Below are 57,671 nucleotides of genomic sequence, written 5' to 3' on the forward strand. Positions count from 1 at the left end.
GCGGCCGAGAAGATGGCGAAGCTGCTCTGGCTGTAGTCGGCGTTCACGGCGCCTGCGGAGTCGGTCCAATTGCTGGAACCGCCGCCCAGGCGCCAGGTGCCGCTGCCGCCGTCGACCAGGTCGTTGTTTTTCGGTCCGGCGCCGCCGTCCCAGAAGGTCAGCGACAGTCCGGCCGTGTTGACCAGATTGACCTGTCCGTCGACCGCGGTCTGCACCGAGACGCTGCTTCCCCCAGGCATCGAGCCGAGCTCGAGGCCATTGTCGGTCAGCGCGCCGCCATAGTTGAACAGGCGGTAGATACCCGGCCCGAAGCTTCCGCCCGGAGTCATCGCCACGTCGAGCGCCCCGTCGAGCACGAGGTTGCCGCCCACCTCCACCAGGTCGTTGAGCGCACCGCCCACGACGTTGGCGTCGCCGAGCTGGAAATCGAGCCGGCTCGTCTCGCTTAGGGTCAGAGCGCCGGCAATGGTGAGCGTCCCCGCACCGAGCATGCCGGGAGCGAGCGTGGCGCCGCCGGCAAGCTCGACGTCGTCGCCGATCGTGCCGATGCCGCCCAGCAGCGCGCCGCCCGCGACGCTCGTGAGACCCTGCGCGTCCGTCTGGTCGCCGTTGACGAACAAGCTGCCCGCGGCGACCGTGGTGGCGCCTTCGTAATCGTTGGCGCCGGTCAGGACGAGCGTCCCGGCGCCGGCCTGCGTGAGGCCGCCCGCACCCGTGATCGCGCCGTCCAGCGTCAGCGTGGTGCCGACGTCCGGCAGGAAGGTGCCCGCAACGGCCAACTCGACGGCGCGGCCGCTCGCGATGTCCGCGGTGCTGACGAGCCGCCCGCCGCCGAACGCGATGGCGCCGTCGGCGGCGCCGAGATTGGCGTCGCTCGAAATGCTGAGCGCGCCGACCTGGATCAGCGTGCCGCCGTCATAGGCGTTGGAGCCGGAAAGGACGAGCGTTCCGAGGCCGGTCTTGACCAGCCGCGTGCCGCCGACGAGCGCGCTCTCGATCGTCGCCGAATATCCGGCCCCCTCCGCCGTGCCGTCGCCGACATTGACGATCGCATCCGGCCCGGAAAGCGTCAGCGCGTCGCCAGTGATCACATAGCCGTCGCTGATGAACTGCATGCCCGAGGCGACGACCGCGCCCGGATCGTCGTCGACGGTCACCCTGCCCGTCGCCGCCGAGAAGATGGCGAACTCGCCGTCGTCGAACGCGCCGTTGAACACACCGGTGATGTCAGCCCAATTGTCGTTGCCGTCGGCATTCTGCCAGACGCCGTCGCCGCCATTGACCGCGCTGCCCTTCGGCCCGGCCTCGCCGTCCCAGAAGTTGAGCGTGAGACCCGCCGTGTTGACGAGGTTGACCTGCCCGGCGACCGAAGTCTGGACCGCCACGTCGGACCCGGCCGGCATGTCCCCGACCGCAAGGCCGGGACCGCCGAGAAGACCGTCATAGCTGAGCACGCGATACACGCCGACGCCGAAGTCCCCGCCCGGCGTCACCGTCACGTCGATCGTGCCGCCCAGGGTCAGATCGCCGCGCACGTCGACGAGATCGTTGAGCGGACCGCCGACGACGTTCGAGGCGCCGAACTCGTAGGAGAGCCGGGAGGTGCCGTCGAGCGACAGGCTGCCGTTGATCGTGAGGGTGCCGGGGCCGGAGGCGTCGCCCGGCGCCAGGAACGCCCCGCCGGCCAGGATCACATCCCCACCGATCCGGCCGACGCCGCCCAGCGTCGCGCCCGAAGCGACGTCGGTCTCGCCCATCGCCAGCGACTGATCGCCGTTGACCAGCAGCGTCCCGCCGTCGACCGTGGTCAGGCCGGTATAGCTGTTGCTGCCGGTCAGGATGGTGGTGCCGTCGCCGGCCTGGCGAACCGCGCCCGATCCGGAGATCGTCCCGGCGAAGACATATTCGTTCGAGCGGTTGAAGATCAGCGTGCCGCCATTGTCGACATCGCCGACGATGCTCCCGGTCGTGCCGCCGTTGCCGAGCTGCAGGGTGCCGCCGCCTAGAACGTCGCTGATGGTCGTTCCGCCGGTATAGCTGTTGTCGGCGGTGAGCGTCAGGATGCCCGTCCAGCCCTGGGTGAGCTCGCCGCTGCCCGAAATCGTGCCGCCGAAGATCACATCATCCGAGCGGGCGAACAGGAGTGAGCCGTTGTTGACGACATCGCCCAGGATCGAGCCGGTGGTGCCGCCATTGCCGATCTGGAGTATGCCCTCGGCGATGGTCGTTCCGCCGGTATAGCTGCTGTCGGCGACGAGCGCCAAGATGCCGTTGCCCTGCTTGGTGAGAGCCCCGGCGCCGGATATGGCGCCGCGGAGGTCAACGAAGGTGGCGTCGGCATCGATGGTTCCGTCACCCACGAGCTCGATGTTGCGGATCATCACCACGTCGGCGACGACGTGGAGCGTGCCGCCGTCGAAGCTCAGGCCGCCTGTAAACTCGCCGAGATTGGCGTTGCTCGAGATCTGGAGCGTGCCGCCGTTGATCGCGGTGCCGCCGGTATAGAGGTTGGTGCCGGTGAGCACGAGCGTGCCCGCATCGGTCTTCACGAGCCGCGTCGCGCCGCTCAGGACGGACTCGATCGTCGCCACGTAATTTGCGCCCGCTTCCGTGCCGTCCCCGACCCGAACGATCGACTGGAGGCCGGCTTGGCCGGGATCGTCGGCCAGCACGATGCCGCCGCCTTCGACGACATAGCCGTCCGAGGCGAACTGCATGCCCATCGCCTCGACCGGGCCGCTCGTGGTGTCGACGAGCACGGCGCCCGCGGCGCCCTGGAAGACGGCGAAGCTGGCAGCGGCGAATGGGCCGGCGAAGGTGCCGGTATCGTCCGTCCAGTTCTGGTCGCCCGCGGCGCGCCAGGTGCCGCTGCCGCCGTCGACCAGGCCGTTGGCACGCGCGCCGCCATCCCCGTCCCAGAAGCTCAGCGCCAGGCCGGCCGAATTGACCAGGTTGACCTGCCCGGCGATCGAGGTCTGGATGAAATGGTCGGGCGAGCCGACGTTGAGCCCGCCGTCGGTCAGCGTGCCGCCATAGCTGATGATCCGGTAGACGCCGGGACCGAACGTGCCGCCGGGCGGCTGGGTCACGTTGATCGTGCCGTCGAGCGTGAGGTCGCCGCCGACGACGATCAGGTCGTTGAGATCTCCGCCGACCTCGCCCGCCGCCCCGAAGTCGAACTCGAGGCTCGATAGGCCGTTCAGGGCCAGATCGCCCAGGATGGTCAGCGTGCCCGGGATGCCGCTGCCGCTTCCCGGAGCGATCGAGCCGAAGATATTAACCTGGACGTCCCCGCCGATGGTTCCGGCGCCGCCCAGTCTGCTGCGTACGGTGACGCGGCCGGTCGCGCCGGACTGGTCGCCGTTAACGATGAGCATCCCCGACAGGACGTCCGTGTTCCCGGTATAGGCATTGTTACCGGTGAGCACGAGCGTGCCGCCGAATTGCTTCTGCAGTCTGCCGCTGCCCGTGAGGGTTCCGCCATAGGTCTGGTCGGCCGAGTTGAGGAAGTCGACCGTCCCTTCGTTGCGGATGTCGCCTGTGATCGAACTGGCGGTCGTGCCATCGCCGATCGCCAGTCTCCCGGCCTCGACGACGACTCCGTCCGAGAAGTCATGGGCGCCCGTCAGTATCAGGCTGGCAGTGCCTTGCTTGGTCAGGCTTTCGAAGCCGCTGACGCTTCCCGAATCCAGGGTCGGGGGGGAACTGGCGTTGTTGACGACGACCCGAAGGTCGTCGACGCCGCCGCCGCCGTCGATCCGTGCGCCGCCGATCGTGGCGCCATCGTTGATGACCAGGCTGTCGTCGCCCAGGCCGAGGTTCAGGACCGAGCCGCCGGTCGCGAGCGTGCCGGTCAGGTTGACTGTGTCGCTGCCGCCGCCCAGGTCGCCGGCCGCGCGCAGCGTCGCCCCGCCGGCCACGTTGATCGTGCTCGCCCCCGCGTCGCCGGTCAGGCTTGCCGTACCGCCCAAGAATGCGCCCATGGTGGCATTGACGTTGAGGGTCGAAGTGCCGGCCATCGCGATGTCTTGGGTGGTGAGGGCGCCGTTCACGTTGAGCGTGCCGGCGCCGATCCTCGTCGTGCCGGCATTGTTGGCCGCGGTCAGCGTGGTCGTGCCGCTGCCGATCTGCGCGATCGTGCCCGTGCCGGTGATCGTCCCGTCAAAAGTGTAGCTGTTGTTCCGATTGAACGCGAGCGTGCCGCTGTTGGCGACGTTGCCGAGGATCGAGCCGGTGGCGCCGCCATTGCCGAGCTGCAGGATGCCCGCGCTAATCGTCGTCCCGCCCGAATAGAGATTGTCGCCGGTCAGGATCGTCGTGCCGGTGCCGGCCTGGGTGACGCCGCCCGATCCCTGAATGGTGCCGGCATAGGTCACCGTGTCCGAACGGTCGAAGCCGAGCGCGCCCAAGCCGGTCACGTTGACCGTGTTGCTGGTGATCGAGCCGGTGGTGCCGCCATTGCCGATGAACAATGTGCCGGCGTTGATGTTGGTCGGCCCGGTGTAGGTGCTGTTGCCGGTGAGATACCAATTGCCGGCATCGTTCTTGGCGACGGTCGTCGCGCCGCCCGTGCCGTCGGTGATGCTGACGCCCATGACGTTGACGCCGGTATTGGTGCCGCCCAGGGCGAAGATGCGCGTGCCGTTGCCCTGGAAGCCCATCGTGCCGGTATTGGTGAAGGCGATCGCGCCGGTGCCCGAGGATTCTATGAAGGTGACGCCAGTCTGGAGCGTGAACAGGCGGTTGGTTGAATCCCCGGCGCCGGTGTAGCGCAAGGTCGAACCCGAACCGATCACGAGATTGGCCGCATCCAGGGTCGAACGACCGATGCTGCTGGCAAGGCCGCCGTCCGCGAGCTTGTCGACGCTCAGAACGCCGCCGAGGATGGACGTTACGCCGGTGTACGTGCTGTCGGCGTTGCTGAGCCGCCAGGTACCGGCTTCGGCCTTGGTCAGCGAAGTGACGCCGCCGCCGTCCGCGTCGGTAAGCTGCGCCGCGAGGACATTGTCTCCCGTATTTGTTCCGCCCAGCGTCAGGGTCCGCGCGCCAGGACCGGCCAGCGTCACCGCAGCGGTACTGGTGAAGGCAACGGCGCCGGTTCCGGAGGCATTGATCCTGGCGCTGCCGCCGAGCGTGAACCGCCGGTCGGTGCTGTCGCCCGTGCCCGAATATTGCAACGCCCCGCCGTTGAGCACGAGGTTGGACGCGTCGTTGCTCGAAGCGCCGATCGAGCTGTTGGTCAGCCCATCGGTGAGGCAGCTGACGAAGAGTGTGCCGCTGTTGATCGTGGTCGAGCCGGTATAGCTGCTGCCGCAACCTGATAGACCCTGATTTTGACTGCCTGCCTTGACCAGCGACCCGCTTCCGCTGATCGTGCCGCCGTAGGTCCTGGTCTCGGTGTTCAGAAGGGTCAAGGTCGCGTCGCCGAGAGCGATATTTCCGCCGAGCAGACCGCCGCCGTCCAGGGCGCTGAACGTCGCGTCGAACCCGTTCAGGTCGAACAATGCGCCCGCGACATTGCTCATCAACAGGCGCCGGCCGTTGGTGAACGACGTGGCCGAACCGGATCGCAGGACGCCCGCTTCGACCCGTGTCTCGCCCGTGGAGCCGTTGGCGCCGGAAAGGACCAACGTGCCTGCGCCCCGCTTGATCAGCGCACCAGGTCCGGTGAAATCGCCGGTGAACTCCAGCACCGTACCGGCGTCGGCCACCTGTATGTAGCCGAAGCCCGCGGCCAGGGTGAAGCCGCGGTCGGTAACCTGGTCGGTGGCGACGGCCGTATAGTTCAGGATGCCGCTGTTCTGGATCACGAGATTGCTGGCGTCGCTACCGGACGCGCCGATCCCGCTATTCTCGCCGCCGTCCAGAATGCAGTCCGTGGTCAGGACTGATCCGCCGAGGGCTCCCGTAATGGTGGTGACGCCGGTGTAGCTGTTGCCACAGCCCGTCATCACCTGCGTGCCGTTGGTGTGGGTCACGTTGCCCGCGCCGCTGATCATGCCGGAGAATCCGGCGCTGGTGCTGTTGGCGCCGCCGATCGTCAGCGTGGTCGTGGCCAGCGAGCCGAGCGTCACGTCGCCATCGCCGTTCAGCGCCCCGATGCGGTTATTGTTGTCCGCAAGATCCAGAATGCCCCCGGCATTCACCATCATTCCACCGGTCGGGCTGCCGAAGACGTCGGTGCCGCCCGCCCGCAAAATGCCCTCCTGCACGACCGTGCCCGCGTGCAAGTTGGCGCCCGTCAGCACCAGCGTTCCGTCGCCGTACTTCTCGAGGTTTCCGCTGCCGAGGATCACACCGCCCACGGTCAGCGTGGTCGCCGCCGCGCTGACATCGATCCTGCCGGCACCGCTTTCGACCGTGAAGCCGCGGTCGATCTCGACATTTCCGCCGGTATATTGGAGGGTGCTGCCGTTGAGCAGCACGAGGTTGGCCGAGTCGCTGCTCGCGGCGCCGATCCCGCTGGTGGCCCCGCCATTCGCCAGATTATCGGTCGCCAGGATACCTGCTTCGATTCTGGTAATGCCGGTATAATCGTTGCCGGCGTTGGTCAGCGTCAGCGTCCCGTCGCCGATCTTGGTGAGCCCGGCACCGTCGGAGCTTGTGACTTGCCCGCCGAAGGTCAGGTTGGCCGCCGCGTCGGAGACGGAAATCGTGCCAGAGGTGGTGGAGCCCGAACGGGCCAGGGAGAACCCGCGATCGGAGATCGTCGTGCCGCCGGTATATTCCAGCGTCGCGCCCTGGATTATCAGGTTCGATGCGTCGGAGGTCGATCGGCCGACGGCGCTCGCGGTGCCGCCATTCTCGATCGAACTGACCGAAAGCGTGCCCTGGGCGATCGTGGTGGCCCCGGTATAGGTGTTGCTGCCGCTGAGGACGACCCTGCCTGCGCCGGCCTTGGTGAAGCCGATCGTGCCCGTATTGTCGACGATCTGCGAGGCTATTTCGAAGGTGCCGGCACCATTCTGCTGCACGCCGAGCACGCCGCCGCCCGACGAGCCGGTGATCGAGCCATCGGTGATGAGCTGGGTCCCGGTGGCCACGCTCGGGGCGACGATGATCGTGCCGTCGATGCCGAGCGTGGCCCCTGGGTCGATCTCGACCGTGGAATCCGCGTTGGCGGTATATTGCAGGCCCCCGATCTGGACGCTGCTGCCGACCGTCCCGAAATAAGCGGAGTCTGCGCTTCCCCCCGCGTCGCTCAGGATTTGATTGGCGGCCCAGGTGGAAGCGTCGTCGCTGTTCACATAGTCCGTATTGGTGAATGCGACGATGTTGCCGCCCTCGACCTTCGCATAATCGGTGCCGTTCACGGTCGCCCATCCGCCCAAGGCGCCGTCGGCATTGCTGGTCGTGATCGCCCCGGCCCCGGGAAGCACGAAATTGGCGAGACCGGCCGAGCGCGTGATGGCGCCCAGGTCGAGCGTCAGGTTGGCCGCAGTCCCGGTCGCCCGGATGATATTGTTCCCGCCGGTGATGGTGAGGCCGTCGAAGGTCTGGCTGTTGGTTTCTCCGGGGCCGCCCGTCACGCGAAGCTCGCCGCCGCTCATGAACAGCGCCGACTGATTCGAAATGAGATTGTCGGTGGGGCCGTCGGACGTCGCGGCGAAGTCGAGCGACAGAATGCCGCCGCCGATCGTCGTCACGCCCGTATAGGTACTGACGCCGGTGAGCGTCAGGTTGCCGGCGCCGAGCTTGGTGAAGCTGCCGGTGCCGGTGATGCTACCGGAATAGGTCCTGTCGACGCCCGTACCCAGGTTGACAGTAAGGTTCGCGCTGCCGAGCGCCAGCGTCCCTCCGGAGCCGTCAATCGATGTCAGGGAGAGGTTATTCCCATTGAGATCGAGCGTGCCGCCATTCACCGTGACGCTGGTGGTTGCGCCTAGAGCCGAAGCGGAGTCGGCGCGCAGCGTTCCGCTCTCGACGGTGATGCCGCCCGTATAGGTGTTGGTGCCCGAAAGCGCCCATGTGCCCGCGCCGTTCACGACCAGGCGGCCGGAGCCTGTAATGTCGCCCGAAATCGTATTCTCGCCCGCGGCGCTGCCGCCGAGCGTAAGCGTGTCGATGCTCGCCACGGGGTCGAACGTCACCGCGCCCGTGAGCGCGAGAGCTCCCGTACCATTGTTGAGCACGCTTGAATTGTTCGAAATCTCCCAGGTGCGATTGCTGCTGTCGCCGTCACCGCTATAGTCGAGCACGCCATTGTTTATCTCGATGTCGGCAAGCCCCGCGCCCGTATTGTCGTTCGTACCGAGGGAGCTGGCGGCGCCGCGATCGGCGAGGGTCGAGACCCTCACCGTCACCGTGCCGATGCTGTTGGCACCGGTATAGGTATTGGCTCCGCCGAGTGTGATCGTGCGCGCCGTGCCGCCTCCGGTATAGGAAACGGTCGCGGTGTTGGTGCCGCTGAGGGTGCCGGAGAGGACGAGATCCGCGCTCTCGGCGGAGAAGAAAGGGCTGCGCGGACCTCCTTCAAGAAATATGGGGCCGGTCAAGGCCAGGATGCCGGTGCCCGAATTGACCAGCCCCGCCGATGCGTTGGAGGAAGGCTGAATCCGGAATGTGCGGTTGGAGGTGTCGCCGGTACCGGTATAGCTATTCGTGCCCCTGAAGATGATGTCGCCGCTCGCTCCGAGCGAGCTCGCAACGCCCGTATTCCTGACGGATGTGAACCGGACCGTTCCGGCTGTGCCGAAGCCGTTCGTTATCGTCGTGCCTGTATAGGTATTGGCGTCGTTGCTCATCGTGACGCTCCGGAAGATCGAGAGCGTTCCGGTTCCCGTGAACAGGGCGGAACCGACGCCACCACCGCTGATCCTGGCATCGCCGTTGAGGTCGACTTCACGGCTGGTGCTCAGCGCGCCGATAGCCGTAAGGACGGTGTCGGCATTGAGCGTAACGGTGTTCGACGCAGCCCCCAGGGACGCGTCCGAGTCGACGGAAATCTCGCCGCCATTGACGACGATGCCACCAGTGAAGGTGCTCACGCCGGTCAGGCTGAGCGTCCCCGCGCCAGCCTTGGTCAGGCCCTGGGTGCCTGCGATGACGGAACTGATCGTCGAAGTGCCGGTGCTCACATTGATGGTCGGTGTCGAGCCGGCGAGCGTCAGCGTGTTTCCGGTAAGTGTATAGTTCGCGCTGTCGAAGGTGATGTTGTGGACGGTGATCGGCACGCTCAGGTTCACGATGCCCGCGGTCCCGGCGAAGATCGCGTTGTCCAGCTGCGCGTTCTGCCACGGCCGGTCGTAAAGACCGCCGGTGCCGTTTCCATCGGTGCTCCACCGCAGTGACGTCGTGTCCCAGGTGCCTGCTCCACCGGCTCCGGGCGCCGTGCTATTGGCGTCCCAATAGCGGTTTGCGTCCTGGGCGTGCGCGAGCGAGGGAAGGCTCAGCAAAGCCGCAAGCGATGCGCCGCAGAGCAGCCGCCTCGATGCGATTCCGATGCGGTCCTTGCGGCTGGCTTGCTTGCTCTTCTCGCTCACGCGCATTCCCCTCGACGCAACAGGACCTCGATCGGCGGACGCCGCGAGGTTGAGATGATCAGGATTGGATGGAGATTTGGCTCGGCCCGGCGGAGGAGCGCTGTCAGATCCGACATCATGCGCATGCGACGTCTGCCCACCCCGTTCATACGCCCCTCGCACCAGCAGTTCCGCCGACGCGAGCGCCGGGGATCATGCATGCGGCTCCACAAGACACCGTCCGGTGTCGCCCATTACTCGGCACGTTGACGTTGAAGTCCGGCCTCCGGAGAGGCAATATCGGATGACTACGGTATTTCGCACAAAATATCGAAGTCACTAACAATATAGAAACAAAAAAACTCAAACGCTTCTGGATAATTAAAGATATACTTGGTTAACGTTTCGTTAACGAAATGTAAAATTTTGTTTCATGACGTATGAAATGGTTGCCGGCGGTCGGCAATACTGGTCCAGGCGCGAGCCGTCAGCCGGGCCACGGCGCGGCGTCTGGTGACCGGCGCAACCACCTGCGAATCCAGGCGGCGCCTGGCGGATTTCGGATGCTGCTCGGCGGCGGCGAGACGGCTACGCTGGTGTCGAAGGATGGCTCGATTCACTGGCTCTGCTGGCCTCCCTTCATTTCGGACGCCTGCTTTGCGGCCCTGCTGGGACGCCGGACAACGTCGCTGTTGGATCGGTCCTGCCGGCGGTGCCGCTCGGATCACCCAGGCCTATGGCGGCGATACGCTGACCTGGAGACACCGATCGAGACGGACGAAGGTTCACCCGTCGTTACCGAATTCAAGCCAGTGCGGGGGTCGCTGAATTCGGACCTGACCCGGATTGTGATCGGCGAGCGCGGCACCGTCCGTGATCGCGCCGAAGACCGCATGCGCTGGACGGGCGGGCGGCTGACATGCCGGGAGCGTGCGCGCCTTGACCGACGTCAGGATCGAGCCAGCGCCCGGATCTTTCGCCAGAAGCACGATCGCCAGGATCGCTGGTAAGATACGCGCCGCCGGGCTTCATGTCCGGCGGCGAACATACTCATGTGTCAGTCTTGGTCTCAAATGGGCGCACGCTCCAAGACCGTGGGCGGCAGACCCGCCTTCATTTCTGCTGCGACATTGTGGGCTTCGTGCCGAGATCTTGTAGCTGGCTCCTGTCGAGAGGGCCCGCCCGTTCATGCTCGGGCCGGCCGAACAGGCGCTGGAAAAGGCCCGAGGGACAGCGGCGCTGAATGCGCCAAGAAGGTGCGCTCGCGCGCGAGCGCGCGGTTCGCGGAACCAACGGGATGCCTAGCGCCCGCCGCCGCCAAGGGCCAATCGCAGCGCGCGCCGCACCGACCACAGACCGAGGATCAGCATGGCGCCGAGAACCGCCAGATAGATGGGTCCTGCCGCCTCCATGGGGCCGTGCATCTGGCGATCGGCGGTTTCGACCAGCAGAACGAGCACGAGGCCGCAGAAGGCGCCCCATACCACGAGGTGCCCATAGGCTCCTTCACGGGGCGAGCGCCATGCAGCCCAAACCAACACCACGGCTATCGCGAGTTCGTCGAGCGCCATCGGAATGGACCGCCCGCTTCCCCAGAACCGTGCGATCTCGCCGGCCGAAATGGCGAACGCCATGACATATGCAAATCCGTTCAATGCTCGCATCGCGCCAACCTAGTCCGCTCAGGGTCCCCAGGGCAACTCGTCCCGCCGGCCACTGCCCGCCTCTGGATGCGGCGAGCTAAGCCCTGGCGGTCGCTGACGGCACAAGAGAGACCTTGTTGCGGCAGCCGCGACGCACGGAGTGCGCCTTCTTCATCCTCCGCGAGAAGGCGTCGAGGCTCGAACGTCGGCCCATGAAGGGCGGCTATCGGACGGCAGCAGCCGCATCATTGATCGCATTTTGCCCGCGCTCTGATCGCGATCGAGCCAAGACCGGAACGCCTGATCGGGCGCCCGGATCGCATCATGGCGCTGCTCGAGCGGGAATCGCGCCGTCTCGGCTAAGGTCAGAAGCTCGTTGTGGAGGCTTCGCAACGACAGGTTTCGGCTCATACGGCTGCTCTCATCGCTGATGAAGTTGCTGGTGCATATCGCTGCGCGGCTGACGGCGCTCGATGTGGCGAATGGAGGTTCCGCTACCCGCCACGCCTGGCCGGATGGCGTTCTTGGCCACCTTCTCTCAGCTCCTCCCGGGCATCACGAACATCTTGTTCCCTGCGGACATCATCCAATGGGAAGCCAGATCAACCCAGAGCGCTAAAGCGGAAACAATCGAGGTCGAGGCAATGCCTGTTGTTTCGTGAGCGATCCAATGAGGGGCCCGCACAACATTTGAGACCCTCTTAATTGCCGCACGACGATCTTGAGGGCGCTCCAAGCGCTTCTGCGACCCCTGCTTGTCGCGCAATCTCGGCGATTTCCTGTTCCCACCGGAGGAACCAAGCGCGCTTTTCCTCCTCCAGCTCGTACGTGTCATAGGTCCGCTCCAGCCCCTTCTTGACGTGATTGAGCATCGCCTCCGCCGTTTCATAGTCCACTTTGAGACGCTTGGTGTTCGATCGGGACGTGCGGCGAAAATCGTGCGGCGTGAATCGCTCGATGGGACGGCCGGCTAGTCGCTCCATCCTCTTCTTGACGCGATCGCGCGCCTTGTACCAGCAGCTGCGCGACCGCGGTTGGTCGAGCTTCGGCGCGGGAAACACCCATTCGCTGTTCGAGTGCATGAGCGCCCACCCCCACGGGCCGAGCGAGATGCGATGTTCCACCGAATTCTTGGTTCTGGCGGCGGGGATCGTCCACACGCCGTCAGCCAGCTCGTCCGACCGCGCCTCGCAAACTTCGGCCAGGCGAGCGGCGGTCAGCAGCCAAAGGACCATGCCGCGCTGATACTCGCGCTCTTCCTCTACGAGGGCCTCGAGGAACCACGCAATCTCCTGAAGCGCCAACCGCCGCGCGCGCGGCGTTTCCGGGAACCGAAGATCTCCGAGCCGACGTGAGGGATCGGCCTCCAATCCCACAGCGAGCCCACGCAGGGATGCGGTCCAGCCGAAAAAGACCTTGAGCTCGGCGGCGAGACGGTTCGCCCGCACCCTCGCCGTCTTTCCCTTCGCCTCGACCAGTTTGATGAGGTCGGCCTCAGTGACGTCGTAGATGATCTTCCGCCCGATCTTCGGGGCGATGTCCCGCCTGTAGATCTCCTCCTTGTCCGCAACGGTCCGGGGCTTGTTTGGGCGCTTGGCGCGCGAAGACCGGCCTTCGCGGACCGCCTCCATGTAAAGGTCATGCGCGCGATCGACGGTCATTGTCGCGAGGCGAAGCTCCTGCCGAGCCGCCTCGCGCGGATCTATCCCGGCGTCGATCTGCAGGTTGAGCGCATTTGCCCATTCGCGCGCATCGGCGATCGAGTAGGCCGGATAAAGGCCGAGGCTGAGCTTCACGATTTCTCCGCGGCCGGCGATCCGCCGCCGGTACAGCCATCTCTTCTTGCCGCTCGAGAGCACCTCAATCGAGAGGGCACCGGTTTTCGAATCGTCCAGCTTGCCACCCCTCAGATTGTCGATAAGTGCTGGAGTTAGCTCCCTTTTCCTTGCCTTTTTGGCCTGTCGAGGCCTGCGGTCGTTCGACGAATCGGGACACAAATCAGGACACAAATTGCGGCTATGCGAGACGAGCCCAGACGAGCTGGGTCGAACTCGGTCCAGCTCGATTACGTTGTGTTCTGAAGCGCTTGCGCGTGCGAGATTGCTTGCCATACCGACTCCAACGGGTCCTTCGGCAGAACAAAAATCGGGACACAAATCGGTACACAAGAGGCGTCGAATCCGGGCCAATTGAGGCGAACCGGATCCAACTGATCCATCAGTCGATCTGCGTGCAAGTCATTGTTCTAGGACCGAATCTAGAGGATTCGGTTGGCTGGGGCGGCAGGATTCGAACCTGCGAATGCCGGTACCAAAAACCGGTGCCTTACCACTTGGCGACGCCCCAGCAGAGCGGACGCGGCGGGCCTTATAGCTGCGAAGGGAGGTTGGGAACCCCCATCGGAACTCGGCGCGCGGGTGGAGCTAAGCTCCGATGGGGTAGGGCCGGACCCGGCGCGCGCCGGGACAGCCGCCCTGCCCCATCAAGCGTTCGGAATTCGCCGGTTGACCAGATCGATATAGTCCTTGCGGAGCTGCAAGCTGAGATCGCCGACCTCGAAATTCCACGGACCGGCCGAAGCGACCGGGGTGAGCTCGGCGGCGCTGCCGGTGAGGAAGAACTGCTCGAAGCTCTCCAGCTCCTCCGGCCAGATCGCCCGCTCGACCACCTCGATGCCGCGTCGCCGGGCGAGGTCGATCACCGTGCGCCGCGTGATCCCGTCGAGGAAGCAATCGGGCGTCGGCGTGTGGATCTTCCCGTCCCGGACGAAGAAGGCGTTGGCTCCCGTCGCCTCGGCCACCTGGCCGCGCCAATCGAACATCAAGGCGTCGTCCAGCCCCTTGTCCTGGGCCGCATGGCGCGCGAGCGTGCAGATCATGTAGAGACCGGCCGCCTTTGAGGCGGTCGGGGCGGTGTAGGGCGCCGGACGCCGCCAGGCGGAGATGTCGAGATTGATGCCCTTGCGCGCCGCCTCATCGCCGAAATAGGCGCCCCATTCCCAGGCCGCGATGGCGAGGTGGATCTTCGTGTGCTGCGCCGAAACGCCCATCTGCTCCGATCCGCGCCAGGCGAGCGGTCGCATATAGGCGTTCTCGAGCCCATTGGCGCGAAGCACCTCCCGGCACGCCTCGTCGATCTGCTCGACGCTCCACGGAATCTCGAAGCCGAGGAGCTCGGCGCTGCGCCTGAGACGCCGGCTATGTTCGTTCAGCTTGAACACCTCGCCGCCATAAGCGCGCTGCCCTTCGAAGACGGACGACGCGTAATGAAGTGCGTGGGTGAGGACGTGGACCCCTGCCTCGCGCCACGGCACCAGGGCGCCGTCGAGCCAGATCCAGCCATCGCGATCGTGGAAGTTGGGTAGGTCGGCCATGCAGAGCCGATACGGCGCTCGTTTCGGCCGGTCAACGGCGCCGGCATCGCTCCCATTTCGGGTGCGCTCCTTCATCGCTGGTCCGAAGGTCTGCTCGGCTCGTCGACTGCCATGCAACTTTACATGGACGCACCCGTTCCGATCCCTCCAGTGTTGCCGTCCAAGGGGATGAAGATGTTCCAGAAAGCTCTCGTACTTGCCACCGCCGCTTCGATGGTCGCGACTCCGGTGATGGCGCAGTCCGCGGTCTCTCCGCCGACCGCCGCTCCCGTGCAGCGCGCCGGCGCGAGCGTCGACGGCAACGAGCTGGCCGGCGGAAATCTCTTCGCTCCGGCGCTGGCCGCCTTGATCATCCTGCTCGGCATCCTCACCGCCACCGGCGTGATCTTCGACAATGACGGCGAGGATCCGGTCAGCCCCTGACGGCTGCGGAGCCTGCGCCTCAGCCCCGCCGCGCCTCCGCTGCCATTTCGTGGCTGCGGCGGCGTGACGCCTCCAGGGTTCGCGCCACGAGGTCGTTGAGGGAATCGCCGGCGTCCAGCACGTCGAGCCCGGCTTCGGTGGTGCCGCCGGGGCTCGCCACCCGTTGGGCGAGCCGGGCCGGCCCCTCCTCGGACCGCGCAGCCATGATCGCCGCGCCTTCGACCATCGCCGTCGCCAGCCGCCCGGCCTGGTCGTGCGGAAGTCCAAGCTGCTCGGCCGCCGTGCCCAACGCCTCGATGAAGCGGAACAGGAAGGCCGGTCCCGCGCCGGTCAGGGCGCCGCCCAGCTGGAAGAGCGACTCGTCGTCGAACCATTCGGCATGTCCGAGCGACGCCATCAGGCCCGTGACCATCGCCCGGGCGGCGACATCGGGGCTGTCGCTGAACAGGCCCACCACCCCCTTTTCGTAGCGAACGGGAAGGTTCGGCATTGCCCTGACGATCGTCCCGGGCGTCGGAAACCGTGCCCGTAGCGATTCCTGCTCCACCCCGGCGAGGATCGATACCAGGATCGTCTGAGGATCGAGGACCGGCGCCAGCTCCGGCGCGACCGCGTCGAGCTGGCGCGGCTTCATCGCCAGCAGCACGATCGCCGGCACCTCGTCCTCAGGGCATTCGGTGAGGACCCTGATCCCGTGCCCCACGGCACGGCCGCTCGGACGGACGACGCTGACATGGCTCGGATCCACGCCGGCGGCGATCCAGCCGTCCAGCATCGCCGAGCCCATATTGCCGCAGCCGATCAGCCAGAGCGGCCCGGGAAGGAGGGGATCGGCCATATCGAGATCCTGTGCGACGTGAATCGAAGTGGCCGGGAGACACCGGCCCGATGCTCCTAATGCGTTCAGGCGCAGGCTGGAACCCGCTGCGGCGCCCGCCGCACAATACCTCGACGGGGCGTGGCCGCTGCCAATGCAGGCATGGCCTGGAAGCGCCGGCGCGGCGGCTTAGGCCTCGCCCTGAGTCTCGATCAAAGCCGCCGCAATCGCCTCCTGGGGGGATTTGTCCGCCCAGAGCACGAACTGGAACACCGGGTAGAAGCGCTCGCATTCCTCGATCGCGGCCTCGACGAGCGTCTCGGCCTGCTGGAGGCTGAGCGTGCCGCCCTCGTCTCCTTCCAGCAAGGCGGCGTGGCGGAACAGGACCAGGCCCGAGGCCGACCACAGCTCGAAATGGCCGAGCCAGAGCTGCTCGTTGATCAGGCCGATCGTCTCGTAGGTCGCCTCGCGCTTGTCTGCGGCGACCCTGACATCGGGGAGCGCAAGAAACTGGAGGACATGATCTTCCTCGCGCCAGATCGCGCGCAGCTCGTACTGGGTCCAGCTGCCCTGGAAAGTCGAGACGATCTCGTCCTCCCCGTTGCGCTCGTAAACCCAGCCCAAGGCACTGTAATATTGCTCGAGCATGTCGATCGGCGCACTCGCGTCCCGCTCCAGCTCAAATTCGTCCATATTCATGAAGCGGTCCCCGGTCCTCTTCTGTTCCCGCGAATCTGCCTGTTGATGCTGCAAAGCGCAAGAAACAGCGCGGTTCCGGCATAAATTATCTGTGGATAGTCAGGCCGGCCGCGTATCTTCGCTGGCCGAGCCGACCTCGCTGGCTTCAGCGACGGGCGTCGCCGCCTTCGCGCCGACGGTCGCCTCGAGCGCTTCGATGCGAAGGCGTAGCACCTGATTCTCCTCCCGCGCCGCCGTCGCCAGCGCCCTGACCGCCTCGAATTCCTCGCGGCTGACCATGTCGAGGCCGCCGATCCAGTCGCGCGCGCGATCCTGCATCGCCGCCTGCGCCTCGCGGGTCATGCCGGCGATCGTTCCGGCGGCGCCGTTCATCACCTTGACGAAATCGTCGAACAGACGGTTCTGGGACTGCATATTCCTGCTCCTGGTCGGCCGATCGCTCGGGCTCAGAGCATGATATCGGTGCTCGACCGTTGCGGCGCAAGCACATCGGGGTCGGGGTTCATCTGCCAGATCGAGGCCGTGAGCAAGGCCGCGAAGCAGAGCCAGGCCAGATAGGGGACGAGCAGCCAGGCGGCGATGCGCCGAATCCACCACAGAAGCACGATCAGCACGACGGTGAGAAGGATCATCACCGCCACCAGCGCTAGGGCTCCGCCAGGCTGATGCAGAGCGAAGAAGAGCGGCGACCAGGCGTAATTGGCGGCGAGCTGGAGCAGGAAGATTGCGATCGCGGTCCCGCGGTGCCGTGCGCCGCGCGCGTGGAGCAGCATCGCCAGCGCCAGACCAAGCAGGATGTAGAGGACCGTCCAGGCGGCGCCGAACATCCAGCCAGGCGGCATGAAGGCGGGCTTCGCCAACGCATCGAACCAGGGATTGCCGTAGCCGGATCCGGACACCCTCCCGGACAAGATGCCGAGCAGCAGCACCAGCGGCACTGTCACCAGCGCCCAGCGCAGCAGGCTCAGCCGCAGCTGCGACCGTGAAGCAAGTCCCGTCATCCGCTCAGGATCCTTTCACTCCGCCGGAGCCGGCTGCGCCGGATCCGCCAGCTGGCTCTCCAGCTTCCGGGTGACCGCCAGCGGCGAGCCGGTGAACCGGGCCAGCCGCGAATAGAGCAGCGGGATCAGGAACAGGGTGATGAGCGTGGAGATCGACACGCCCCACACGATCACCGTGCCGATGGTCGCCCGCGCCGATGCGCCGGCGCCGGTGGCGATCATCAGCGGCACCGCGCCGGCCGCCGTCGCGATCGACGTCATGAGAATCGGCCGCAGCCGCCGCCGCGAGGCTTCCCGAATGGCTTCGCCGATGTCCCGGCCCGCATCCCGCAACTGATTGGCGAACTCGACGATCAGGATCCCGTTCTTCGCCGCCAGACCGACCAGCATGACGAGGCCGACCTGGCTGTAGAGGTTGATCGTATGGCCCATGATGGCGAGGCCGATCGCGCCGCCGGCGACGGCGAGCGGCACGGTGCTGATGATCACCGCCGGATGGACGAAGCTCTCGAACTGGGCGGCGAGCAGCAGGTAGACGACCAGGATGGTGAGGGCGAAGACGAAATAGATCGACCCGCCGGATTCCCGCAGCGCCTGGCTCTCGCCGCGATAGCCGACGGCGATCACCTCGGGGGCGGCGGCGGCCTGCTGCTCGAGGAACTCCAGCGCGTCGCCGAGCGGATAGCCGGGCGCAAGGCCGCCGGACAAGGTGATGGCACGCAGCTTGTTGAACCGGCCGAGATCGCGCGCCCCGGCGCTTTCGCGCACGGTGACCAGGTTGGACAGCGGGATCAGGGCCCCGGTGCGGCTGCGCACATAGATGGAGGCGAGGTTCGCCTCGGTCGCGCGCGCCTGGGCCTCGGCCTGGACGACGACGCGATACTCCTCGCCGCGGTCGATATAGGTGGAAACCCGCCGCGATCCGAGCAGGCTCTGCAGCGCCTGGCTGACGGCCTCGACCGACACGCCGAGATCTCCGGCACGCGCCGTGTTCACGTCGATGCGCAGCTGCGGCTTCGTTTCCTTATAGTCGCTGTCGAGATTGACGATGCCCGGATTGCTCGCGGCCGCGGCCAGGATCCGGTCGCGGGCGCGGGCGAGATCCTCATAGGTCGCGCCGGCGATGACGAAATTCAGCGGCTGCCCGCGTCCCCGGCCGAGCGAGGAGCGGACCTGGGCATTGCCGCGCACGGCCGGCACTTCGGCCAGGATCTCGTTGATTTGGCCGACCACGTCCGCGGTCGTCTCCTCGCGATCCTCCCACGGCTTCAGAAAGATGGTGACGGCGCCGCTGTTGAAATCGTCGCTCTGGCCCCAGCCGCCGGGCGTTCGGGTGATGACGGAACGGACCGCGCCGCCCTCGAGCAGCGGAAGCACTCGGGCCTGCACGTCGGCCATGTAGCGGTCCATCTCATCATAGCCGGTTCCCTCCGGCGCCGAGAGATTGGCGCTGAGAATCCCGACATCCTCCGCCGGCGCCAGCTCCGAGTGCAGCGTCGCGAACACGGTTCCGGCGGCGGCAAGGAAGAGGCCGACGATGATCAGCGGCACGAGCGGCCGGCGCAGCACGGTGTCGAGCAGCCGCGCATAGCGTTCCTCGAGCCCGCGAAAGCGCGTGTCGATCCAGGAGGAGAAGCCCCTGCGCTCCTCGTGGCGAAGCAGCTTGGAGCAGAGCATCGGCGCCAGGCTCAGGGCGAAGAAGCCGGAGAAGGCGACGGCGCCGATCATCGCCGCGGCAAGCTCGCGGAACAGCAGCCCGGTCTGGCCGGCGATGAACATGATCGGGACGAACACGGCGCACACGACGAGCGTGGTCGACACGATCGCGAAGCCGACCTGGCGCGTGCCCTCGAACGCGGCCTTCAGCGGCGGATCGCCTTCCTCGATCCGGTGATAGACATTCTCGAGCACGACGATCGCGTCGTCGACGACGATTCCGATCGACAGGACGAGCGCGAGCAGGGTGAGGAGGTTGATCGAGAAGCCGAACAGCCAGAGCACCGCGAAGCTGGCGAGCAGGCACAAGGGGACGGTCACTGCCGGGATCAGGGTCGCGCGCCAGCTCCCCAGGAAGAGATAGATGACGAGGACGACGAGCACCGCCGCCTCGGCCAGCGTCACCCACACCTTTTCGATCGCCCGGTCGATGAACTGGCTGTCGTCCGATCCGATGACGATCTCCATGCCTTCGGGCAGGGTGGGACGCAGCTCGTCGGCCGTAGTCTTGGCGGCTTGGGCGACCGCGAGCGTGTTTGCGCCGGACTGGCGCACGATGCCGAGGCCGACCGCCGGATTTCCGTTCAGGCGGAAGGCCGTATAGGGATTTTCCGGCCCCTGCTCGACCCGCGCGACGTCGCCGAGCCGAACCTGATAGCCATCCTGGCCGCGGCCGACGACCAGACCGGCGAAATCGTCGCGGGTGCTGAACGGCCGGTCGACCCGCAAGGTGACGTTCTGCTGCTGCGATTCCAGCCGGCCCGCGGGCAGCTCGACATTTTGCCGCCGTAGCGCCGCCTCGACATCGGCCGGAGTCAGGCTGAACGCCGCGAGCCGCTCCGGCTGCAACCAGACGCGCATCGCCGGCCGAGCCTCGCCGCCGATAAAGACCCGCGCGACCCCGTCGATCGACGAGAAGCGATCGACCAGGTTGCGGTCGACATAGTCGCTGAGCTCCAGCGGCGACCAGCCTGGCTTGGAGATGACCAGGAACATGATCGGCGAAGCGTCCGCATCGACCTTGCGCACCTCGGGCGCCAGCGCCTCGTCGGGCAGGTCGTCGGCGACGCTGCCGACCCGGTCGCGCACGTCGTTGGCGGCCGCGTCGACGTCGCGCCCGGGAGCGAATTCGAGGGTGATGTCGGATTCGCCGTCCTGGGAGCGCGACGAGATCGTCTGCAGGCCTTCGATTCCGGCGAGCTGATCCTCGATTACCTGGGTGACGCGAGTCTCGATGACGCTTGCGGCCGCGCCTATGTAACGCGTCTCGACCGAGACGATCGGGGGATCGACATCCGGATATTCGCGCACCGACAGGCTGAAAAATCCGACGATTCCGACCACCGCCACCAGCATCGCCAGCACCGCCGCGAAGACAGGCCGCTTGACCGAGAGATCGGAAATCTGCACCGGCTCAGCCTCCTTCCGGCGTGGCCGCGCCGGCCGCTGGCGCCTGTGCCCGCTGGACGTCGGGCGCACCTGCAAGGCGGACGGCCACGCCGTCGGTTACCTTGACCACGCCTTCGGTGATCACGCGCTGCCCCGGCCGCAGCCCGCCGAGTATCTCGACTCGGCCGCCGAACCGGATCCCGGTGCGCACCAGCGTGCGGCGCGCCACGCCCTCGCCGTCGACCGTATAGACGAAGCGTTGGTCTCCCTCGCCGATCACCGCCAGTTCGGGAACCGACAGCGCCATGCGCGGCGAATTCTCGATGGTCACGGTAAGCAGCATGCCCGGCCGCAGCCGGCGGTCCGGATTGGGCAGGCGCGCCCGGACCATGACGGCGCGGGTCGCCGGGTCGATCACCGGATCGATGGTATGGATCTGCCCTCGGAAAACCTCGCCCGGATAGGCATCCGAACGCGCCTCGATCGGCTGGCCGGGCTGCAGCGCCGAGAGCATCGTCTCGGGCACCGTGAAGTCTAGCTTGATCGTGCTGACGTCGCTGATCGTCGCGATCTCGGTTCCCTGGCTGGCAATCGCGCCGACGGAGATATTCCTCAGCGAGACCCAACCTGAGAAAGGCGCGCGAATCACGCGTTCGCCGATCTCGGCGCGCACGCCCTGCGCCTGCGCCTGCGCCGCTGCGGCAGCCGCGACCTGGGCGTCGTAGTCGGCGCGGGTCGCGAACCCGCGATCCTTCAGTTCAGCGATCCGCTCCAGCTGCTGCTCCGCCTCGCGCGTCCGCGCCTGAACCTCACGCAATTGGGCGCTCTGCTGGGCCTGCTGCAGGACGGCGATCACCTGCCCTCGTCGAACATAGCCTCCGTCGTCGAAATTCAGCCGGACGATGCGCTCGGTGACGGGCGCCGAGATCGTCACCTGCTCGTTGGCGCGCGCGGTCCCGACGGCATCGATCCTGTCGGCGAATCGCACGGTCGTCGCCGGCTCGGCCTTGACCAGAGGCGGCGTCCTGTCGCCATCATTCTCGGCCTCCCCGGTGCCGCAGGAGGCGATGAAAAGAGCGGAAATGACGACCAGAAGAGGGAGCTTGCGCATCGCAGAGCTGCTCATGCCGAAAATCACGCGCTTGTCGAGACGACGTTTGTATCAAATTGTCGTTGTGGCGGGACGCTTTAGGGCTGCCAGCAGAAACTCGACATTCCCTTCCGGGCCCGTGATGGGACTTTGCGTCACCCCGATGACGGTCCAACCGCGCGATCCGATCCAATTCGCCGCGCCTTCGCACACCCGCCGGTGTACCTCGGGATCGCGCACGACCCCGCCTTTTCCGACCTCGCTACGCTCGGCTTCGAACTGCGGCTTGATCAGGGCGATCAGGCGCGCCCCGACGCCGGCAAGGTCGATCGCCGCATCGAGAACCTTGGCCAGGGAGATGAAGCTCGCGTCGCAGACGACGAGGTCGACCGGTTCGGGGATGATGTTGCAATCGAGATAGCGGGCATTGGTCTTCTCATGGACGATCACGCGCGGGTCCTGACGCAGCTCCCAGGCGAGCTGGTTGGTGCCCACGTCCACCGCATGAACCTTGGCTGCGCCGCGCTGGAGGAGCACGTCGGTGAAACCTCCCGTCGAAGCGCCGACGTCGAGCGCCGTCGCCCCGGTCACGTCCCAGGCGAAATGATCGAGCGCATGGGCAAGCTTGATTCCGCCGCGCGATACCCAGGGATGGTCCTTGCCGCGCACCTCGATCGGCGCCTCGGCGGGCAGCGCCTGCCCGGCTTTGTCGATCTTGCGCTCGCCGGAAAAGACCAGGCCCGCCAGGATCAACGCTTGCGCCCGCGCCCGACTCTCCACCAGCCCCCGGTCGACGAGCATCTGATCGGCCCGCAACTTGGTCATGGTTTCGGCGGCGATCCGAACTGGCCCGCGGCTGATACCGGCCTGGAACTGATCTCGCTCTCCACCTCTCGCATGCTGGTGATCCTTCGCGTGCTTGCGTCCTCGTGTGGGATCTAACAGCTCGGCCGCACCCGCGAAATGGCACGGAACGGGGTGATTCAAACGGCACATTCTGTGCGCTATCGTACAAAGTTTGCTCGGTAGTAGAATGACTTAATTGCAATTGCAGGCGCAAGTTCCCACATCCAGAAGGCTCGAGAGCAGGGGGCGCAAATCGAGCAGGCTCCGCCGCTTTCCCCCCTTTTGCGGCGGAGCCTTCCCCCCGCCCGATCCCGTCAGGCGGCGCGCAATTGGTGCCACGGCCCGCTGATCGCCAGCGTGCGACCGGGCCGATAGACGTTCACGAACAGGGTCTTCCCGTCGGGCGAGAAGCAGGCGCCGGCCAGCTCGGTGTCCCAGTTGAGCCGCGCCAGCGTGTAGAGCCGCCCTTCGGGCGTGACCCCCTTGAGATGGCAGGGGGCGTCGTCCGCACGGTCCTCGCACACGATGAGATGTCCCCACGGTGCCACCGTCACATTGTCGGCATAGTCCAGCACCTTGGAATCGGCCGATTCGACGAACAGGTGGAGCCGTCCCGGCGCCGCCGCCTCTCCGGCTCGTCCTTCCTGAGGACTCGGCACGTAGCGGAAGATCTGGCCGAGCCGCGCCGCTCCGCCCGACGTGCAGCAGAAATAATAGACGCCCTCGCCGCGATGGATTCCCTCGCCGCGCGCGAAGATGGCCGCGCCGGCCGTCTGGCCGCGCCCGCGCAGGTCGTCCGCGGGGCTCTCCGGCTCGTCCATGTCGATCCAGCGGACGTCATGGGTGCTTCGGGGCGCCACCGTCACCGCATTCCAGTTGCGCGTATCCGCGCCGGCAAGGTCGCGAATCGCCAGCGCCTGCAGGCGTCCCGGCCCGTCCAGCGCGCCGGGCCGCTCCGGCACGAAGCGATAGAAGAGGGAATCCTCCCGATCCTCGGTCAGGTAGACGATGCCGGTAGCAGGATCGACCGCCGCCGCCTCGTGCCGGAAACGGCCGAGGCCGCGCAGCGCCACCGGTCGGACCAGGCCGCGGTGGCTGGCGGGCACATCGAAGACCCAGCCATGATCCTCCGAAACGTCGCCGTCGCGGGAGGTATTCTCCTCGCAGCTCAGCCAGCTTCCCCAGGGGGTCGGCCCGCCGGCGCAGTTCACGATCGTGCCGGCAAGGCTGAGATATTGCTGCTCGCGCCGTCCGCTCGCCATGTCGTAAACGATGGTCGAGGTGCCGCCCGGGAGCGGGCGCCCGTCGGCGTCGCGGCCATAATGCGGCTCGCCTCGCAGCCGGTCGATCAAGGCCGGCCGACCGCCGGTCGGACCGACATCGATCATCGAGGCGTGCAGCTCGTGATTGCGGATCAGGGCGACGCGGCGCGCATCGAGCGGGAAGCAGGCCATGCCGTCGAAGCTATCCGGGGCGAAATAGCCATCGTCCATGACCTCGCCGGCGCTCGACACCAGCGAATAAGAAAAGCCCGGCGGCAGGTCGAACATGCCGGCGGGATCGCGGGTAAGGTCGCCATAGCCCGGCACCTCGTTTCGATAGCTGCTCTCCCCTTCCTGCGCGAAACTCCGGCGGGCCAGCCCCGCAAAGGCGATCGCGGCAAGGGAGGAAGCGGTGAAGGTTCGGCGGTTCAGCATGACGGCAATCCCAAAAAGGCTTCGGCGCTCCTAGAACCGGATTTGTGACGCTTCAAAGACGCCGGGGTCTCGTCCCGGTCTCTTTCATCCCCACGCAACCCGAATCCCCGCTTCGATGCAGCCGCGCGGGTCGGGAAGCTGGATCCCGCTTGCACGGGAGTGATGCAGGGAGCCCGCCTTCGGGTCCGCTCTAGGCCCGAGCCCCCTCGATCACCCCGGTGCTGTTGTGGCGCAGCGCCTTCAGCACCGTTTCGACGATTCCGTCGGCGTCGAGGCCGGCCTCGGCATATTGCTTCTCGGGCTTGTCCTGGTCCTGGAACCGGTCGGGAAGGCGCATGGTGCGCAGTTTCAGCCCGGAATCGATCAGCCCCTCGTCGCTCGCCAGGGTGAGAATGTGGGCGCCGAGGCCCCCGATCGCGGCTTCCTCGATCGTCACGCAGACTTCGTGCGTGGATGCGAGCCGGCGGATCAGTTCTTCGTCGAGCGGCTTGGCGAAGCGCATGTCGGCTACCGTGGTGGAAAGGCCGCGGCCGTCCAGCCGGTCGGCCGCTTTCTCTGCCTCCGCCAGGCGCGTTCCCAGCGACAATATGGCGACCTTCTTCCCTTCCCGAATGATTCGGCCCTTGCCGATCTCGAGTCGCTCGGGAACTTGCGGAAGCGGCACCCCAACGCCGTTGCCGCGCGGATAGCGCACCGCGCTCGGGCCGCTGTCGTGCAGCGCCATGGTGTGAACCATATGAACCAGCTCGGCCTCGTCGGCGGCCGCCATGACGACGAAGTTGGGCAGGGTGCACAGATAAGCGAGGTCGAAGCTGCCCGCATGGGTCGCGCCGTCGGCTCCGACGAGGCCGGCCCGATCCATTGCGAAGCGCACCGGCAAATTCTGAATGGCGACGTCGTGGACGACCTGGTCGTAGGCGCGCTGCAGGAAGGTCGAGTAGATCGCGCAGAAAGGCCGGTAACCCTGGGCGGCGAGGCCGGCGGCGAAGGTCACCGCATGCTGCTCGGCGATACCGACGTCGAAGGTGCGGTCGGGGAAGCGTGCGCCGAACTTGTCGAGGCCGGTGCCGGACGGCATGGCCGCGGTTATCGCCACCACTTTGTCGTCGCGCTCCGCTTCGGCGGTCAACGCCTTCGCGAAGACGGCCGTATAGCTCGGCGGTCCCGGCTCGGCCTTGGCCTGGGCTCCGGTGATGACGTCGAACTTCTGGACGCCGTGATATTTGTCGGCCGCCGCCTCGGCCGGGGCATATCCCTTGCCCTTCTTGGTGACGACATGGACCAGCATCGGTCCTTCGTCGGCGTCGCGCACATTCTCCAGGATCTTGACCAGCGCCTCGACATTGTGCCCGTCGACGGGCCCGACATAATAGAAGCCGAGCTCTTCGAAGAGCGTTCCGCCCGTGGCCAGGCCGCGGGCATATTCCTCGATCTTGCGCGCCGCCGAATGGAGGCCGTCGGGCAGCTTGCGCGCGAAGCGCTGGGCCAGGTGCCGGACGGTCAGATATTTGTTCGACGAGACCAGGCGGGCGAGATAGTGGGAGAGGCCGCCGACCGGCGGCGCGATCGACATGTCGTTGTCGTTGAGGATCACCACCAGCCGGTTGCCGGCCTGCTCGGCATTGTTCATCGCCTCATAGGCCATGCCGGCGGACATCGCGCCGTCGCCGATCACCGCAATGGCCTTGCCCGGGACGTCGGAGAGCTTGTTGGCGATGGCGAAGCCCAGAGCGGCGGAGATCGACGTCGAGCTGTGCGCCGCCCCGAACGGGTCATATTCGCTCTCGCTGCGCTTGGTGAAGCCCGACAGGCCGCCGCCCTGGCGGAGCGTGCGGATGCGGCTGCGTCGGCCGGTCAGGATCTTGTGCGGATAGGCCTGGTGGCCGACGTCCCAGATCAGCCGGTCGCGCGGCGTCTCGAACACGTAATGGAGCGCTACCGTGAGCTCGACCACGCCAAGTCCCGCGCCGAGATGCCCTCCGGTGACCGAAACCGCCGAAATCATCTCGGAACGAAGCTCTTCGGCGAGCTGGCGAAGCTGGTCGGGCTCCAGCTTGCGCAGCTGCTCCGGCGTCTCGACCGTGTCGAGGAGCGGGGTCTCGGGATGTTCGGCCATTCTCTTCCTCATTGGCGCCCTACATAAGTCGGCGCCGGGGCGAAGTCGAACCGAAAGGCCGTGCAGATCCGGTGGAATTTGCGCGGAGCGGTTCAGTCCGCCTCGCAGTCTCCACAGCGGCCGCGCACCTCGATGACCGGACGCGCCGCCGAGAAGCCGGCGCGGCGGGCCATTTCGCGGACACCTCCGGACAGGCTGTCGTCGTCGACATGCTTGGCCTGACCGCACTGGTCGCAGATCAGGAAGATGCAGTCGTGGAGGCAGTCCGGATGGTCGTTGGCCACATAGGCATTCGCGCTCTCCACCCGGCGCGCGAGATTCGCGCCTACGAACAGGTCGAGAATTCGATAGACGCTGTTGGCGGCGACTCGGCGCCCCTGGACCTGCGAGACCTTCTCGGCAATGTCATAGGCCGAGGCGGGCCGTTCGAATCCCGACAGAGCGGCGAAGACAGCGGCGCGCATCGGCGTCCATTGCTCGCCCGACCGCTCCATCGTCGTCCGCGCAGCGTCCGCGAGGTCGGTGCCGGAATGACTGTGGTGGATATGGGCCATGGTGGGGAAATAGGACTTTCGGGCCCCCGGAACAAGCTTGCGCCCTCGTATGAAGCCCTTCGGCAGACTCGGTCCCGACCTTGCGCTTGCCTGCCCCTGCACAGGGAGGCATTGGACGATGGGTAGATTGGATTGCCCCGGCCGGCCCTGAGACGTGCCGCGGGCAAGCTTCACCTGTTCATTGTCGAAGGATCAGATCACCGCTCGGCGGTTCAGATCGTGCCCGAGCGCGAGGATCAGCACGCCCGCAACCGAATAGACGGTGGTGAGGGCGTCATGATCGAGCGTCAGCGCGCCCGCCATGATGCCCAGGCCGAGGCTGCCGATCGCCGCCGGGAGCATGAAGCCGTGGGCGAGGATGCCGCGGCCGAGGCCGACGATGCCGAGCCCGAGGGCCAGCATCATCCCCAGCTCGTGGACGATCGGATCGAGCAGCAGCCCGCCGGCCGAAGCGAGGACGGCGAGAAGCACGGCGCTGGCGATGCAATGGACGAGGCAAAGGCCCGACAGGCCGATGGCCAGCCGGTCGATCGCTTCGCTCCTGATCGCACCCTGAATCACGCGCACTTCACCTCCTGCCGCCCTTATAAGCGCCCTCGCGGCGAGTTACAATATATCATCAGGATGAAAGTTCCGCGACGGCGCGCCGCTTCGGCCGAGATTCCTTGGCGCCTCCTCCCTGATCGAGCAGGGCCTTCGGGAAGCGGACCTTCCTTCACCGTCGACGAGAAGCCGCGATCACCCGCGCGTGCGGCCATGCGCCCGGCGAACGAGACGGGTTCGACGTCGGCATGCACGGGGACGTCCTCCACTGAACAAACGGCCGGGACGTCGACGAGCCGGCGGTGCGCCGGGTGATGCGCCAGTCCGCGCCCGCCGCGGCGACCGAGCGGGCGCGATCGGCGGGCGTTGGCAAGCGTGCGCCGCTCCGCCATAGGCGGCGCATGTTCTCGAGACCCGCAGCGGCCCGGCCGCGGCCCGCCGCCATTTCCGCCTGGCTGCTCGTCGTTGCCGCCCTGGTCTTCCTGATGGTGGTGGTCGGCGGAATCACGCGCCTTACCGAATCGGGCCTGTCGATGGTGCGCTGGGAGCCGATTTCCGGTGCAATCCCGCCGCTCGACGACGCCGACTGGCAGGCCGAGTTCGACCATTACCGGGCGACTCCGCAATATCGGATCAACAACAGCGCGATGACGCTGGAAGACTTCAAGACCATCTTCTTCTGGGAATATGTCCACCGGCTTCTCGGACGGCTTATCGGGCTCGCTTTCGCTTTGCCTTTGCTCTGGTTCTGGTGGCGCAGGGCGATCCCGGCGGGATATGGCTGGAAGCTGACCGGGCTGCTGGCTCTGGGGGGGCTTCAGGGCGCGATCGGCTGGTGGATGGTCGCCTCGGGCTTGGTCGATGTCCCGGAGGTCAGCCACATCCGGCTTGCCGTCCATCTCCTCACCGCTTTGCTGATCTTCGCCGGCCTGATCTGGGTCGCCCTCGATCTCAGGGCCATGGCGAGGCGGCCTTCGGCACCGCCGGTCCGGATGCCGCTGCTCGCCATCTGGGCCCTGTGCCTTCTCTTCCTCCAGTTCCTGTTCGGCGCCTATGTCGCCGGGCTCGAGGCGGGCTATGCCTTCAATAGCTGGCCGCGAATGGGCGACGAATGGTTCCCGGCCGAAGCACCGATGCTCGAGCCGTTCCTGCGCAACTTCGCGGACAATCCCGTCATGGTTCAGTTCGTGCATCGGTGGCTCGCCTTCGTCGTCGCCGCCTTGGTCGTCTGGCTCGGCACCCGCGCCTGGTCGCAAGGGTTGCGCAGCGAGGCCACGATGCTGGTCGGTGCGGTCGTCATTCAGATCCTGCTCGGCATCCTCACCCTGCTCTCGGGCGTTCAGATAGACATTGCGGTGGCCCATCAGGGGATGGCGGCCCTGCTGCTCGCGGCCGTGATCCTGGCCGCGCATCGCCTGGGGGAGAGAAAGGCGTGAACGACATCGTCAGCGTCTACTCCACGTTCGGCAGCGAGGAAGAAGCGCGGCGCGTCGCCCGTATCCTGGTCGAGGAAGGGCATGCCGCCTGCGCCAACATCCTCGCGCCTTCCCATTCGATCTACCGCTGGCAGGGCAAGGTCGAGGAGGCGCCGGAAGTGCCGGCGATCTTCAAGACGAGCGCCGAACGGGCGCCGGCGCTGATCGCCCGCATCGGGGCGCTCCACAGCTATGATGTTCCGGCCGCCGTCATCTGGCCTGTCGCAACGGCGCTCGATGCCTATCAAGCCTGGGTGGTCGAAGAGACCCGAACGGGCTGACATGCGTGCGGCGGAACTGGTTCCGGCGGCCGGCTCGGCGACCCAAGGCGGGTCGGCGGTCTGGCTTCGATGGAGCGGGACGGCGCTGGCCGCGAGCGCCTGGTTCTCCGCCGCTCTGTTCGGCATCTACATCATCTTCTTCTACGCCGGGGCGATCGCCGTCGGCACGCCGGCCGATTGGAACGAGGTTCTCCCCGGACTGTTCGCGCCCGAAACGCCCGCGGCAACGGCCGGAATAGCCGCCCACTTCGCCGCCGGCGCCATCCTGCTGCTGCTCGGGCCTGTCCAGCTCGTCGGAAGGATACGCCGGGCGGCACCCGCCCTTCACCACTGGATCGGCCGGCTCTACGTCGCCTCGGCTCTGATCGCCGGGCTCGGCGGCCTCGCCTTCATCCTCGTCAGGGGCACGGTCGGGGGGACGGTCATGGACCTGGGCTTCGGCCTCTACGGCGCACTGGTCGTGGCGGCGGCAGTCGAGACGCTCAGGCATGCACGCGCGCGGCGCCTCGAGCGCCACCGCGCCTGGGCGATCCGGCTCTTCGCGCTCGCGATCGGATCGTGGCTCTACCGGCTTGAATATGGACTTTGGTTCGTCGCCACGGGCGCCGCCGGACACACCGCCGATTTCCGCGGCGGGTTCGATCTCGTGATGGACTTCGCTTTCTATCTGCCCAACCTCCTTGTCGCGGAGCTCTTCATCCGCGCGCGCGCGGCGCCGGGCCGGCCGCTGCTCCAGACGGTCAGTGCGCTCCTGCTCACCGCCGCGACGGCGGTGATCGCCCTCGCAACCTGGGAGTTCGCGCGGCTCGCCTGGCTTCCCGGGATCGCCTTTCGCGTGACGGGATGAACCACGGTCCGATCCCGCTTCCATAGGCTATGGTATTGCAATACCTCTCGTGAAACCCGCCCAATCCCTTGACTTTCCACACCTCCGCTGCCATCTGCCCGCCGTCCGCGCCGCTCGCATTCGCAGCGGCGCTGCTCATTTTGAAGAGGTCCGGGCCCATGAAGGCGCTGATGAAGACCACCAAGGCCGTCAAGCCGGCCGAGGTGGAGAAGAAGTGGCATCTGATCGATGCCGACGGGCTGGTGGTCGGGCGCCTCGCGTCGATCGTCGCCAACATCCTGCGCGGCAAGCACAAGCCGAGCTTCACCCCGCATGTCGATTGCGGCGATCATGTCGTCATCGTCAATGCAGACAAGGTGCGCTTCACCGGCCGCAAGCTGGCGCAGAAGACCTATTACAAGCACACCGGCTATGCTGGCGGCATCAAGGAAATTACCGCCGGCAAGGTGCTGGAGGGCCGCTTTCCCGAGCGTGTGCTGGAGAAGGCGATCGAGCGGATGATTCCGCGCGGTCCGCTGGGCCGGGAGCAGATGCGCTCGCTTCACCTCTATTCCGGCGCCGAGCATCCGCACGGCGGCCAGAATCCTGAGATCCTCGATGTCGCGGCGATGAACCGCAAGAACAAGGTGGGTGCCTGATGTCCGATACCCGTCAATCGCTTTCCGATCTGGCTGAGCTGACCACTGGCGATGCCGCTCCGGCGGCGGAAGCCCCCGAGGCCGCACAGCCCGTCGAGCCGCGGGGCGGCCCGCCCGCGCCGCTGCGCGAGCAGCAGATCGACAAGCAGGGCCGCGCTTACGCCACTGGCCGCCGCAAGGACGCGGTCGCCCGAGTCTGGCTGAAGCCCGGCACCGGCAAGATCACCGTCAACGGCCGCGACCAGAGCGTCTATTTCGCCCGGCCGACCCTGCGCCTCGTGATCAACCAGCCGTTCGACATCGCCGAGCGGCGGGGCCAGTATGACGTCGTCTGCTCTGTGGTCGGCGGAGGCCTTTCGGGCCAGGCCGGCGCGGTCAAGCACGGTATCGCCCAGGCACTGAGCCGCTACGAGCCGGCGCTTCGGAGCACGGTCAAGCAGGCCGGCTTCCTCACCCGCGACCCGCGCGTCGTGGAGCGCAAGAAATATGGCCGCGCCAAGGCTCGCCGCAGCTTCCAGTTCTCGAAGCGCTGATCTGGCGAGACGAAAAGGTGCTTCAACGAGGCGGCTCGGAGAAATCCGGGCCGCTTCTGCTTTCAGGCGGCGGCGAAGCGTCTTATTCTTCCGGCCGCGGGCTCCAGGCCGGGTCCCAATCTCCGAGGCTGTGCATGAGATCGATAATCCTCCTCCCCTTCGCCGCTCTTCTCCTCTCGGGCTGTCTGGTCCGTACCGCCGCCAACGTCGTGACCCTGCCGGTCAAGGCCGTCGGCGCCGGAGTCGACGCCGTCACGACCAGCCAGTCCGAGGCGGATCAGCGGCGCGGGCGCGAGATACGCGAGCAGGAGGAGAGACTGGGGCGGCTCCAGCGCCGCTGCGAGCGCGACCCCGATCGGGAGGAATGCGACGAGCTGCGGCAGATGCCGCGGGCGGGTTGATCCTCACGCCGCGAGCGGCTCCGCCTCCAGCGCGTGCAGCATGACGTCGATCACCTGCCGGCAGGCCAGCCACCAGCTCTGCCGGTGCGCCGGCGTGAACGAATCGCCGAGCAGCGATTCCAGGGCCGAGAGCAGCGCATCGGCGATGATGACGTGATGCCGCTCGCCGATGCCGAGCGCCGCGCCGTGAAATGCGAGCCATTCGAGCACCGGGACGATCGGGTGGAGACGGTCGACCAAAGCGACGATGCCCGCTACCGCATGGTGGAGTTTGTCGCCGCGCAAAGCCGGATTGCTGCTGAACAGCCGCCAGAGCGCCGGGTCCCGGGCAAAAAGCTCGGCCATGAAGCAGCCGGCGAGCTGGATCCGCTGCGTTTCGGCGATCCGAAAGCTCCTCTTCACCAATTGGCACTGTTGCGGGGTCATCATTCCATCCTTTCCTTCTCGAAGGAGGGATAGAGACGCTGCGTGGCCGGCTGATGCCGCCGGCGGGGCCATATTGTTTCAATTGTGGCGGCTGCCGCGCTCAGCCGGAGCGCGGCAGGATCCACGCCTCAGCCCGCAGGCATATCCCCGCGCCGCAGGTCGGCGAGAAATTCTCGCACGCGGCGGGCATTGACGCCGATGTCGCTGACGCCGACGCGGCTCACCGAGCGCATGTCGACGATCGATCCGGTGCCGTCGCCCGCCGGCCGCACCCGTACGACGACATCGTCCTTGAACCGGAAGAACAAGCTGGTGTCGACCGCCTCGACGATGCCGTTGTCGGGATCGGCGGTGACGATCTCCCATCCGCGATTCTCGGCCAATGCTCGCGCCCGCGCGACGGTCTCCTCGACGCTCCACGGCACGCGGATCGTGGCGATATCGCCATAATGCTCGCGATGGATCGCCTTCCAGCGCTCGCGCGGCGAAAGCGCGGCAAGCTCGGCGCGGCCCATGTCCGGAACGACCGCGAGATTGTCCTCGCGCTCGGCGAGGCGATGGAATTGCGGCCAGTCTTCCAGGTCGGTCGAGATGTCGTGGATCGGCGGCACGCTGCGAGCCGTCCGGATCTGGTTGCCCAGAAATGCGACGAAGGCCCCCGCCACCAGGATGACCGCGAGGTTGAGCAGAATCAGTTTCGGTGCCGCGCTTCGCGCAATGAAGATGGCGACGAGCGCCAGCACGATTCCGGCGATAGCGGCGAAGAAGGCATATCGGAGAACGCTGAAACCGACGCCGAAATGCCAGGCGCCGCCGCCGGCACCGAAGGCGGCGATCGCGGCGGCGGCCACCGAGCCGAGGCCGAGAATCGCGGCAGCGATGCTGAGGCGGCCGGCCCAGCGCCGCTTCTTCATGGCTTCCACCATCGACCGTCCTCCAATGAAAGCGCGCCCCCTATGCGCCCCGCCGTCGTTTCGGACAAGAGCCTGGGGCGGTTCTGGGGCGCCCGGACGGGTCCGAACCGCCGCTCCGTCCCGTCCGGCGAGGACAACGGCTTCTTAAGGTGAACCGCCTAGAGCGGCGGCATGCGAGTCCTTCGAAAGCATGTCGAGCCGGCCGCAACCGATGCCGACGATCCGCTGTCGCTCGCCCAGCTCCTGGTCCAGGACTTCGGTCCGGGCGTCGACGAGCGGGCGGAAAGCGCAGCGCGCGAGCGGCTGCGCGCTCTGGTGCCGGCGCCCGCTTTCTTTCTCGGCGTCCATTTCATCTGCGCCGCCGCGATCCTCATTGCCGTTGGGCCGCGGGCCGTCGCATCGGTCCAGCTACTGGTGCCGCTCGGAGCGCTGCTCCTCATCGACGTGGCGGCATGGCTGCTTTCCCGGCGCTTTCCGGTGTCGAGGATCGCCCCCCATGCCGCGCTACGATTTGCGGCCGTCTATGCCGTTGCGGCCATCGCCCTGACTGCAGCAGCCTTCGCCGCGGCCGGGAGCGCCGACGCCGGCGCCGCCCCCTTGCTGGGGCTCGGCCTCGCCTGCGGCTTGCTCGCCGTCCCCCTCTCCTTCGTCGCCTTTCCGGGCCTCGCGGCAATCGGGGGCTTCGGCGCCGCCGCCGCTTGGCTGTTCCTGTCGGGCGACCCCGGCAGCACCAGCATCGGCGCCTTGCTCGCTTTGTGCCTGGTTCAGCTGAGCGTGCGCCACACCGCGGAACGGCTCACCCAGCTCAGGCGGCGGGTGGTAATCGACTGGAAGGCTCAACGTGCCAGCCGTTTCATCGAGGAGTTCGAGCAGGCCGGACGCGGGTGGTTCTGGGAGACGACCGCGCGAGGTGCCTTGTCCTACGTATCGGATCAGCTCGCAGACGACCTTGGCATGCCCGCGGCGGACCTGATCGGCCGCCCCTTCACCGACCTGATCGGTTCGGATTCGTCCGGCTCGGCGGATTCGTCTGAACGGACGCTCGGATTCCACCTGTCCGCCCGCCTGCCCTTCGCCGACATCACCGTGCGCGCGAACATCAAGGCGGAGCTCTGGTGGTCGCTGTCCGGGACGCCGAGCTTCGACGAATATGGCCGCTTCCTCGGCTTTCGCGGCATCGGTACCGACCTGACCGAGCAGCGCCGTTCCGAGGACGAGATCAACCGCCTCGCAAAATATGATTCCCTCACCGGCCTGCCGAACCGGATGCTGATGCGCCGCACGCTCGACGAGACCCTGCAGGGCAGCGGCGCGAATGGCGAATGCGCGCTTTTCCTCATCGACCTGGACCGGTTCAAGAACGTCAACGACACGCTTGGGCACCCGATCGGCGACGCGCTCCTGAAGCAGGTCGCCCAGCGCCTGGCTTCGGTGATCGGCGAGAAGGGCCAGATCGGCCGGCTCGGCGGCGACGAGTTCAAGGCCGTGCTTCCAGGGATGACCGATGAGGCGACGCTGGCCCAGCTCGCCGCACGGCTGATCCAGCAGGTGTCGATGCCCTACCTGATCGAGGGTCACAACATTTCGATCGGCGCTTCGGTCGGGATCGCTCTGGCGCCGACGGATGGCGCCTGCGGCGACGCGCTGATCCGCGACGCCGACCTCGCTCTTTATTCCGCCAAGGCAGCGGGCCGCGGCACTTTCTGCTTCTTCGCGCCCGAAATGCATAGCGAGGCGCAGGACCGGCAATTGCTCGAGAACGACCTTCGCAAGGCGATCACCCGGGGCGAGCTCGAACTCTATTACCAGCCGGTCGTCGACGCGAAGACGGAGGCGCTTTGCGGCTTCGAGGCCCTGGTGCGTTGGCACCATCCCTCTCGCGGCATGATCTCGCCCAGCACCTTCATCCAGCTCGCCGAGGAGTGCGGAATCATCGTCCAGCTCGGCGAATGGGTGCTGCGCACCGCCTGCGCCGCCGCTGCGAAATGGCCGGAGAATGTCCGGGTTGCGGTCAACCTGTCGCCGGTCCAGTTCACCGAGGCGAACCTGCCCAACACGATCGTCAGCGCTCTGGCCAATGCCGGCCTGGCGCCGCGCCGGCTCGAGATCGAAATCACCGAAGGCGTGTTCCTGGTCGAGAGCGAGTCGACCGACGACATGTTCGCCCGGCTGAAGGCCATCGGCGTGCGCCTGGCGCTCGACGATTTCGGCACCGGCTATTCGAGCCTCGGCTATTTGCGCAAGACTCCGTTCGACAAGATCAAGATCGACCAGTCCTTCGTCCGCGGCGCCGCCAAGAAGGGCAGCCGCAACGCCGCGATCATCCGCGCCATCGTCACTCTGGCCGAGAGCCTCGGCATGGACACCACGGCCGAAGGCGCCGAAACGCATGACGAGCTCACCCTTATCCGGGACCTCGGCTGCTCGCACGTCCAGGGCTTCATCTTCGGGCGCCCGATGGTCACGGAGGAAGCCGACAAGCTCGCCGCCCAGAACAAGGCGGTCACCGCCGACGGTTTCCAGTTCAACCGTCCGCCCCGGCAGGGCCTCCTCAAGGTCGCGACCTTGCAGTGGAACGGCATGCAGATGCCGGTTCGGGTTCGGAACATCTCGACCGGCGGCGCACTGATCGAGGGTGACCGCGCATTGCCCATCGAGGCGAAGGTCCAGCTCGATCTGCCCGGTTGCGGCTGCCTCGGCGCAGAGGTCCGCTGGACCGATTCCGGTCGCCTGGGGGTCCAGTTCGACGAGGAACTGGACCTGCGCCGGCTGGTGCCGGGCCGGCCAAAGGGGTTCGGCGCCCGCCTGCAGAGCGATTCCTATCGCCCGGTCGAGCTTTCCCAGGGCCTGGAGAAGAGGGCGTTGCGCGCGTCCGACTTGCGCTGACGCCCGGGGCCGATGAGAAGCGAGGGTGTGGGCGGCCGGTGCCTAGTCGGCATCGCACCCGCCGGAGAGAGTTGACCGGAAAGCTCGGATTGTGGCAATCGCCAGTCGTCCCTCGGGGATGGCAAGGGCGCCGGAAGACCCTACATTCCGGCCGGTGCGGGCGTAGCTCAATGGTAGAGCAGAAGCTTCCCAAGCTTACGACGAGGGTTCGATTCCCTTCGCCCGCTCCATCCCACGCGCATTGATCGGCTAACCCCCCGAGCCTTTGTGGTGCTCCATCTTGCCGGGCAGCGCCTGGTTCTACGCGGCTCCGGTTCCGCTCACGACGCAGCCTCGGGTGGGAAATTCCTCAGCATCGCGGCGGCAATCGGCGGAAAGGCGTCGGCCCGTTCGGCGATCCCATGGAGCTTCGGGCAGCGTGCTTTCAGCCACGCCCGACGCGGGCGCCAGTGCGACATCGCGCCGACATAGACGTCGAGCGCCGACGGCCGCTCACCCAGGACCCATGGCCCCTCGCCCGTCTGGGACTCGAACTGCTCCCACAGAGACCGGCGATAGGAATCGATCCGCTCGACGAGCTGATCGGCGGCCTCGGGCGCCCAGCGCTCGGGATAGTCGCGGAAGGTGAAGGTCGGGTAGAGCGCCGAGACGAACCAGACGAGCCGGTTGAGAAAGGACGCGCGGAGCGGGTCGCCGGGCGGCGGCGCGAGTCCGGCCTCCGGATGGCGCTCGGCGAGATGAAACGCGATCGCGGCGCTTTCGGTGAGCGCCTGCCCGTCCGGCCCGATCAGGGTGGGGACGCGGGCGAGCGGATTGACCGCGAGCAACCGCTCGCGTGCCTCCCCCGGCCTGTCGAAGCCCGCGACGTCGACGAACGCGTACGGCTCCCCCACCCAATCGAGCATCGCCTCGGCCAGCGACGAACCCCATCCGCGCACCCCGAACAGCTGCCATTCGCTCATCCTTGCCGCCTCCGAAGAAGGGATTTCCGACCGGCCCCGTGGCTTACCGCACCACCGGCTTCAATGCGCCCCGCTCGATCCTCGAAAGGTGCACCGGCAGCGTCTCGAACAGATCGGCGACACGCGGCTCCCCAGCCGCAGCGAGGCGGGTATTTTCCCAGAAATCCGCCGGCGGTGCCCGGTGCCCGGTCCCCGCCAGCGCCGGCGCGCAGCGAAGCGCAGCGGCTCCGAGCAGCCCTGATTCACCGCGCCGGCGTATGAAGGCGAGCATATGTTCCGCGCGGGGTCCCTCGACGCCGACCGGCTCCCAGCTCCCCTCGGACCAGAGGTCGGCATGGGCGCGTCGCGCGCCAAGCATCTGCGCGATCAGCCGCTGCTTGGCCGCGTCGAATCCGTGCGGCTCCGCGGCACCAAGAGCCTCCGCGCGTGCCGTGTAATCCACCGGTCGACGATTGTCGGGATCGACCATGCTGAAGTCGGCAAATTCGCACCCCTGATAGCAATCGGGCACGCCCGGCGCGGCGCAGCGCAAGAAGACCTGGACCAGCGAATTGGCCTCCGCGGCCGGCGCAATACGGCCGACGAAGGCCCGTGCCTCATCGAGGAAAGCCGCCGAACGAGTCGGATCGAGCAGCCGCTCCACAAAGCCGCGGCAGCGGCCTTCATAGGATTCGTTCGGCTGGGTCCAGGACGAGCGCAGCTTCGCCTCGCGCAGCGCCTTCTCCATCCACGCCCACAGCCGCTCCCGGAAGGCTGCGCAGGAATCCGCCTCCTCGATCGCCAGCGCCGCCGGCCAGGCTCCGACCAGCATCTGGTAGAGCATATATTCGTCGCCCGGATCGATCCCGCTTTGGGCGGCGCCATTCGCCCGGCGCCACGATTCCGCCGCGGTGATCCATTCCTCCGCGAGCTCGCTCAGGACGGCGAGGCGCGCGCGAACGTCCTCGCCGCGCTTGTGGTCGTGGGTCGCCGTGGCGAGCATCGCTCCGGGCCAACGCTCGCCGCGGCCCGCCATCGCCGCCTGGAAGGACTCGACGTCCATCGAAAACCGGCGCGGATCGAACCCGACATCGTTGCGCGAGAGCAGACGGCCGTAGCGGTAGAAGGCCGTATCCTCGACGGCCTTGGCGGCGATCGGGGCCGAGAGCTGGCGAAAGCGGCGGCGGGCATCGGCGAGGCGTGCGGGCGGCGCAGGATCGGCTCCGGGGGTATCATCGGGGACGTCCGGGGCGAGCCAGGCGAGCAGCCGGTCGAGCACGTCCGCCTCGCCCGGGGGTGCGAGCGGAAGCGCCCGGCCGCGCACGTCGGCGAGCAGAGGTGCATCGGCGGCGTCGCCATAACCGCGATAGACGGGAAAAGCCTGGAGCAGCGCCTCGATGGCCCGGCGGAGGCTCGGCTTGGTGAAAGCCCTCGTCTCGTCCGAACAATCGGCCACCGCTGCGAATGCCTCGACACAGGCCGCGAGCTGGCCCTCGAACTCCCATGCGAGGATTTGCCGTCGCGCAAGGAGCTCCTCGCCGCCGGCGTCGAGGGCGCGGCTGCTGACCTGCGACCAGTGCCGGGCGAGCGGCGCCTCGCCGGCCGGATCGTGAAGCAGCGCGGCGACCTGTTCCATGAAATCATAACCGCTCGTGCCGTCTACGCCCCACTCTTCGCGCAGCGACTCACCCGGACCGAGTATTTTCTCCACGAGGATCCAGGCGTCCGCCCCGAGACGCGATCGAAGTCGGCGGCAATAGGCGGCCGGATCGGCGAGGCCGTCGACATGGTCGACGCGCACGCCGTCGATCAAACCCTCGGAATGAAGCCTGAAATAGAGGGCGTGGGTCGCCTCGAAGACCGCCTCGTCTTCGACACGGACGCCGGCCAGGCCGGTGATGGTGAAGAATCGCCGCCAGTTGAGCAGATCGTTGGCGGCGCGCCACCAGGCGAGCCGGTAATGCTGGCGCTCGAGCAAGGCCGCCAGGTCACCGCCCGACTGGTCCTCGTCGCGGAGCGGATAGAGATCGGCGCCGTGCGCGAGGATCCAGAGCCGCCCCTCGTGTCGCTCCAGGCGAAGGTCGCCGGCCGCGATCGCCACCTCGGGCGGTGCGCCGAGGAAGGGCAGCAGGATCTTGTCGCTCCAATCGACGTCGAAATAGTCGGCGAACGCACTGGCCCTTCCCTTGGCGAGCAGGTCGTTCCACCAGGAATTGGCGCCGCCCGTCACGCTCATATGATTGGGCACGATGTCGAGGATCAGCCCCATGCCCTCGGCGCGCAGCCGGCCCGCCAGCCGCCGGAACCCCGCTTCGCCACCCAGTTCGGGATTGATCCGGGTCGGATCGATCACATCGTAGCCGTGGGTAGATCCCGCCTGGGCTGCGGTCACCGGCGAGGCATAGACATGGCTAATCCCCAGGTCGCGCAGATAGGGCACGATCGCTTCGGCCTGGTCGAAGGTGAAGGCCGAGTTGAACTGCAACCGATAGGTGGCGCGCGGCCTCATGAGCGCCTCGCCGCTGCAAGTTTCGCCACCCGCTCGCGCACCGGCGGCGCGTCGAGCATGTCCTCGGCTAGCACCGGGAGGCGCCGTCGCCAGTTTGGATGTTCGTCTATCGTGCCGGGAAGGTTGGGTTGCTCGGCGAGCCCCAGCAGGTCCTCGGCGGGAATGATCGCGATGCGGCAGCGGCTGCGGCCCGTCTGCTCGATCGCCGCGGTCACGGCCCGCTCCGGCTGGTCCTTCGCCGGCTCTCGGCCCCCGTCGCCGATTGCCCGCCAAAGGCGGCGGCGCTCCTTCGCCCGCGCCGCCCGCTCCTCCGTCGACGAGGCGAATCCGCTCGATCGGCCGATCCGCCAGGTCCAGTCGATGTCGCGCTCGCACCACCAGCCGGCCACGGTCGGCAGATCGTGGGTCGAGGTCATCGCCGCGGCGCCCGCATCCCACTGGTCGGGAGGCTTGTAGCCGCCGCTGCGGGTCCGCTCGAACCAGAGGACGCGCATGCCGAGCAGACCGCGCGAGTCCATCTCCTCGCCGAAGCCCGGCGGGATCGTGCCGAGGTCCTCCCCGACGACGATCGCCTTGGCCCGCCAGGATTCGAGCGCGAGCAGCCGCATCAGATCCCGTTCCGGGCAGTCGAGATAGACGCCTTCGGTCGCCGGGAAGCCGTGCGGCACCACCCACAGACGCTTCAGGCCGAGCGCATGGTCGATCCGGATCCCGCCCGCATGTCGCAAGGCCGCCCGAATCGTCGCGATGAAGTCGCGAAACCCGGTCCGCTTCAATCCTGGCGGCGAGAAAGTGGTGATACCCCAGTCCTGCCCCTCCGGTCCGAGCAGATCGGGCGGAGCTCCGACCGAAAGTCCGGAAAGCAGGGCGCCTTGCGCGCTCCACGCATGGCTCCCGCCCGGATCCATGCCGACCGCCATGTCGGCGATGATCCCGATGCCCATGCCCGCATCCCGCGCGGCAGCCTGGGCGCCGGCGAGACCCTGGTCGGCGAGCCATTGCAGGAACAGGTAAAAGCCGATCTCGTCGGCGTGTCCGCGGGCGAATTCGGCGACCGCCGCGCCGGCAGGATCGCGATAGGCTTCGGGCCATTCGTGCCAGCCGCGGCTGCCGCGCTCCCGCAGGAAATGCGCGTAGAGGGCGTCATAGCGGGCGTGGCGCTCCAGACTCTCCCCCTGCTCGCGGCGAAAGACCTCGACGGCGTCGCGCGTCTCGGGATCGCGCGCGTCGTAACGCCGCCGCAGGCGCGCCAGCCGCTCGGGAATGGCGCCTTCCCAGTCGATCAGCTCGCCCGCGGTCTCGAAGGCAGGCGGCGTGCCCGGATCGGCGAAAAGGACGTTGAGGAACAGCCGTGTCGATGGGCCGTAGGGACTGTAGCGGACGGGGTCCGCCGGGAAGAGGGCGTGGACCGGGCTGATCGCCAGCGCGTCCGCGCCGGCCTGGCCGGCCGCGGCGGCGAGACGGGCGAGCGCGGCGAAGTCGCCGAATGGCTCCCCGCGCCGGTCGCGCAGCGACGGAAGCTGGACCGCCGCGCCCCACGCCTTGCGCCCGGGAACGGCATCGTCCGGCGTCCAGGCGCGCGGCGGAGCGACGGCGACGGTGAGGTCTCCCGCATCGTGATAGCCCGGCTCGTCATAGCCCGGCAGCATGCGGCCCGAAGGCAACCGAACCGGCTCGCCGAGCTCGGCAGTGACCAGTGGCGGCGTCTCGCTTTCGCCCGTCTCGCCGAGCGCATCGAGAGCCGCGACGAGCGTATCGTCGCTCACCACCTGTGCCTTGCCCGCCGCATCGGTCCACTGCCGCTGAAGGCCCGCCTCCCGTGCGCGGCGGTGAAGCGGGCTTTCGCCGCTCATTCGACCGAGCTTTCCCAGGCGATGATCGCCGCCGCATGGGGCATCAGATAATAGCGGTCTTTGATTTCATGCTCCTCGAGGTCGGGATGGGCGCTGTCGATGAGCAGACGCCGGACCGCCGAGGGCGGCGGCAGATTGTAGACCAGCGCCTCGTCGGAGCTGTTGAGGACGAGACAGACGATTTCGGTCCTGCCGCTGTCGAGGCGGCGGGCCAGCCGCATGACCAGCGCCCGCCCCTCCCCATTGTCCCAATCCTCCTGCGCGAGCGGCATGCCGCGCTCGTCCCACCAGTCGATGTCGGGCAGGCCGGGCACGACTTCGTCGCCGTAGAAATAGCGGCGGCTGCACAGCAGAGGGTAGCGAAGCCGGATCTTGATCAGCCGTCGAGTGAAGTCGATCAGCGACTCCCCCTCCGCCTCGCGCGCGCGGCGCCAGTCGAACCAGCTTATTTCATTGTCCTGGCAATATGCATTGTTGTTTCCGCCCTGGCTGCGGGCGAACTCGTCGCCGCCGAGCAGCATCGGGGTCCCGTGGGATCCGAACAGGGTCACCAGCATCGAGCGGCGGACCCGCGCCCGCATGGCGTTCACCGCCGCATCGTCGGTAGGTCCTTCATGGCCCCAGTTGCGCGACAGATTCTCGCTGTGGCCGTCCTCGTTATTCTCGAGATTGGCATCGTTGTGGCGCTGATCGTAAGCGGTAAGGTCGGCCAGCGTGAATCCATCGTGGCTGGTGAGGAAGTTGACGCTCGCCCAGGGGCGGCGTGCCCGGCGGTTGAACATGTCGCCCGAGCCTGAGAGACGGGCGGCGAGTTCGCCGCGCATGCTCGAATCGCCGCGCCAGTAGCGCCGTACCGCATCGCGGTAGCGGTCGTTCCATTCGGCGAAGCCGGGCGGGTGGTTGCCGAGCTGATAGCCGCCGGGGCCGACGTCCCAGGGCTCCGATATCAGCTTGATTCGCTGCAGCACCGGATCCTGACGGAGCACGTCGAAAAAGGCGGCGCCCGGCTTGAAGCCTTCGTCGGTACGCCCGAGCACCGTGCCCAGATCGAAGCGAAAGCCGTCAATGCCGAACGAGGTGACCCAGTAGCGAAGCGAATCCGCGACCATCTGGATGACCCGCGCCTTCGACATGTTGAGCGTGTTGCCGGTACCGGTGTCGTTCACCGTGTAGCGGGGCTGGCCGTCGACCAGCCGATAATAGGTCGCATTGTCGAGGCCCCGCCACGACAGGGTCGCGCCCCGCTCGGAGCCCTCGGCCGTATGATTGTAGACGACGTCGAGGATTACCTCGATTCCGGCCGCGTGCAGCCGCCGGACCGCCAGCCGCAGCTCGTCATGGCTTTCGCCCGCGAAATAGCGCGGCTCGGGCGTGAAGAAGGAAAGCGTATTGTAGCCCCAGTAATTGCTGAGGCCCTTTTCCTGGAGGAATCGCTCGGAAACGTAGGCGTGGATCGGAAGCAGCTCGATCGCCGTGATCCCGAGGCGCTTCAGATGATCGATCACGGGCGCACTGGCGAGGGCCGCGAAGGTACCGCGCTCGCGCGGCCCCACTTCCTCGAACAATTTGCTCAGGCCGCGGACATGCGCCTCGTAGATCACCGTTTCCGACCAAGGGACGTTGGGCCGCACGTCCCCCGACCAGTCGAAGGCGGCGTGGGTCACCACGGCCTTGGGCATGGCCGGCGCGCTGTCGCGCCGGTCGAAGCTCATGTCGGCGCGCGACGAGCGCACCCGATAGCCGTGCAGCGCGTCGGTCCATTTCAGCGAGCCGACCAGGCTTTTGGCGTAAGGATCGAGCAGAAGCTTGTTCGGGTTGAACCGGTGGCCTTCCTCCGGCGCATAGGGGCCATAGGCGCGATAGCCGTAGACCAGACCGGGCAGCGCGTCGGGAAGGTAGCCGTGCCAGACCTCGTCGGTCCATTCGGGCAGCACGTAGCGGGCGATCTCGCGCTTGCCCGCCGGGTCGAAAAGGCAAAGTTCGATCTTCTCGGCATGGGCCGAGAAGACCGCGAAATTGATCCCCGTGCCGTCGAACGTGGCGCCGAGCGGATAAGGGGATCCGGCCTCCAGCCGGTCAAGGCGCGCCATCACTCTTCTTCCTCGTAGCGCAGCATCAGGGCCGCGAGAGGAGGGAGGACGCATGCCGCCGACGCCGGGTTCCCGTCGGCCTGAACGAAACCCTGATTGCCCCGGTCGCTGCCGCCGTAGATCGCGGCATCGGTGTTCAGAAGCTCGCGCCAGCGCCCGGCGCCCGGCAGTGGCAGGCGATAGGCTTGGTGCGGCTGCGGAGTCATGTTGACGACGAAGGCGATCGGCGGATCGCCCGCCTCGCCCTTGCGAAGGAAGGCGAAGACGCTGTTCGCGGCATCGTCGCCCACCAGCCATTCGAACCCGTTCGGCTCGGCGTCGCGGCGGTGCAAGGCGGGCTCGGTCCGGTAGAGGCGGTTGAGGTCGCCGACCAGCCGCTGCAACCCGGCATGTTCCGGCCGCTCGAGCAGGTGCCAGGCGATCTCCGCATCATGCGACCACTCGCTCTCCTGGCCGAGCTCGCCGCCCATGAAGAGCAGCTTCTTGCCGGGATGTGCCCACATGAAGGCGAGATAGGCGCGCAGAGTCGCCAGCTGCCGCCACCGGTCGCCCGGCATCTTGCCGAGCAGCGATCCCTTGCCGTGCACGACCTCGTCATGGCTGAGTGGAAGGACGAAGCGCTCGGTCCAGGCATAGACGAGGGAGAAGGTCATCTCGTGGTGGTGCCAAGCGCGGTGGATCGGGTCCCGCTCGACATATTGGAGGCTGTCGTGCATCCAGCCCATGTTCCATTTGTATGAGAAGCCGAGGCCGCCTTGCTCGACCGGCGCCGACACGCCGGGCCAGGCGGTCGATTCCTCTGCAATGGTGACGGCACCGGGGCAGCGCTCCGCCACGATTCGGTTCAGCGCCTTCAGGAACGCGACGCTCTCCAGATTCTCCCGCCCGCCATGGACGTTCGGCACCCATTCGCCCGGTTTGCGGCTATAGTCGCGGTAGAGCATCGAGGCGACGGCATCGACCCTCAGCCCATCGATATGGAACGTCTCGAGCCACCACAGGGCCGAGGCGATCAGGAAACCGGCGACCTCGCTGCGGCCGAGATTGTAGATCAGGGTGTTCCAGTCCTGGTGATAGCCCTCCTTCGGATCGGCATGCTCGTAGAGATGGGTTCCGTCGAACATCGCCAGCCCGTGCGCGTCCGAGGGGAAATGCGCCGGCACCCAATCGAGGATGATTCCGATGCCCTCGCGGTGGCAGGCATCGACGAAGCCGGCGAATTCCTCCGGCGTCCCGAAGCGCGCCGAGGGCGCGAATTGCGACAGCGGCTGATAGCCCCAGGAGCCGCCGAACGGATGCTCCATGATCGGCATCAGCTCGATATGGGTGAAGCCCAGCTGCGCGACGTAGGGAACCAGCCGCTCGGAAAGGCCGCGCCAGTCGATCGAGCTTCCTTCCCCGAGCGGGCGTAGCCAGGATCCGGCATGGACCTCATAGACGGCGATGGGAGCGTCGGGCCGCTGGCGCGCCGCGCGCGTCTCCATCCATTCGGAATCGGTCCAGCGGAAATCGGGCACCGGCGCCACCACAGATCCGGTGCGCGGCGGGCATTCGGTCGCCCGGGCGACCGGGTCGGCCTTGAGCAGGAGTTGCCCGTGCGCGCCGACAATCTCATATTTGTAGGTCTCGCCCGGCCCGATCCGAGGCACGAACAGCTCCCAGACTCCCACTTCGGGCCGCAGCCGCATCGGGTGGCGCCGTCCGTCCCAGCTGTTGAAGTTGCCGACGACCGAGACGCGGCGAGCGTTGGGCGCCCATACCGCGAAGGCGACGCCCGGAACGCCGTCCATCTCGCCGGGCTGCGCGCCGAACCTGTCGGCCAGCCGCCAGTGGCGCCCTTCGCCGAACAGATGCAGGTCGAGCTCGCCGAGGACCAGCCCGAGCGCATAGGGATCCTCGGTCACCTGCTCGGCGCCCCCCGGCCAGCGAATATGAAGCAGATAGGAGGACTCGCCCTCCGGAAGCGTCCCGGTCCATAGCCCGTCGCCATGATGTTCGAGCCTGCCGATCGGCCGGCTGCCGTCGGACGACAGAAGGTCGACCGCCTCGGCGCCCGGCTGGAAGGTCCGCACGGTGCCGCCATGCGGCCCGAGCAGGGCGAACGGATCGGTGAGGCGGCCCGCCACCAGCTCGGCTGCGGCCTGCGCGAACCGGTCCTCGCTCACTGGTCTCTCCCGAGCACCCGCGCCGCGATGCGGTCGAGGCCGCCGCGCGGAATGTCTATCCAGTCGGGGCGATTGTTCGCCTCATAGCCGATCTCATAGGCGGCCTTCTCGATCAGATAGAGGTCGAGCAGCGGCCCCCTCGGATCGCCCGCTATGCCGGAATAGCCGCGCAGAAAGGCCTCGACCGCGCTGTCGCGGAATCGGTCGAACAGCAGGCGCACCTCGTCATCCACCGTCTCGTCCGCCAGCGTCAGTTCCCGCAGCACCGCGGCGGCGGCATAATCGAACGACCGCAGCACGCCCGCCACGTCGCGCAGCGGAAGATCCTTTGCGCGGCGCTCGGCCAGCGGCCGCGCCGGCTCGCCTTCGAAGTCGATGAACATGACGTCGCCGGCGGTCACCAGGATCTGGCCCAGATGCAGGTCCCCGTGGATGCGGATGCGCCGCTCCCCGATGGCCTGGCGCGCCAGGGCATCGATGGCCGGGAGCAGGTCCTGTCCGCCTTCGAATCCCTCGAGCTGGCTGCACACGCGCGCGCCGAGGGCCAGGGCCTGAGCCTCGGTCACCGTCTCGGGCGCGAAGGCGGGATCGTCGCTCGGCAAGGCAAGCAAGGCGTGCATCTGCGCCAGCCGTGTGCCGAGCGTCTCGGCGAAATTGCCGTAATTCTCGAAATCGGCGTCGGCCTTGGCGGCCTCGGCGGCGAGCCGCGACAAGGTGTCGCGAGTCCACTGCCAGCCGTCGCCATGATTGTAGACGAAACCCTGCACGATCATCAGCGTATGCGGCTCGCCGTCGGCTCCGGTGCGCACCGCCTCCCCGAGAAGCGGCGGCACGTGCTCGAACCCGCGCTCGCGAAGCACGCGGGTCATCTCGGCCTCCGGATGGATGCCCGGCTGGATCCGGCGCAGCAGCTTGATCATCGCCTGGCGGCCGAGCGTCATGGTGCTGTTCGATTGCTCTGCGGCGATCCATTCCGGCGCGGGATCCTCCTCCAGTTCGATCGGCTCGCCGGGCAAGAAGCGGATGACGCCGTTCTCGGCCTCGATCGCCGTGCCCGCACGCAGCATTTCGACTGCGGCGCGGGCGAAGTCGGGGATGGCGAAGCCGTCGGTGAGCAGGCCGACGGTGCGGCCGCGCCGCACCCGTGCGAGCGCGAGGTTGGGCGCATAGGGTCCGGAGGCCCCGCCTTCCCAGGCGATGCCGAGCGGCAGGGCATAGCTGGCGACGTCGCGGTCGGTTTCGACCTCGATCTCGACATGGACCAGATCGTTGACGCCCGGCACCGGCACGACGCTCGTCAGGCGGACCGCCGTCACCCTGGCATCCTTGCTGGCGAACCACCGCCGCTGGGAAACATAATCGGGCAGGATCTCGCGCTCCAGCACGGCGCGATTGTCGCCCTGCGCGATGTCCATCAGGCCGCCGCGCAGCACGAAAGTGTGCTGCTCGACCGCGCTTGGCGGCGCCGTGCTGCTCCACTCGGGCGCCTCCGCCTCCTCGCTGAGCATGAACCAGTAGAAGGCGTAAGGCGGCAGGGTGAGGAGGTAGGGAAGCTGCCCGATCGGCGGGAAGGCGGCGCGTCCGGTCATCTCGACCGGAGTCCGGCCGGCATAGTCGCCGAGATCCACCTCGACCGCCTGAGCGGTGCGCGACAGGTTGGCGACGCAAAGGATCGTCTCGCCCTCATGCTCGCGCAGATAGACGAGGACCTTGCGGTTGGCCGGCCGGAGGAAGCGAAGGCTGCCCCGTCCGAAGGCATGATGCTCGCCGCGCACCGCCAGCATGCGCCGCGTCCAGTTGAGCAGCGAATGGCTGTCGCGGTCCTGCGCCTCCACGTTGACCGCTTCGTAGCCGTAGAGCGGGTCCATGATCGGCGGCAGCGCCAGCATCGGCGGATCGGCGCGGGAGAAGCCGCCGTTGCGGTCGGGCGACCATTGCATCGGCGTTCGCACGCCGTCGCGGTCGCCGAGATGGATGTTGTCGCCCATCCCTATCTCGTCGCCATAATAGATGACCGGTGTACCGGGCATCGACAGCAGCAGCGCGTTCATCAGCTCGATCCGGCGCCGGTCGCGCTCCATCAGCGGCGCCAGGCGGCGGCGGATGCCGAGATTGATCCGCGCCTTGCGGTCGGCGGCATAGGTGTCCCACAGATAGTCGCGCTCGGAATCGGTGACCATCTCGAGCGTCAGCTCGTCATGGTTCCTCAGGAAGATCGCCCACTGGCAATTGTCCGGAATGGCCGGGGTCTGCCGCATGATGTCGGTGATCGGGAAGCGGTCCTCCTGGGCGACGCCCATGTACATGCGCGGCATCAGCGGGAAGTGGAACGCCATGTGGCATTCGTCGCCATGCTCGCCGAAATATTGCTGCGTGTCCTCGGGCCACATGTTCGCCTCGGCGAGCAGCATCCGGCCGGGATAATGGGCGTCGAGGTCGGCCCTGATCCGCTTCAATATGTCGTGCGTCTCGGGCAGGTTCTCGTTGGACGTCCCCTCGCGCTCGATCAGATAGGGGACGGCGTCGAGCCTCAACCCGTCCACGCCGAGGTCGAGCCAGAAGTGCATCACCGAAAGCACTTCCTCGAGCACGCGCGGATTGTCGAAGTTGAGGTCGGGCTGGTGCGAATAGAAGCGGTGCCAGTAATAAGCGCCCGCCACGTCGTCCCAGGTCCAGTTGGATCGCTCCGTGTCGCAGAAGATGATCCGCGTGCCGGCATAGGCCTGGTCGGTGTCGGACCAGACGTAGAAATCCCGCTCGGGGCTTCCCGACGGCGCCCGTCGCGCCGCCTGGAACCAGGGATGTTCGGACGACGTGTGATTAATAACCAGTTCGGTTATAACCTTGAGGCCGCGCCGGTGGGCCTCCTCGACGAAGCGGCGGAAGTCCTCCAGCGTTCCGTAATCGGGGCTCACGTCGCGATATTCGGCGATGTCGTAGCCGTCGTCGCGGCGGGGGCTCGGGTAGAAAGGCAGCAGCCACAATGCGGTCACGCCGAGCTCGGCGACATGGTCGAGCTTTCGCATCAGGCCGGCGAAGTCGCCGATCCCGTCATTGTTGGAATCGAAGAAGCTCTTGACATGGAGCTGATAGATGACCGCATCCTTGTACCAGAGCGGATCGGTGGAAAGCGCCGGGTTCATGCTTCCGCTCCTGGCGGCGTCACCCGCCAGATCGCGTAGGGTCGGCCCGGGTCGAGCCGGAGGTGCTGGATCTTGCCGTGCCATCGAAAGCGGCTGCCGCCGACCAGGTCCTCGACCTCGAGCTGGTCATGGTCGGCCAGGCCGAACTCCCACAGGGGGACCTCGAAATCGCATTCCTGCGCGTTGTGCGGGTCGAGATTGACGGCGACCAGGATGATCTCGGACCCGCCCGGCGCGCGCTTGCCGTAATAGAGTATCTGGTCGTTCCACGCGTTGTAGAAGCTGACGTTGAGGTGGGTCTGCAGCGCCGGAAAGGCGCGGCGCAGGCGGTTCAGGCGGGCGATGTCCTCGATGATGTTGCCTGCGCGCTGCCAGTCGCGCGGCTTCACCTCATATTTCTCGCTCTCCCAATATTCCTCCTTGCCCGGCACCGACTCGGCCTCGCACAGCTCGAAGCCCGAATAGACTCCGAACAGGCCCGACAGGGTCGCTGCCAGCACCGCCCGCACCTGGAAGCCGGCGCGCCCGGACGTGTGCAGATAGGTCGGATTGATGTCGGGCGTGTTGACGAAGAAATGCGGCCGAAAATACTCCGCCACGTCGGTGGTCGTCAGCTCGGTCAGATAGTCGGTCAGTTCCTTCTTGCCGTTGCGCCACGTGAAATAGGTGTAGCTTTGCGAGAAGCCGATCTTCGCCAGCCGGTACATCACCGCCGGCCGGGTGAAAGCCTCCGACAGGAAGATCACGCTCGGATGGACGCCGCGGATGTCGGCAATCAGCCATTCCCAGAAGGGGAAGGGCTTGGTGTGGGGATTGTCGACCCGGAAGACCTTCACGCCCTGATCGATCCAGAACAGCACGACGTCGCGCAGCGCGACCCACAGGTCCGGGATCGAGTCGCGCTTCCAGAAATCGACGTTGACGATGTCCTGATACTTCTTCGGCGGATTCTCGGCATATTTGATCGTCCCGTCCGGCCGCCAGTCGAACCAGCCGGGATGGGCCTTCAGCCAGGGGTGGTCCGGCGAGCACTGGATGGCGAAGTCGAGCGCGATCTCGAGCCCGTGCGCGCGCGCCGCGGCGACCAGGCGCCGGAAATCCTCGAACGTGCCGAGCTCGGGATGGACGGCATCGTGCCCCCCTTCCTCGCTCCCGATCGCATAGGGGCTCCCGGGATCGTCGGGACCGGCAGTCAGGCTGTTGTTCCGGCCTTTGCGATGGGCACGGCCGATCGGATGGATCGGCGGGAAATAGAGCGTGTCGAAGCCCATGGCGCGGATTTGCGGCAGGCGGCGGATGACGTCGTCGAACGTGCCGTGGCGCGTGGGATCGTCGGTCTGCGAGCGGGGAAAGAGCTCGTACCAGCTCGAGAAGCGGGCGGCCAGGCGCTCCGCCTCCACCCGCCGCGGCGCGCTGGCCAGAGCGAACGGCCGCGCGTCGGCTTCGTCCATCAGCAGCTGGAGCTCGGGGTCGAGCAGGATGGCGGCGGCCGTCGCTTCGTCCGCTGCCTGGTCGAGGTCCGTGACGAACGGCCTGAGGCGCGGCTCGAGTCCGCATGCAGCCTCGATCAGGGCCCGCCCTTCCTGAAAGTCGACCTGCTGGGCCACGCCGGCGTCGAGCTTCTTGCGAAAGTCTCGGCGAAAGGTTCCGAACAGGTCGAGCCACCCCTCGACGACATATTCGTAGGGCCCGAGCCGTTCGAGCGGGAAGGCGACGGTCCACCGGTCGTTGCCGCGCTCCTCCATTCGCGCCGATCGCCACCTTTTCTCGTCCAGCGGCCGCCAGCGCAGTTCGGCGGCGAGCTGCTCGTGGCCGTCCCCAAAGAAGACGGCTTCCACCTCGACGACATCGCCGACGGTCCGCTTCGCCGCGAACCGGCCGCCATCGACGTCGGGGCCGACCTTCTCGATCACCAGCCGCGGATGCGCCGCCGCCTCACGCGCCTGCTTGGCCTTGCCGCTGCGGCCGACGGCGATCGGCGTCGCGCGCTTGGCGAACAGGGCCCGCACCTCTGCATCGCCGAGCGGCGCAAAGGCGGGAAGGTTGCTCCGCCGCCGCCGGAACGGCTGGAAGTCGGCCCCCGACGCGGCGAGGATCTGGCTTTCGTGCGGCAAGGTGGCCTGTCCCGCTTCTCTATTGGCGAGCACCAGCATCGCTTCGGACGAATCGCGCAGGTCCGGCGAATCGGCGCGCACGATGGCCGTCGCGCGGTTTCCCGCCGGAAACAGGCGCATCTCCCCGCCGAACCGGGCTGCCGCCTCGGCCAGCTCGAATGCATCGCGTACCGCCGAAGGCGCTCGGCCGGCGAGTGCGGCCGGCACGATCAGCCCGTGAGCCGAAAGCGCGGCGAGCCGGAGCAGCCTTTCGGTCCCGGCCGTGTCGGCGGCCCGGCGCGCCGCTTCCGCCGTCACCTCGGCGAGCAGCGGCGCTGTCATGCGCAGCGCCTCATATTCCTCGGCCAGCCAGGGCGCGCGCCCGTCCCAGTAAGCGAAGGAGGAGACCAGTCGGTCGAAGCCGCGCAGGTTCGCCGCGACGTCGCGCGGAACGCCGGGCGTTTGGGCGATCAGGATCAGGTTCGGCTTCTTCTCCCTCAACCCGTCGATCAAGGTCTCGAGCAGGACCGGATCGGCTGCGTCCGGCCGAAGGATTCGAAATCCGGAAGCCCCGGCCTCGAGCGCCGCCGACAATCGCTTCTCGATGGCCGGGAGGACGATGGACGCCGCTTCCGCCGATCTGAGCCGCGCCCGCGCCTCGCCGGCTGCGGGCCCCGGCCGACGCGGATCGATCGGCTCCTCGCCGCGCCATTCGCGCCGCAGGTGGAAAGCTTCGGGATGGCGCGTAACGATCGGGTCGTCGATGGCGAACCGGTCTAGCTCGAAATCGAGCAGCCACGGCAATTCCATGTCGGTGCCGGGCGACTGGCGCACGAGCAGGGCATCGGCGCCGATCGATTGGGCGGCGCCGGGTTGAAACGCGACGTCATCGGTCAGCGACAGGAGCCGCAAGGCGATATTATCCTCCCTGGAACGGCCCCGCGGACCGGTTCGATGGTTCGCCTTCCTAACTCCGCCTGCCGTCCCGCGTTCCGTCGCCTTCAACAGCTTTCGACCGCGGCTCGGAGGCGCCGGCTATCGTCCCCGGTGCGCGGTTCCGGCTCAACCGGCCGCGTCCGCCTGGGCGGGAGTTCCGTTCCCGGCCGGCGGCGCAGCGGCCCGTCTCGTGACGTCCGCCGTTGCCGCCGCTTGTCGTCCGACCTGCAGGCGTTGATCCAGGGAGCCGTCGGCAGTGGCGTGCGTTGGGCCATGGCAAGGGGGGATTCAGGAGCCTGGCTTGCGGGCTCTCCACGAACGCCGAGGAAGGTTCGAATGGCCGACACCCTGTGGTGGCAGCACGGAATCGTCTACCAGATCTATCCGCGCTCCTTCCAGGACAGCAACGGCGACGGAATCGGCGATCTGGAGGGAATCCGGTCCCGGCTCGACTATCTCGTCGGCCTCGGCGTCGACGCGATATGGATCTCGCCTTTCTATCCCTCGCCCATGGCGGATTTCGGCTACGACATCTCCGACTATCGCGGCATCGATCCCTTGTTCGGGAGGCTCGAGGATTTCGACCGGCTGCTCGCCGATGCCCATGCGCGCGGCCTCAAGGTCATTCTCGACTTCGTGCCGAACCACAGTTCCGACCAGCATCCCTGGTTCCATCAGAGCCGCGCCTCGCGCGACAATCCGAAGCGCGACTGGTACATCTGGCGCGACCCGGCACCGGACGCGGGCCCGCCGAACAACTGGCTTGCCAATTTCGGCGGCCCGGCCTGGACCTGGGACAGCTCCACCAGCCAATATTACTACCACGCCTTCCTGCCCGAGCAGCCGGACCTCAACTGGCGCAATCCGGACGTGCGCGAAGCGATGTTCGATGTGCTTCGCTTCTGGCTGGATCGGGGAGTCGACGGCTTCCGCGTCGACGTGATCTGGCACCTGATGAAGGACGAGCTCTTCCGCGACAATCCGCCCAATCCCGCCTGGCACGACGGGATGCCGAGCATCGACCGGCTGCTGCAGGTCTATTCGTGCGACCGTCCGGAGATACACGAGGTCGTTGCGCAGCTTCGGGCGGTGATCGACGGCTATCCCGACCGGGTGCTGATCGGCGAGATCTACCTGCCGCTCGAGCGGCTCGTCGCTTATTATGGCGAGGGACTCGAAGGCGCGCATCTTCCGTTCAACTTCCAGCTCATCTTCGCGGCCTGGAATGCCGGTGAGATTGCCCGGATCGTCCGCGACTACGAGGCGGCCCTTCCACAGGGCGGCTGGCCGAACTGGGTGCTTTCCAACCATGACCAGAAGCGAATCGCCACCCGCGTCGGTGCCGCCCAGGCACGCATCGCGGCGATGCTGCTGCTGACCCTTCGCGGCACGCCGACCCTCTATTATGGCAGCGAGATCGGCCTGGAGGATGTGCCGATCCCGCCCGGCCGGGTTCAAGATCCGTGGGAGAAGAACGAGCCGGGGCTCGGCTTCGGCCGCGATCCCGCGCGCACCCCCATGCCTTGGGACGGCAGCGAGAATGCGGGCTTCAGCACCGCGACGCCCTGGCTGCCCCTCAATCCCGACTGCGAGGAGCGCAACGTCGCCCGGCTCTCGGCCGATCCGGCGTCGATCCTCAACCTCCATCGCCGGCTCATCGCCCTTCGCCGCTCTCATCCGGCGCTGAATCGCGGCGACTATGTTCACGCTCATGTCGAAGGCGACCTCTATGCCTATGAACGGCGCAGCGGCGACGAGCGCCTGCTCATCGGGCTCAACTTCGGCCACCGGCCGCAACGGCTCACGCTTCCCGGCGATGCGCCCGAGGGACGCCTCCTCCTTTCGACCGCTCTCGACCGGGAGGATGAGCCGGTGCACGGCGCCGCCGACCTGCGAGCGGCCGAGGGAGTGATCATCCGACTGGCCTAGGCAACCCTCGCGTCAGAACCGCTTGAGCAGCTGTTCGACCGACTCGTCCGCGGTGGCGGCCTTCCCGCCACGTCCGACCGCCTCCTCTTCCAGCCGCGCGCGGATCGCCTCGACCTGGACGTCGGTCAGATGCTCGATTCCGATGAACTGGGGCCGGGCCTGGTCGACCGCGCGCAGCAACTCGTCCAGCTTCGCCTGCATCGCGGCGGCGTCCCGATTCTGGCTGTTCTGGATCAGGAAGACCATCAGGAAGGTGACGATGGTCGTGCCGGTATTGATCACCAGTTGCCAGGTGTCGGAGAAACCGAAGACCGGCCCAGACGCCGCCCAGAGCAGCACGACCAGGAAAGCGGCGGCGAAGGCGGCGGGCTGACCGACGATGGCGGCGATATGCCCCGCAAATCGTGTGAACAGACGGTCCATGGCTCGGCCTTACGGGATCAAAGCGCCCGCACCGGCCGATTGTTCCCGACGCAGAACGATCTTTGGCCACGACCATGGATCGCATGGAAGCGGCCGCGTCAATTTTCCGTTTGGCTCGGTGCGGGAGCCGCCGCATGATCGGTCGGTGGACCGGCCAGGCGACATCCAACCCCAATACGCGCATCCGAAACTCGGCCGGCGCGGCTTCGACCTGCTCGCTATCGGGCTCGTCTTCACGGCCTATACGGTCACTTTGTGGGTAGCGAACGCGCTCGCCCCGGTCGAGGCCGTGGCAGCGGGCGCTGCCAACACCATACCTGTGATCCTGTTCGGCGCGGCGGCGCGGCGCCTGATAATCGATCGTCTGGTCGGTCGGACGCTCGGCCTCCAGATGACCGGCCATGCCTTACTCTGTGCGGTCTATTCGCTGCTCGCTTACTGGCTGGTCACTGTCCTGCTCGGCCTGATCAACGGAACGTCGCCGACCGAGTTCATCGTGCAGCCGTTTCCGAGCCGGGCGATGGCGTGGCAGCTGCTCGAGAATGTAACAACCTACGGGATCATCGCCGCGGTGTCCCATCTTCAGGGTCAGGGAAAGCGCGTGGCGCCGATCCTCGCTGAACCCCCGAGCGGAGGCGAGGAGCGCGCCCAGACGCTTTCGCGCTACTTCGTTCGTAGCGGCGACGACATCAAGCCCGTCGACATCGGCACGATCGTCAGCATAAGCGGCGCCGACGACTATGCCGAAGTGGCCACGCTCGGCGGTCGCCATCTGGCACGGCTGACGCTGAACGAGTTCGAGCAGTCTCTCGATCCACGCCGCTTCATCCGCGTCCATCGCTCGCGGATCGTCAATATCGAGCGGATCGAGCGCGCCGAACCTGCCGGCGGCGGGCGGCTGCTGCTGCACATGGAGGACGGTGAGGCGATCCCGGCGAGCCGGACGGGATCGCGTCTCCTCCGGGAGCGGCTGCTGTAGCGCACGCGGCACGCCTCCTGGCCGGCCGCGTGCGGCCGTTCGCGGCCTTCCCGTGCATGTTCGCCGATTTTCTGACCATCAGGGGCCAGTCGATCTAGCTTCCTTCGGCCGCAACCGAAGGGATTCCCATGCGTGATTTGCTGATCGCCTTCTCCGCCGCCCTGCTCGCGTCACCCGTCGCGCCGCCGGCGGCGGCGCCGACTTTGGCGGGAACATTGGCGGACCTGCATGCTGACGCGCGGGAGCCGGCGGACCTGGAAACCCTGCTTCGGCTTCAAGTGGCCGCCGGTCGATGGCAGGACGCAGAAGAAACGATAGGGCTTGCGGCGGCCGCCTATCGGCGCGTGCGGTCGCGACGGGAATGGGCGCTCGTCCCGTGGCATATCTACGCGCGGACGGGCCGCTACGAGGCGGAAGGCGCGACGCGAGCGGATGCGTTGGCGCGGGCTTTCGCCGAGCTCTTCGCTTCGCTGCCCGACCGCGAGCTGGCGGCGGTGCTGCCTTGGTATCGCGCCGACCTCGATCGGCTGCGCGACGCCCAGACGCAGGCTTCGGAGGGGTGCGCGGGCACCGCTGTGGACGATTGTCCGCGAGCGGCGCAACTGATCGCCGCGCGACAGGCGCTCGCCGCTTGGGTCTACCTGATGCCGGCCTCCCGGCCTCTGATCCGCGCCGAGCTTGAGCGCCGCTTCGAGGTCGAGGACCGCCTGCTCATTCCTGTACCCGGCGGAGATCAAGTCGCCGCGATCCTGATACGCCCGCGCAACGCCGCGGCGAAGCTCACGGCGCTGATGAGCTTCACCATCTATGCGAACGACGAGGCCAGCCTGGCAGAGGCGGTGGAAATGGCCGCGCAGGGCTATGCGGGCATGGTCGCCTATACGCGCGGCAAGGGGCGAGGCGCGGGGCGGGCGATTCCCTACGAACATGACGGCGCCGATGCCGCGGCGGTGATCGACTGGCTCGCCGCGCAGGACTGGAGCGACGGGCGGGTCGGCATGTTCTCGGGCAGCTACAATGCCTCGACGCAATGGGCCGCCGTGAAACTCCGGCCTCGTGCGCTGAAGGCGATCGCCACGCACGCCAGCAATGCGCCAGGTATCGACACGCCGATGCAGGGCAATGTCTTTCAGAGCTTCATCTATCCCTGGCCGCTCTACACGACCGCGACGAGCGGGCTCGACGAGATCAATTATCGCGACCACGGTCGCTGGGCCGCCCTCAACCGCATCTGGTACGCCACCGGACGGCCGTATCGTGAGCTGGAGCGAATCGACGGTCATCCGAATCCTGTCTTTGCGCGTTGGCTCGATCATCCGTCCTACGATGCCTATTGGCAGCGCTTGATCCCGGTCGGCGAGGAGTTCGCCCGGGTGGACATCCCGGTCTTCGTCCAGACCGGCTACCATGACGGGGGCATGGTGGGCGCGCTCCACTATCTGCGCGAGCATTACCGCCACCGTCCCGATGCCGACCATCGGCTGCTGATCGGTCCCTATCACCACACCGCCATGGGCCAGGGGGTGCTCCCGATCGTCGACGGCTATCGCATCGACGAGGCAGCGCAGATCGACCTTCGGGCCGTCCGCATGCAATGGTTCGACCATGTCTTCCGGGGAGCGCCGCTGCCGCGGATCTTGAACGGCCGGATCAACTTCCAGGTGATGGGCGCCAATCTCTGGCGGCATGTCGACAGCCTTGAAGCGATGGCAGACAGCCGCATGCGCTTCTATCTGAGCCGCCGCCGGGAAGGCGAGCACCTGCTTTTCGCCGACACCCGACCGCCGACGGACGAGACCGGCCCGGAGCTGCGCGTCGACCTGGCCGACCGGCGTGACGCTGACTTCCAGGTTCCCGACGGCACGCCCGATATGCGCAACGCCCTCGTCTTCACCACGCCCCCCGTTGGCGAGCGAATGGAGGTGGCCGGCCTGTTCCGGGGCCGGTTCGAGGTCGTCGTCAACAAGCGCGACCTGGACCTTGCGGTCGACTTCTTCGAGCGGCGCGCGGACGGACGCTATTTCCCGCTGGCATCTTACCTCGGCCGAGCCAGCTACATGGCCGATCGGACGCGGCGCCAGCTGCTCCGGCCGGGACGGCCTCATGTCTTGGCCTTCGAGAGCCAGACGATAACGGCGCGGCAGATCGAAGCCGGCAGCCGGATAGTGGCGGTGGTCGGCGTGCCCAAGCGGCCGGACATCCAGATCAACTACGGCACCGGCCGTGACGTCAGCGACGAATCCATCGCAGACGCCGGCGAGCCTCTGAAGGTCATCTGGCGACCCGGCAGCTATCTCGAATTGGGCGTGCGGCGCTGATCCGACGGGATTCTCGCGGGCACTTCACCTCAAGGCATTTCGCCAGCGTCGATCTTCGCCGCAGCTTTCCTAAATGCCTTCCGCCACCACGGCGCGCCCCTCCGCCTCCAGCCGCTCGACCAGGTCGGCGCGGCACGCCTCCAGCCGCGCCGCATCGGGACTCCGGATGACGAAATTGGCGCCCCCCCGCCCCTCCCTGAAGAAGGGATAGGATCCGATCTGGCACCCCGGATGGCTCCGCTCCGTGTCGGCAAGCAATTCCGCCACCTCGCTTTCCGGCGCCCAGCAACCGACCGTGCTCGACAGCAGGGGCCTTCCGCCCTCCAGCGTCCCCGACAGCGCCTCCAGCATCATGGCGGCGACCTGCGGTATGCCGGCCAGGATGAAGATGTTGCCGACCCGGATCCCCGGGGCGCCGGAGGCCGGATTTTCGATCAGGTCGGCCCCTTCCGGCACCCGCGCCATTCGCAGCCGCGCCTCCGTGACGCCGCCCCTTCCGGCATAATGCGCTTCGAGCGCCGCC

At 67.2% G+C, this 57,671-nt stretch carries 38 protein-coding genes and 2 tRNA genes (1 of these 40 running past the window's edge); 13 read left to right on the forward strand and 27 right to left on the reverse strand.

Annotated features, from left to right (window positions below; all coding sequences use genetic code 11):
• A partial coding sequence (locus EKM57_RS13155; RefSeq protein WP_165357412.1) for an autotransporter-associated beta strand repeat-containing protein occupies nt 1–9,482 on the reverse strand: 9,482 nt, incomplete at its 3' end.
• Nucleotides 9,483–9,901: 419 nt separating this feature from the next.
• Here EKM57_RS13155 and EKM57_RS13160 point away from each other — a divergent pair.
• Entirely contained in the window at nt 9,902–10,471 is a 570-nt protein-coding gene (locus tag EKM57_RS13160; RefSeq protein ID WP_371414143.1) for a trehalase-like domain-containing protein, read from the forward strand.
• 291 nt (nt 10,472–10,762) lie between these two features.
• Here EKM57_RS13160 and EKM57_RS13165 read toward each other — a convergent pair whose 3' ends face one another.
• From EKM57_RS13165 to EKM57_RS13180, 4 genes are all read right to left on the reverse strand, one after another.
• Nucleotides 10,763–11,095, reverse strand: a complete 333-nt coding sequence (locus tag EKM57_RS13165) for a hypothetical protein (RefSeq protein ID WP_129792977.1) — start codon at nt 11,093–11,095, stop codon at nt 10,763–10,765.
• A 710-nt stretch (nt 11,096–11,805) separates the two neighbouring features.
• Entirely contained in the window at nt 11,806–13,215 is a 1,410-nt protein-coding gene (locus EKM57_RS13170) for an integrase arm-type DNA-binding domain-containing protein (RefSeq protein ID WP_129792978.1), read from the reverse strand.
• 160 nt (nt 13,216–13,375) lie between these two features.
• Nucleotides 13,376–13,450, reverse strand: a tRNA-Gln gene (locus tag EKM57_RS13175).
• 136 nt (nt 13,451–13,586) lie between these two features.
• Complete coding sequence (locus EKM57_RS13180) at nt 13,587–14,477, reverse strand: branched-chain amino acid aminotransferase (protein WP_129792979.1); 891 nt, start codon at nt 14,475–14,477, stop codon at nt 13,587–13,589.
• A gap of 174 nt (nt 14,478–14,651) precedes the next feature.
• Between EKM57_RS13180 and EKM57_RS13185 the strand changes: the two genes are divergently transcribed.
• Nucleotides 14,652–14,900 (forward strand): hypothetical protein, encoded by a 249-nt coding sequence (locus EKM57_RS13185; protein WP_129792980.1) that lies wholly within the window; start codon nt 14,652–14,654, stop codon nt 14,898–14,900.
• A gap of 19 nt (nt 14,901–14,919) precedes the next feature.
• Here EKM57_RS13185 and EKM57_RS13190 read toward each other — a convergent pair whose 3' ends face one another.
• The 11 genes from EKM57_RS13190 to EKM57_RS13240 all read right to left on the reverse strand — a co-directional run bounded on the left by EKM57_RS13190 (nt 14,920) and on the right by EKM57_RS13240 (nt 27,386).
• Complete coding sequence (locus EKM57_RS13190) at nt 14,920–15,738, reverse strand: pyrroline-5-carboxylate reductase (RefSeq protein WP_129792981.1); 819 nt, start codon at nt 15,736–15,738, stop codon at nt 14,920–14,922.
• Between the two features lie 168 nt (nt 15,739–15,906).
• Nucleotides 15,907–16,416: a YbjN domain-containing protein gene (locus tag EKM57_RS13195; protein WP_129792982.1), complete on the reverse strand. Its 510-nt coding sequence runs from the start codon at nt 16,414–16,416 to the stop codon at nt 15,907–15,909.
• 99 nt (nt 16,417–16,515) lie between these two features.
• Entirely contained in the window at nt 16,516–16,830 is a 315-nt protein-coding gene (locus tag EKM57_RS13200) for an accessory factor UbiK family protein (protein WP_129792983.1), read from the reverse strand.
• A gap of 32 nt (nt 16,831–16,862) precedes the next feature.
• On the reverse strand, nt 16,863–17,417 hold the full coding sequence (locus EKM57_RS13205; RefSeq protein WP_129792984.1) for a TspO/MBR family protein: 555 nt from the start codon (nt 17,415–17,417) through the stop codon (nt 16,863–16,865).
• Between the two features lie 15 nt (nt 17,418–17,432).
• Nucleotides 17,433–20,543, reverse strand: coding sequence for an efflux RND transporter permease subunit (locus tag EKM57_RS13210; RefSeq protein WP_129792985.1), 3,111 nt, complete (start codon nt 20,541–20,543; stop codon nt 17,433–17,435).
• Between the two features lie 4 nt (nt 20,544–20,547).
• Nucleotides 20,548–21,633, reverse strand: a complete 1,086-nt coding sequence (locus tag EKM57_RS13215; protein WP_129792986.1) for an efflux RND transporter periplasmic adaptor subunit — start codon at nt 21,631–21,633, stop codon at nt 20,548–20,550.
• 51 nt (nt 21,634–21,684) lie between these two features.
• Nucleotides 21,685–22,437, reverse strand: a complete 753-nt coding sequence (locus tag EKM57_RS13220) for a TlyA family RNA methyltransferase (protein ID WP_129792987.1) — start codon at nt 22,435–22,437, stop codon at nt 21,685–21,687.
• Between the two features lie 335 nt (nt 22,438–22,772).
• Entirely contained in the window at nt 22,773–24,155 is a 1,383-nt protein-coding gene (locus tag EKM57_RS13225) for an alkaline phosphatase PhoX (protein ID WP_129792988.1), read from the reverse strand.
• 190 nt (nt 24,156–24,345) lie between these two features.
• Nucleotides 24,346–26,271, reverse strand: coding sequence for a 1-deoxy-D-xylulose-5-phosphate synthase (gene dxs / locus EKM57_RS13230; RefSeq protein ID WP_129792989.1), 1,926 nt, complete (start codon nt 26,269–26,271; stop codon nt 24,346–24,348).
• Nucleotides 26,272–26,363: 92 nt separating this feature from the next.
• Nucleotides 26,364–26,825 (reverse strand): Fur family transcriptional regulator, encoded by a 462-nt coding sequence (locus EKM57_RS13235; RefSeq protein WP_129792990.1) that lies wholly within the window; start codon nt 26,823–26,825, stop codon nt 26,364–26,366.
• Between the two features lie 192 nt (nt 26,826–27,017).
• Entirely contained in the window at nt 27,018–27,386 is a 369-nt protein-coding gene (locus EKM57_RS13240; RefSeq protein ID WP_371414148.1) for a MerC domain-containing protein, read from the reverse strand.
• 383 nt (nt 27,387–27,769) lie between these two features.
• On the opposite strand from EKM57_RS13240, the gene EKM57_RS13245 reads away from it, so the two are divergent.
• The 6 genes from EKM57_RS13245 (at nt 27,770) to EKM57_RS13270 (ending at nt 31,543) form a co-directional block, all read left to right on the forward strand.
• Nucleotides 27,770–28,804 (forward strand): COX15/CtaA family protein, encoded by a 1,035-nt coding sequence (locus EKM57_RS13245; RefSeq protein WP_206185429.1) that lies wholly within the window; start codon nt 27,770–27,772, stop codon nt 28,802–28,804.
• A complete protein-coding gene (gene cutA, locus EKM57_RS13250; protein ID WP_129792992.1) occupies nt 28,801–29,124 on the forward strand; it encodes a divalent-cation tolerance protein CutA in 324 nt (107 codons plus the stop codon). Before EKM57_RS13245 ends, cutA begins: the two co-directional genes overlap by 4 nt.
• A 1-nt stretch (nt 29,125) precedes the next feature.
• Nucleotides 29,126–29,971 (forward strand): DUF2306 domain-containing protein, encoded by an 846-nt coding sequence (locus EKM57_RS13255; protein ID WP_129792993.1) that lies wholly within the window; start codon nt 29,126–29,128, stop codon nt 29,969–29,971.
• Between the two features lie 158 nt (nt 29,972–30,129).
• Nucleotides 30,130–30,609 (forward strand): 50S ribosomal protein L13, encoded by a 480-nt coding sequence (gene rplM, locus EKM57_RS13260; protein ID WP_129792994.1) that lies wholly within the window; start codon nt 30,130–30,132, stop codon nt 30,607–30,609.
• Nucleotides 30,609–31,142 carry a 30S ribosomal protein S9 gene (gene rpsI / locus EKM57_RS13265; protein WP_129792995.1) on the forward strand — a complete coding sequence of 178 codons (534 nt, stop codon included), beginning with the start codon at nt 30,609–30,611 and terminating at the stop codon, nt 31,140–31,142. Before rplM ends, rpsI begins: the two co-directional genes overlap by 1 nt.
• A gap of 134 nt (nt 31,143–31,276) precedes the next feature.
• A complete protein-coding gene (locus EKM57_RS13270) occupies nt 31,277–31,543 on the forward strand; it encodes a hypothetical protein (protein WP_129792996.1) in 267 nt (88 codons plus the stop codon).
• Nucleotides 31,544–31,546: 3 nt separating this feature from the next.
• On the opposite strand, the gene EKM57_RS13275 is transcribed toward EKM57_RS13270, so the two are convergent.
• Nucleotides 31,547–31,969, reverse strand: coding sequence for a hypothetical protein (locus EKM57_RS13275; protein WP_206185430.1), 423 nt, complete (start codon nt 31,967–31,969; stop codon nt 31,547–31,549).
• A gap of 128 nt (nt 31,970–32,097) precedes the next feature.
• Complete coding sequence (locus EKM57_RS13280; RefSeq protein WP_129792998.1) at nt 32,098–32,895, reverse strand: DUF1499 domain-containing protein; 798 nt, start codon at nt 32,893–32,895, stop codon at nt 32,098–32,100.
• Between the two features lie 159 nt (nt 32,896–33,054).
• On the opposite strand from EKM57_RS13280, the gene EKM57_RS13285 reads away from it, so the two are divergent.
• Nucleotides 33,055–35,769: a bifunctional diguanylate cyclase/phosphodiesterase gene (locus EKM57_RS13285; protein ID WP_129792999.1), complete on the forward strand. Its 2,715-nt coding sequence runs from the start codon at nt 33,055–33,057 to the stop codon at nt 35,767–35,769.
• A 156-nt stretch (nt 35,770–35,925) separates the two neighbouring features.
• A tRNA-Gly gene (locus EKM57_RS13290) sits at nt 35,926–35,999 on the forward strand.
• Between the two features lie 90 nt (nt 36,000–36,089).
• Here the strand turns inward: EKM57_RS13290 and EKM57_RS13295 are convergent.
• From EKM57_RS13295 to EKM57_RS13325, 7 genes are read right to left on the reverse strand one after another with little or no spacing between them, the layout of a single operon-like run.
• Nucleotides 36,090–36,731, reverse strand: a complete 642-nt coding sequence (locus tag EKM57_RS13295; protein ID WP_129793000.1) for a glutathione S-transferase family protein — start codon at nt 36,729–36,731, stop codon at nt 36,090–36,092.
• 43 nt (nt 36,732–36,774) lie between these two features.
• Complete coding sequence (gene treY / locus EKM57_RS13300; protein WP_129793001.1) at nt 36,775–39,219, reverse strand: malto-oligosyltrehalose synthase; 2,445 nt, start codon at nt 39,217–39,219, stop codon at nt 36,775–36,777.
• Complete coding sequence (malQ, locus tag EKM57_RS13305) at nt 39,216–41,072, reverse strand: 4-alpha-glucanotransferase (RefSeq protein WP_129793002.1); 1,857 nt, start codon at nt 41,070–41,072, stop codon at nt 39,216–39,218. Before malQ ends, treY begins: the two co-directional genes overlap by 4 nt.
• Complete coding sequence (glgX, locus tag EKM57_RS13310; protein WP_129793003.1) at nt 41,069–43,162, reverse strand: glycogen debranching protein GlgX; 2,094 nt, start codon at nt 43,160–43,162, stop codon at nt 41,069–41,071. The genes malQ and glgX overlap by 4 nt, the downstream gene beginning before the upstream one ends.
• Entirely contained in the window at nt 43,162–45,327 is a 2,166-nt protein-coding gene (glgB, locus tag EKM57_RS13315) for a 1,4-alpha-glucan branching protein GlgB (RefSeq protein ID WP_206185432.1), read from the reverse strand. Before glgB ends, glgX begins: the two co-directional genes overlap by 1 nt.
• On the reverse strand, nt 45,324–48,470 hold the full coding sequence (gene treS / locus EKM57_RS13320; protein WP_206185433.1) for a maltose alpha-D-glucosyltransferase: 3,147 nt from the start codon (nt 48,468–48,470) through the stop codon (nt 45,324–45,326). Before treS ends, glgB begins: the two co-directional genes overlap by 4 nt.
• Nucleotides 48,467–51,475, reverse strand: a complete 3,009-nt coding sequence (locus EKM57_RS13325) for an alpha-1,4-glucan--maltose-1-phosphate maltosyltransferase (protein WP_129793006.1) — start codon at nt 51,473–51,475, stop codon at nt 48,467–48,469. Before EKM57_RS13325 ends, treS begins: the two co-directional genes overlap by 4 nt.
• A 360-nt stretch (nt 51,476–51,835) precedes the next feature.
• Between EKM57_RS13325 and EKM57_RS13330 the strand changes: the two genes are divergently transcribed.
• A complete protein-coding gene (locus EKM57_RS13330; RefSeq protein WP_129793007.1) occupies nt 51,836–53,428 on the forward strand; it encodes an alpha-amylase family glycosyl hydrolase in 1,593 nt (530 codons plus the stop codon).
• A 12-nt stretch (nt 53,429–53,440) separates the two neighbouring features.
• Here the strand turns inward: EKM57_RS13330 and EKM57_RS13335 are convergent, their stop codons facing one another.
• A complete protein-coding gene (locus EKM57_RS13335) occupies nt 53,441–53,851 on the reverse strand; it encodes a low affinity iron permease family protein (protein WP_129793008.1) in 411 nt (136 codons plus the stop codon).
• Between the two features lie 118 nt (nt 53,852–53,969).
• On the opposite strand from EKM57_RS13335, the gene EKM57_RS13340 reads away from it, so the two are divergent.
• Together EKM57_RS13340 and EKM57_RS13345 are read left to right on the forward strand one after the other, a co-directional pair.
• Entirely contained in the window at nt 53,970–54,830 is an 861-nt protein-coding gene (locus EKM57_RS13340; RefSeq protein ID WP_243451038.1) for a LytTR family DNA-binding domain-containing protein, read from the forward strand.
• 128 nt (nt 54,831–54,958) lie between these two features.
• Nucleotides 54,959–57,148 carry a CocE/NonD family hydrolase gene (locus EKM57_RS13345; RefSeq protein WP_129793010.1) on the forward strand — a complete coding sequence of 730 codons (2,190 nt, stop codon included), beginning with the start codon at nt 54,959–54,961 and terminating at the stop codon, nt 57,146–57,148.
• Between the two features lie 69 nt (nt 57,149–57,217).
• Here EKM57_RS13345 and EKM57_RS13350 read toward each other — a convergent pair whose 3' ends face one another.
• Nucleotides 57,218–57,671, reverse strand: the 3' portion of a protein-coding gene (locus EKM57_RS13350) for a molybdopterin-binding protein (protein ID WP_129793011.1). 305 nt of this gene lie beyond the right edge of the window; 454 of the gene's 759 nt are visible here — the last part of the coding sequence; its start codon lies off the right edge, out of view — the gene reads right to left on this strand; it ends in the stop codon at nt 57,218–57,220.

Origin of the sequence: Sphingosinicella sp. CPCC 101087, assembly GCF_004151485.1 — a bacterium.
Taxonomy (GTDB): domain Bacteria; phylum Pseudomonadota; class Alphaproteobacteria; order Sphingomonadales; family Sphingomonadaceae; genus Allosphingosinicella.

What these genes read in the sequence shown, in the direction of transcription:
- rplM (WP_129792994.1), top strand. Translation starts at nt 30,130, where the DNA reads ATGAAGGCGCTGATGAAGACCACCAAGGCCGTCAAGCCGGCCGAGGTG.
- EKM57_RS13205 (WP_129792984.1), bottom strand. Translation starts at nt 17,417, where the DNA reads ATGACGGGACTTGCTTCACGGTCGCAGCTGCGGCTGAGCCTGCTGCGC.
- EKM57_RS13220 (WP_129792987.1), bottom strand. Translation starts at nt 22,437, where the DNA reads ATGACCAAGTTGCGGGCCGATCAGATGCTCGTCGACCGGGGGCTGGTG.
- EKM57_RS13270 (WP_129792996.1), top strand. Translation starts at nt 31,277, where the DNA reads ATGAGATCGATAATCCTCCTCCCCTTCGCCGCTCTTCTCCTCTCGGGC.
- EKM57_RS13160 (WP_371414143.1), top strand. Translation starts at nt 9,902, where the DNA reads ATGAAATGGTTGCCGGCGGTCGGCAATACTGGTCCAGGCGCGAGCCGT.
- EKM57_RS13345 (WP_129793010.1), top strand. Translation starts at nt 54,959, where the DNA reads ATGCGTGATTTGCTGATCGCCTTCTCCGCCGCCCTGCTCGCGTCACCC.
- EKM57_RS13170 (WP_129792978.1), bottom strand. Translation starts at nt 13,215, where the DNA reads ATGGCAAGCAATCTCGCACGCGCAAGCGCTTCAGAACACAACGTAATC.
- EKM57_RS13235 (WP_129792990.1), bottom strand. Translation starts at nt 26,825, where the DNA reads ATGGCCCATATCCACCACAGTCATTCCGGCACCGACCTCGCGGACGCT.
- EKM57_RS13330 (WP_129793007.1), top strand. Translation starts at nt 51,836, where the DNA reads ATGGCCGACACCCTGTGGTGGCAGCACGGAATCGTCTACCAGATCTAT.
- rpsI (WP_129792995.1), top strand. Translation starts at nt 30,609, where the DNA reads ATGTCCGATACCCGTCAATCGCTTTCCGATCTGGCTGAGCTGACCACT.
- EKM57_RS13280 (WP_129792998.1), bottom strand. Translation starts at nt 32,895, where the DNA reads ATGGTGGAAGCCATGAAGAAGCGGCGCTGGGCCGGCCGCCTCAGCATC.
- EKM57_RS13245 (WP_206185429.1), top strand. Translation starts at nt 27,770, where the DNA reads ATGTTCTCGAGACCCGCAGCGGCCCGGCCGCGGCCCGCCGCCATTTCC.
- EKM57_RS13185 (WP_129792980.1), top strand. Translation starts at nt 14,652, where the DNA reads ATGTTCCAGAAAGCTCTCGTACTTGCCACCGCCGCTTCGATGGTCGCG.
- EKM57_RS13255 (WP_129792993.1), top strand. Translation starts at nt 29,126, where the DNA reads ATGCGTGCGGCGGAACTGGTTCCGGCGGCCGGCTCGGCGACCCAAGGC.
- EKM57_RS13165 (WP_129792977.1), bottom strand. Translation starts at nt 11,095, where the DNA reads ATGGCGTTCGCCATTTCGGCCGGCGAGATCGCACGGTTCTGGGGAAGC.
- treS (WP_206185433.1), bottom strand. Translation starts at nt 48,470, where the DNA reads ATGAACCCGGCGCTTTCCACCGATCCGCTCTGGTACAAGGATGCGGTC.
- dxs (WP_129792989.1), bottom strand. Translation starts at nt 26,271, where the DNA reads ATGGCCGAACATCCCGAGACCCCGCTCCTCGACACGGTCGAGACGCCG.
- EKM57_RS13285 (WP_129792999.1), top strand. Translation starts at nt 33,055, where the DNA reads ATGCGAGTCCTTCGAAAGCATGTCGAGCCGGCCGCAACCGATGCCGAC.
- glgX (WP_129793003.1), bottom strand. Translation starts at nt 43,162, where the DNA reads ATGGCGCGCCTTGACCGGCTGGAGGCCGGATCCCCTTATCCGCTCGGC.
- EKM57_RS13225 (WP_129792988.1), bottom strand. Translation starts at nt 24,155, where the DNA reads ATGCTGAACCGCCGAACCTTCACCGCTTCCTCCCTTGCCGCGATCGCC.
- EKM57_RS13215 (WP_129792986.1), bottom strand. Translation starts at nt 21,633, where the DNA reads ATGCGCAAGCTCCCTCTTCTGGTCGTCATTTCCGCTCTTTTCATCGCC.
- EKM57_RS13200 (WP_129792983.1), bottom strand. Translation starts at nt 16,830, where the DNA reads ATGCAGTCCCAGAACCGTCTGTTCGACGATTTCGTCAAGGTGATGAAC.
- EKM57_RS13295 (WP_129793000.1), bottom strand. Translation starts at nt 36,731, where the DNA reads ATGAGCGAATGGCAGCTGTTCGGGGTGCGCGGATGGGGTTCGTCGCTG.
- EKM57_RS13335 (WP_129793008.1), bottom strand. Translation starts at nt 53,851, where the DNA reads ATGGACCGTCTGTTCACACGATTTGCGGGGCATATCGCCGCCATCGTC.
- EKM57_RS13180 (WP_129792979.1), bottom strand. Translation starts at nt 14,477, where the DNA reads ATGGCCGACCTACCCAACTTCCACGATCGCGATGGCTGGATCTGGCTC.
- EKM57_RS13190 (WP_129792981.1), bottom strand. Translation starts at nt 15,738, where the DNA reads ATGGCCGATCCCCTCCTTCCCGGGCCGCTCTGGCTGATCGGCTGCGGC.
- treY (WP_129793001.1), bottom strand. Translation starts at nt 39,219, where the DNA reads ATGAGGCCGCGCGCCACCTATCGGTTGCAGTTCAACTCGGCCTTCACC.
- malQ (WP_129793002.1), bottom strand. Translation starts at nt 41,072, where the DNA reads ATGAGCGGCGAAAGCCCGCTTCACCGCCGCGCACGGGAGGCGGGCCTT.
- EKM57_RS13275 (WP_206185430.1), bottom strand. Translation starts at nt 31,969, where the DNA reads ATGACCCCGCAACAGTGCCAATTGGTGAAGAGGAGCTTTCGGATCGCC.
- EKM57_RS13195 (WP_129792982.1), bottom strand. Translation starts at nt 16,416, where the DNA reads ATGAATATGGACGAATTTGAGCTGGAGCGGGACGCGAGTGCGCCGATC.